The sequence below is a fragment of the Cupriavidus sp. CPT47-8839-RL05A genome (genome assembly GCF_058792255.1).
This window is the reverse complement of record NZ_JBYTEG010000023.1, coordinates 55,241-109,353: the sequence shown is the minus strand read 5'-3', so window position 1 is coordinate 109,353 and position 54,113 is coordinate 55,241. Positions and strand designations below refer to the sequence as shown.

58 protein-coding genes (2 of these 58 running past the window's edge) are annotated in these 54,113 nt (G+C 69.1%); 30 read left to right on the top strand and 28 right to left on the bottom strand.

Going from position 1 to position 54,113, the window contains the following annotated elements:
- Window positions 1–699, top strand: the 3' portion of a protein-coding gene (locus AC3WVS_RS25345) for a tetratricopeptide repeat protein (RefSeq protein WP_492320812.1). The gene continues 6 nt to the left of window position 1, outside the view; only the last 699 of its 705 coding nucleotides appear in the window; the start codon falls outside the window, past its left edge; the stop codon is at window positions 697–699.
- Between the two features lie 103 nt (window positions 700–802).
- On the opposite strand, the gene AC3WVS_RS25340 is transcribed toward AC3WVS_RS25345, so the two are convergent.
- Entirely contained in the window at window positions 803–1,633 is an 831-nt protein-coding gene (locus AC3WVS_RS25340; protein WP_492320811.1) for a MerR family transcriptional regulator, read from the bottom strand.
- Window positions 1,634–1,731: 98 nt separating this feature from the next.
- Here AC3WVS_RS25340 and AC3WVS_RS25335 point away from each other — a divergent pair, with 98 nt between their 5' ends.
- The 3 genes from AC3WVS_RS25335 to AC3WVS_RS25325 all read left to right on the top strand — a co-directional run bounded on the left by AC3WVS_RS25335 (window position 1,732) and on the right by AC3WVS_RS25325 (window position 4,852).
- Window positions 1,732–2,676 carry a LysR family transcriptional regulator gene (locus tag AC3WVS_RS25335; RefSeq protein WP_492320810.1) on the top strand — a complete coding sequence of 315 codons (945 nt, stop codon included), beginning with the start codon at window positions 1,732–1,734 and terminating at the stop codon, window positions 2,674–2,676.
- 122 nt (window positions 2,677–2,798) lie between these two features.
- A complete protein-coding gene (locus AC3WVS_RS25330) occupies window positions 2,799–3,767 on the top strand; it encodes a Bug family tripartite tricarboxylate transporter substrate binding protein (protein ID WP_340525200.1) in 969 nt (322 codons plus the stop codon).
- A gap of 110 nt (window positions 3,768–3,877) precedes the next feature.
- Window positions 3,878–4,852 (top strand): M14 family metallopeptidase, encoded by a 975-nt coding sequence (locus AC3WVS_RS25325; RefSeq protein ID WP_492320809.1) that lies wholly within the window; start codon window positions 3,878–3,880, stop codon window positions 4,850–4,852.
- An 88-nt stretch (window positions 4,853–4,940) separates the two neighbouring features.
- Here AC3WVS_RS25325 and AC3WVS_RS25320 read toward each other — a convergent pair whose 3' ends face one another.
- From AC3WVS_RS25320 to AC3WVS_RS25295, 6 genes are all read right to left on the bottom strand, one after another.
- Window positions 4,941–5,483 (bottom strand): Sbal_3080 family lipoprotein, encoded by a 543-nt coding sequence (locus tag AC3WVS_RS25320; protein ID WP_492320808.1) that lies wholly within the window; start codon window positions 5,481–5,483, stop codon window positions 4,941–4,943.
- A gap of 139 nt (window positions 5,484–5,622) precedes the next feature.
- Complete coding sequence (locus AC3WVS_RS25315; protein ID WP_492320807.1) at window positions 5,623–5,826, bottom strand: hypothetical protein; 204 nt, start codon at window positions 5,824–5,826, stop codon at window positions 5,623–5,625.
- 32 nt (window positions 5,827–5,858) lie between these two features.
- Window positions 5,859–6,428, bottom strand: a complete 570-nt coding sequence (locus tag AC3WVS_RS25310) for an OB-fold putative lipoprotein (protein ID WP_492320806.1) — start codon at window positions 6,426–6,428, stop codon at window positions 5,859–5,861.
- 41 nt (window positions 6,429–6,469) lie between these two features.
- The gene (locus tag AC3WVS_RS25305; protein WP_492320805.1) at window positions 6,470–7,714 is read right to left on the bottom strand and encodes a glycosyltransferase; all 1,245 of its coding nucleotides are present in this window, start codon (window positions 7,712–7,714) and stop codon (window positions 6,470–6,472) included.
- Window positions 7,715–7,819: 105 nt separating this feature from the next.
- The gene (gene mnmE, locus AC3WVS_RS25300; protein WP_492320804.1) at window positions 7,820–9,247 is read right to left on the bottom strand and encodes a tRNA uridine-5-carboxymethylaminomethyl(34) synthesis GTPase MnmE; all 1,428 of its coding nucleotides are present in this window, start codon (window positions 9,245–9,247) and stop codon (window positions 7,820–7,822) included.
- Window positions 9,248–9,319: 72 nt separating this feature from the next.
- Window positions 9,320–10,135 carry a CHAD domain-containing protein gene (locus AC3WVS_RS25295; protein ID WP_492320803.1) on the bottom strand — a complete coding sequence of 272 codons (816 nt, stop codon included), beginning with the start codon at window positions 10,133–10,135 and terminating at the stop codon, window positions 9,320–9,322.
- A 174-nt stretch (window positions 10,136–10,309) separates the two neighbouring features.
- On the opposite strand from AC3WVS_RS25295, the gene AC3WVS_RS25290 reads away from it, so the two are divergent.
- A complete protein-coding gene (locus tag AC3WVS_RS25290) occupies window positions 10,310–10,747 on the top strand; it encodes a PaaI family thioesterase (protein ID WP_492320802.1) in 438 nt (145 codons plus the stop codon).
- Window positions 10,748–10,778: 31 nt separating this feature from the next.
- The gene (locus AC3WVS_RS25285; protein ID WP_492320801.1) at window positions 10,779–11,189 is read left to right on the top strand and encodes a VOC family protein; all 411 of its coding nucleotides are present in this window, start codon (window positions 10,779–10,781) and stop codon (window positions 11,187–11,189) included.
- Here the strand turns inward: AC3WVS_RS25285 and tam are convergent.
- The 6 genes from tam to gatC form a co-directional block, all read right to left on the bottom strand.
- Window positions 11,170–11,940: a trans-aconitate 2-methyltransferase gene (gene tam, locus AC3WVS_RS25280; protein ID WP_492320800.1), complete on the bottom strand. Its 771-nt coding sequence runs from the start codon at window positions 11,938–11,940 to the stop codon at window positions 11,170–11,172. The two genes, AC3WVS_RS25285 and tam, sit on opposite strands and share 20 nt — an antisense overlap.
- A gap of 76 nt (window positions 11,941–12,016) precedes the next feature.
- Window positions 12,017–13,474, bottom strand: a complete 1,458-nt coding sequence (gatB, locus tag AC3WVS_RS25275) for an Asp-tRNA(Asn)/Glu-tRNA(Gln) amidotransferase subunit GatB (RefSeq protein WP_492320799.1) — start codon at window positions 13,472–13,474, stop codon at window positions 12,017–12,019.
- 89 nt (window positions 13,475–13,563) lie between these two features.
- A complete protein-coding gene (locus AC3WVS_RS25270; protein ID WP_492320798.1) occupies window positions 13,564–14,646 on the bottom strand; it encodes a dienelactone hydrolase family protein in 1,083 nt (360 codons plus the stop codon).
- A gap of 17 nt (window positions 14,647–14,663) precedes the next feature.
- Window positions 14,664–15,140 (bottom strand): hypothetical protein, encoded by a 477-nt coding sequence (locus tag AC3WVS_RS25265; RefSeq protein WP_035827481.1) that lies wholly within the window; start codon window positions 15,138–15,140, stop codon window positions 14,664–14,666.
- The gene (gatA, locus tag AC3WVS_RS25260) at window positions 15,137–16,642 is read right to left on the bottom strand and encodes an Asp-tRNA(Asn)/Glu-tRNA(Gln) amidotransferase subunit GatA (protein ID WP_492320797.1); all 1,506 of its coding nucleotides are present in this window, start codon (window positions 16,640–16,642) and stop codon (window positions 15,137–15,139) included. The genes AC3WVS_RS25265 and gatA overlap by 4 nt, the downstream gene beginning before the upstream one ends.
- A 91-nt stretch (window positions 16,643–16,733) precedes the next feature.
- Window positions 16,734–17,033 carry an Asp-tRNA(Asn)/Glu-tRNA(Gln) amidotransferase subunit GatC gene (gene gatC / locus AC3WVS_RS25255; RefSeq protein ID WP_035819367.1) on the bottom strand — a complete coding sequence of 100 codons (300 nt, stop codon included), beginning with the start codon at window positions 17,031–17,033 and terminating at the stop codon, window positions 16,734–16,736.
- Between the two features lie 601 nt (window positions 17,034–17,634).
- On the opposite strand from gatC, the gene AC3WVS_RS25250 reads away from it, so the two are divergent.
- The 7 genes from AC3WVS_RS25250 (at window position 17,635) to AC3WVS_RS25220 (ending at window position 25,806) form a co-directional block, all read left to right on the top strand.
- Window positions 17,635–18,678, top strand: coding sequence for a rod shape-determining protein (locus tag AC3WVS_RS25250; RefSeq protein ID WP_008648066.1), 1,044 nt, complete (start codon window positions 17,635–17,637; stop codon window positions 18,676–18,678).
- Between the two features lie 196 nt (window positions 18,679–18,874).
- The gene (gene mreC / locus AC3WVS_RS25245; RefSeq protein WP_010811480.1) at window positions 18,875–19,840 is read left to right on the top strand and encodes a rod shape-determining protein MreC; all 966 of its coding nucleotides are present in this window, start codon (window positions 18,875–18,877) and stop codon (window positions 19,838–19,840) included.
- Window positions 19,837–20,349, top strand: coding sequence for a rod shape-determining protein MreD (gene mreD, locus AC3WVS_RS25240; RefSeq protein ID WP_114136035.1), 513 nt, complete (start codon window positions 19,837–19,839; stop codon window positions 20,347–20,349). The genes mreC and mreD overlap by 4 nt, the downstream gene beginning before the upstream one ends.
- A gap of 53 nt (window positions 20,350–20,402) precedes the next feature.
- Window positions 20,403–22,709, top strand: coding sequence for a penicillin-binding protein 2 (gene mrdA, locus AC3WVS_RS25235; protein ID WP_492320796.1), 2,307 nt, complete (start codon window positions 20,403–20,405; stop codon window positions 22,707–22,709).
- A gap of 11 nt (window positions 22,710–22,720) precedes the next feature.
- On the top strand, window positions 22,721–23,863 hold the full coding sequence (gene rodA, locus AC3WVS_RS25230; protein WP_492320795.1) for a rod shape-determining protein RodA: 1,143 nt from the start codon (window positions 22,721–22,723) through the stop codon (window positions 23,861–23,863).
- A gap of 151 nt (window positions 23,864–24,014) precedes the next feature.
- Window positions 24,015–24,701, top strand: a complete 687-nt coding sequence (locus AC3WVS_RS25225; protein WP_010811484.1) for a DUF484 family protein — start codon at window positions 24,015–24,017, stop codon at window positions 24,699–24,701.
- A gap of 25 nt (window positions 24,702–24,726) precedes the next feature.
- Entirely contained in the window at window positions 24,727–25,806 is a 1,080-nt protein-coding gene (locus AC3WVS_RS25220; RefSeq protein WP_492320794.1) for a tyrosine recombinase XerC, read from the top strand.
- Between the two features lies 1 nt (window position 25,807).
- Here the strand turns inward: AC3WVS_RS25220 and AC3WVS_RS25215 are convergent, their stop codons facing one another.
- Window positions 25,808–26,764, bottom strand: coding sequence for a transcriptional regulator GcvA (locus AC3WVS_RS25215; RefSeq protein WP_492320793.1), 957 nt, complete (start codon window positions 26,762–26,764; stop codon window positions 25,808–25,810).
- Window positions 26,765–27,012: 248 nt separating this feature from the next.
- Here AC3WVS_RS25215 and AC3WVS_RS25210 point away from each other — a divergent pair, with 248 nt between their 5' ends.
- The 9 genes from AC3WVS_RS25210 (at window position 27,013) to pcp (ending at window position 34,500) form a co-directional block, all read left to right on the top strand.
- Window positions 27,013–27,381 (top strand): DUF2917 domain-containing protein, encoded by a 369-nt coding sequence (locus tag AC3WVS_RS25210; protein WP_492320792.1) that lies wholly within the window; start codon window positions 27,013–27,015, stop codon window positions 27,379–27,381.
- 170 nt (window positions 27,382–27,551) lie between these two features.
- On the top strand, window positions 27,552–28,307 hold the full coding sequence (gene lipB / locus AC3WVS_RS25205; protein WP_492320817.1) for a lipoyl(octanoyl) transferase LipB: 756 nt from the start codon (window positions 27,552–27,554) through the stop codon (window positions 28,305–28,307).
- 40 nt (window positions 28,308–28,347) lie between these two features.
- Window positions 28,348–29,343 (top strand): lipoyl synthase, encoded by a 996-nt coding sequence (lipA, locus tag AC3WVS_RS25200; protein WP_010811489.1) that lies wholly within the window; start codon window positions 28,348–28,350, stop codon window positions 29,341–29,343.
- A gap of 241 nt (window positions 29,344–29,584) precedes the next feature.
- Window positions 29,585–30,232 (top strand): 5-oxoprolinase subunit PxpB, encoded by a 648-nt coding sequence (pxpB, locus tag AC3WVS_RS25195; RefSeq protein ID WP_010811490.1) that lies wholly within the window; start codon window positions 29,585–29,587, stop codon window positions 30,230–30,232.
- Complete coding sequence (locus tag AC3WVS_RS25190; protein WP_492320791.1) at window positions 30,229–31,248, top strand: 5-oxoprolinase subunit C family protein; 1,020 nt, start codon at window positions 30,229–30,231, stop codon at window positions 31,246–31,248. Before pxpB ends, AC3WVS_RS25190 begins: the two co-directional genes overlap by 4 nt.
- A 55-nt stretch (window positions 31,249–31,303) precedes the next feature.
- Window positions 31,304–32,044 (top strand): 5-oxoprolinase subunit PxpA, encoded by a 741-nt coding sequence (pxpA, locus tag AC3WVS_RS25185; RefSeq protein WP_492320790.1) that lies wholly within the window; start codon window positions 31,304–31,306, stop codon window positions 32,042–32,044.
- A 100-nt stretch (window positions 32,045–32,144) separates the two neighbouring features.
- Window positions 32,145–32,873: a DUF969 domain-containing protein gene (locus AC3WVS_RS25180; protein WP_492320789.1), complete on the top strand. Its 729-nt coding sequence runs from the start codon at window positions 32,145–32,147 to the stop codon at window positions 32,871–32,873.
- Window positions 32,874–32,883: 10 nt separating this feature from the next.
- Entirely contained in the window at window positions 32,884–33,834 is a 951-nt protein-coding gene (locus AC3WVS_RS25175; protein ID WP_492320788.1) for a DUF979 domain-containing protein, read from the top strand.
- Window positions 33,835–33,849: 15 nt separating this feature from the next.
- Complete coding sequence (gene pcp, locus AC3WVS_RS25170; protein ID WP_492320787.1) at window positions 33,850–34,500, top strand: pyroglutamyl-peptidase I; 651 nt, start codon at window positions 33,850–33,852, stop codon at window positions 34,498–34,500.
- Window positions 34,501–34,503: 3 nt separating this feature from the next.
- On the opposite strand, the gene AC3WVS_RS25165 is transcribed toward pcp, so the two are convergent.
- From AC3WVS_RS25165 to AC3WVS_RS25145, 5 genes are all read right to left on the bottom strand, one after another.
- Complete coding sequence (locus AC3WVS_RS25165; RefSeq protein ID WP_492320786.1) at window positions 34,504–35,754, bottom strand: VanZ family protein; 1,251 nt, start codon at window positions 35,752–35,754, stop codon at window positions 34,504–34,506.
- Between the two features lie 19 nt (window positions 35,755–35,773).
- Window positions 35,774–36,403, bottom strand: a complete 630-nt coding sequence (locus AC3WVS_RS25160) for an ABC-type transport auxiliary lipoprotein family protein (RefSeq protein ID WP_492320785.1) — start codon at window positions 36,401–36,403, stop codon at window positions 35,774–35,776.
- Between the two features lie 70 nt (window positions 36,404–36,473).
- The gene (locus AC3WVS_RS25155) at window positions 36,474–37,415 is read right to left on the bottom strand and encodes an MlaD family protein (RefSeq protein ID WP_492320784.1); all 942 of its coding nucleotides are present in this window, start codon (window positions 37,413–37,415) and stop codon (window positions 36,474–36,476) included.
- Window positions 37,412–38,266 (bottom strand): ABC transporter ATP-binding protein, encoded by an 855-nt coding sequence (locus AC3WVS_RS25150; protein WP_492320783.1) that lies wholly within the window; start codon window positions 38,264–38,266, stop codon window positions 37,412–37,414. The genes AC3WVS_RS25155 and AC3WVS_RS25150 overlap by 4 nt, the downstream gene beginning before the upstream one ends.
- Window positions 38,263–39,399 (bottom strand): MlaE family ABC transporter permease, encoded by a 1,137-nt coding sequence (locus AC3WVS_RS25145; protein WP_492320782.1) that lies wholly within the window; start codon window positions 39,397–39,399, stop codon window positions 38,263–38,265. The genes AC3WVS_RS25150 and AC3WVS_RS25145 overlap by 4 nt, the downstream gene beginning before the upstream one ends.
- Before the next feature lie 171 nt (window positions 39,400–39,570).
- Between AC3WVS_RS25145 and AC3WVS_RS25140 the strand changes: the two genes are divergently transcribed.
- Genes AC3WVS_RS25140 through AC3WVS_RS25130 form a run of 3 tightly spaced genes read left to right on the top strand, consistent with a single transcriptional unit; the run spans window position 39,571 to window position 42,049 of the window.
- A complete protein-coding gene (locus AC3WVS_RS25140) occupies window positions 39,571–40,452 on the top strand; it encodes a biotin--[acetyl-CoA-carboxylase] ligase (RefSeq protein WP_492320781.1) in 882 nt (293 codons plus the stop codon).
- Window positions 40,449–41,291: a type III pantothenate kinase gene (locus AC3WVS_RS25135; protein ID WP_492320780.1), complete on the top strand. Its 843-nt coding sequence runs from the start codon at window positions 40,449–40,451 to the stop codon at window positions 41,289–41,291. Before AC3WVS_RS25140 ends, AC3WVS_RS25135 begins: the two co-directional genes overlap by 4 nt.
- 41 nt (window positions 41,292–41,332) lie before the next feature.
- Window positions 41,333–42,049: an SPOR domain-containing protein gene (locus AC3WVS_RS25130; protein ID WP_492320779.1), complete on the top strand. Its 717-nt coding sequence runs from the start codon at window positions 41,333–41,335 to the stop codon at window positions 42,047–42,049.
- A gap of 15 nt (window positions 42,050–42,064) precedes the next feature.
- Here AC3WVS_RS25130 and rfaE2 read toward each other — a convergent pair whose 3' ends face one another.
- From rfaE2 to AC3WVS_RS25090, 8 genes are all read right to left on the bottom strand, one after another.
- Entirely contained in the window at window positions 42,065–42,559 is a 495-nt protein-coding gene (gene rfaE2 / locus AC3WVS_RS25125) for a D-glycero-beta-D-manno-heptose 1-phosphate adenylyltransferase (protein WP_010811504.1), read from the bottom strand.
- A 102-nt stretch (window positions 42,560–42,661) separates the two neighbouring features.
- The gene (locus tag AC3WVS_RS25120) at window positions 42,662–42,907 is read right to left on the bottom strand and encodes a hypothetical protein (RefSeq protein WP_492320778.1); all 246 of its coding nucleotides are present in this window, start codon (window positions 42,905–42,907) and stop codon (window positions 42,662–42,664) included.
- 404 nt (window positions 42,908–43,311) lie between these two features.
- Window positions 43,312–44,175: a ferritin family protein gene (locus tag AC3WVS_RS25115; protein WP_340525810.1), complete on the bottom strand. Its 864-nt coding sequence runs from the start codon at window positions 44,173–44,175 to the stop codon at window positions 43,312–43,314.
- Window positions 44,176–44,375: 200 nt separating this feature from the next.
- Window positions 44,376–45,641, bottom strand: coding sequence for a patatin-like phospholipase family protein (locus tag AC3WVS_RS25110; protein WP_492320777.1), 1,266 nt, complete (start codon window positions 45,639–45,641; stop codon window positions 44,376–44,378).
- A gap of 36 nt (window positions 45,642–45,677) precedes the next feature.
- On the bottom strand, window positions 45,678–46,469 hold the full coding sequence (gene phaM / locus AC3WVS_RS25105) for a polyhydroxybutyrate granule multifunctional regulator PhaM (RefSeq protein WP_492320776.1): 792 nt from the start codon (window positions 46,467–46,469) through the stop codon (window positions 45,678–45,680).
- A gap of 74 nt (window positions 46,470–46,543) precedes the next feature.
- Window positions 46,544–47,377: an enoyl-CoA hydratase/isomerase family protein gene (locus AC3WVS_RS25100; protein ID WP_492320775.1), complete on the bottom strand. Its 834-nt coding sequence runs from the start codon at window positions 47,375–47,377 to the stop codon at window positions 46,544–46,546.
- A gap of 119 nt (window positions 47,378–47,496) precedes the next feature.
- Entirely contained in the window at window positions 47,497–48,477 is a 981-nt protein-coding gene (locus AC3WVS_RS25095) for a fumarylacetoacetate hydrolase family protein (protein ID WP_492320774.1), read from the bottom strand.
- Window positions 48,478–48,559: 82 nt separating this feature from the next.
- Complete coding sequence (locus AC3WVS_RS25090; protein WP_492320773.1) at window positions 48,560–49,558, bottom strand: Bug family tripartite tricarboxylate transporter substrate binding protein; 999 nt, start codon at window positions 49,556–49,558, stop codon at window positions 48,560–48,562.
- A 179-nt stretch (window positions 49,559–49,737) separates the two neighbouring features.
- On the opposite strand from AC3WVS_RS25090, the gene AC3WVS_RS25085 reads away from it, so the two are divergent.
- The 4 genes from AC3WVS_RS25085 to AC3WVS_RS25070 all read left to right on the top strand — a co-directional run bounded on the left by AC3WVS_RS25085 (window position 49,738) and on the right by AC3WVS_RS25070 (window position 52,999).
- Window positions 49,738–50,571 carry an IclR family transcriptional regulator gene (locus AC3WVS_RS25085; protein WP_492320772.1) on the top strand — a complete coding sequence of 278 codons (834 nt, stop codon included), beginning with the start codon at window positions 49,738–49,740 and terminating at the stop codon, window positions 50,569–50,571.
- The gene (locus AC3WVS_RS25080) at window positions 50,531–51,622 is read left to right on the top strand and encodes a DUF3108 domain-containing protein (RefSeq protein ID WP_492320771.1); all 1,092 of its coding nucleotides are present in this window, start codon (window positions 50,531–50,533) and stop codon (window positions 51,620–51,622) included. Before AC3WVS_RS25085 ends, AC3WVS_RS25080 begins: the two co-directional genes overlap by 41 nt.
- Before the next feature lie 51 nt (window positions 51,623–51,673).
- Entirely contained in the window at window positions 51,674–52,516 is an 843-nt protein-coding gene (gene pcaD / locus AC3WVS_RS25075) for a 3-oxoadipate enol-lactonase (RefSeq protein ID WP_492320770.1), read from the top strand.
- Window positions 52,517–52,741: 225 nt separating this feature from the next.
- Window positions 52,742–52,999 (top strand): BTH_I0359 family protein, encoded by a 258-nt coding sequence (locus AC3WVS_RS25070; RefSeq protein ID WP_010812891.1) that lies wholly within the window; start codon window positions 52,742–52,744, stop codon window positions 52,997–52,999.
- A 72-nt stretch (window positions 53,000–53,071) separates the two neighbouring features.
- Here AC3WVS_RS25070 and AC3WVS_RS25065 read toward each other — a convergent pair whose 3' ends face one another.
- The gene (locus tag AC3WVS_RS25065) at window positions 53,072–53,464 is read right to left on the bottom strand and encodes a rhodanese-like domain-containing protein (RefSeq protein WP_492320769.1); all 393 of its coding nucleotides are present in this window, start codon (window positions 53,462–53,464) and stop codon (window positions 53,072–53,074) included.
- A 231-nt stretch (window positions 53,465–53,695) separates the two neighbouring features.
- Between AC3WVS_RS25065 and AC3WVS_RS25060 the strand changes: the two genes are divergently transcribed.
- On the top strand, window positions 53,696–54,113 hold the beginning of the coding sequence (locus AC3WVS_RS25060; protein WP_316152324.1) for a homocysteine S-methyltransferase family protein. Its footprint extends 644 nt past the window's final position; the window shows 418 of its 1,062 coding nt (coding positions 1–418); the start codon lies at window positions 53,696–53,698; the stop codon falls past the right edge of the window.

The window sequence follows — 54,113 nt, the reverse complement described above, 5'->3', positions numbered from 1 at the left end:
ATTGCCCACCCCCCGATTGCCGCCTTGCTCGCCGGCGCCACCGCCGCATGGCTGTTGTGCACGCAGCCGGCGGCCTCCGCACCGCAGCCGCCTGCCCCCGCGCAGGCCCAGACCCGCGACGCGGTCACCGCATATGAAGCGGGCAATTTCGACCAGGCCCTGCGCGGCTTCGCCAATGCGGCCAGGCTGGGCAACCGCCTGGCCCAATTCAACTACGCAATGATGCTGCTGCGCGGCGAGGGCACTGCCGCCCGCCCGCAGGAGGCGCTGGTCTGGCTGAAAAAAGCGGCTGACAACCAGATGACGCATGCCCAGTACACCTGGGGCGACCTCTATGAGCGCGGCGAACTGGTGCCGAAGTCACTGGAGGAAGCCAACCGCTGGTATGCGCTGGCGGCGCAGGGCGGGCATGTGCAGGCGCAGATGGCGCTGGCGACGAATTACTTCACTGGCCGGGGCGTGCCGCGCGACTACGGGCACGCGTTCACGTGGTACAGCCGCGCGGCCAGTGCCGGCGACGGCGGCGCGCAATACATCGTCGGCAGCTTCTATGAGCACGGCGAGCCCGGCGTGGTCGACCGGGATCTCGAGCAGGCCAAGATCTGGTATGCGCGCTCAGCCGCGCACGGGGATCCGGGCGCGCTGGCGAAGTTGCGGTCGTTGCTGGAGGAATCGGTGCGGGGAAGGGCGGCGAGGTAGAGCGGCGGGATGACTATGCCGGGAAGCGTCAACCATGTCTTCGCACACCTGTCACCTGTGTGCCCGGTCTGCACGGCGGGGGAGGGGCCAGACCGGCGCGGGATCATGGCTTCCCGCCGCTGCCACCTTCCTCATCATGCAGATGCTCGATGATCGCCGCCACCCGGTCCCCCAGGTATTTGTTGGCCGAGATCTCCAGCGCCCGCATCATCTCCGTCTCCGCCATCACCAGCGCCAGCGGGCGGATGCGCCACAGGATCTCCACCAGCCGCGGCACGTCCTGCGGCGGCGGCAGCTTGCCAATGCCAAAGCGGTCCAGCTCGCGCACCACGGTAGCGACGATATGGTCCGATACCGCCTGGAAATGCCCGCGCGACTGCGCGATGATCTCCAGCACGTCTTCCAGCGCAAAGCCCGCCTGGGCGATCTCCGCGCCCGCGGCCAGCGCGCGCGGGCTGCGTGCGAGATAGCCCAGCCCGTCCGGTTCCAGCAGCCCCAGCGAGATCGCCTTGGCCAGGGCCGGGCGCGAGATCGCGCGGCCGAACAGCCGCGCCAGCGCCAGGTAGGAGTAGTGCCGCGGCGTCTCGTTGGTCCACGGGCTGCTGATGGCGGTCTCCAGCCCCAGGATCGAGCGCAGGTCGTGCCCTTCGACGATGGCCTTGAGCAGCTCGGTGATATTGGCCAGCGTATAGCCGCGCGCCAGCAGGTGGTGGATCAGCTTGAGCCGCCCCAGGTGCGCCTGCGTGTAGATGCCCACGCGCCCGCGCCGCTGCGGCGGATCGATCAGGCCGCGGTCCTGGTAGGAGCGCACGTTGCGCACCGTGGTGCCGGCCACGCGCGCCAGCTCGTCGATGGTGTATTCCGGGGCGGGCGGCGTGGTGTCGGACGCCTGGCTGGTCGGGGACGAGGGAGGGCGGCGCCGGATCAGTGTCATGCGAAAAATTCTAACCGAGGAATGCGGCAGGCAAAGGTGGCGGCCGGTTTTGCCGATAATGAGGGCATTGCCGCCCCACCCTCAACGGTCCGCCTTCCATGCATATCCGCTGGCTCGAAGACTTCGTCTGCCTGGCCCAGGCCGGCAGCCTGGCGCGTGCCGCCGAGCTGCGCAACGTGACCCCGCCCGCGTTTGGCCGGCGCATGCAGGCGCTTGAGGTCTGGGCCGGCGCCCCGCTGATCGACCGCAGCGCGTTCCCGGTGCGGCTGACCGCCGAAGGGCGCCAGTTCCTGGAAGCCGCGCAGAGCGCCTTGCGCACGCTGGACGAGACCCGCGTGGCGCTGCGCGCCGCGCACCGCGCCGACGCCAGCACGGTCACCATTGCCACCGGCAAGACCCTGGCGCGCTCGATGGTGCCGGCGTGGCTGGCGGGCCTGCGCGAGGCGCTGCGGCACGACCCCGCGGCGGCCGGGTTCCGCACGCAGCTGTCGACCTTCCCGATGCATGACGCGCTGGCCATGTTTGCCGAGGGCGATGCCGATTTCCTGCTTTGCTACAGCCCGCCGGACCTGCCGGTGATGCTGGATGACGCGCGCTACCAGTTCCACCTGGCCGGCGTGGAGCGGCTGGTGTGCGTCAGCGCCGCCGACGAGCGCGGCGCGCCGCTGCACCGGTTGGCGACCGGCAAGGCTGCGGCGAAGCCGGTGCCCATGATCGCCTACGCCGAGACCCTGACACTCGGCCGCATGGTCAACCAGGAGATCGCGCGCCGCAAGCTGGCGCCGCGGCTGGACGTGATCGCGGTCAGCGACTTTGCCGAGTCGGTGCACGAGATGGTGCGCCAGCGCATGGGCCTGGCCTGGCTGCCGGCCCGCCTGATTGCCGACGACCTGCACGCCGGGCGCCTGGTGCGTGCCATCAGCGGCGCGCGCAGCGATGATGGCGGCGACCTGGCGCTCGATATCCGCCTGTACCGCCCGCGCGCGCCGATGCGCCCGCTGGCCGAGGCCTTCTGGCAGGCGGCGGTGCAGGCACCGCGCTGATGCGCCTTCGGCGACCATTGCCGAATCGGCAACCGCCCTTGCCAAAGCTGCACGCCGGGCCGCTTCCGCGCTCACTACCATCGCTCCACAACAACCATTCCGGGACCCCCAGAGCCAAGACCATGAAGACCATCCTGCGCGCGGCCGCTGCCGCACTCTGCCTTGCCGCTTCCGCCGGCGCCGTTGCCTCCGCCTGGCCCGCCAAGCCGATCACGCTGGTGGTGGGCTACACCGCCGGCGGCAGCGTCGACCTGGTGGCCCGCACCATCGCCCCGGAACTGGGCAAGCGCCTGGGCCAGAGCGTGGTGATCGAGAACCTGGGTGGCGCCGGCGGCACCATCGGCGCGGCCAAGGTGGTCAAGGCCGAGGCCGACGGCTACACCCTGCTGATGGGCTCGGGCAGTGAAGTGTCGATTGCCCGTCTGACCAACCCCGCCGTGCGCTACGACGGCGAGAAGGACCTGGCGCCGGTGACCTTCGTCGGCACCCAGCCGATGGTGCTGGTCGGCAAGCCCGGGCTGGCGGCCAGGAACGCGGCCGAGCTGATCGCGCTGGCCAAGGCCCAGCCGGGCAAGCTGTCGTATGCCTCGTCGGGCGTGGGCACGCCGCTGAACCTGGCCGGCGAACTGATCAAGCAGCAGGGCAAGGTCAATATCACGCACGTGCCGTACAAGGGCGCGTCGGCCATGGCCACCGACCTGCTCGGCGGCCAGATCGACCTGGCGGTGATGGTGCTGTCGTCGGCGCTGCCGCATATCCAGGCCGGCCGCGTGCAGGCCTACGGCGTGACCAACGCCAAGCGCTCGCCGGTGGCGCCGAACGTGCCCGCGCTGGCCGAGACGCCCGCGCTCAAGGGCGTCGACATGGGCGTGTGGTTCGGCCTGATGGGCCCGGCCAAGCTGCCGCAAGCGGTGGTGGAGCGCCTGAACACCGAGATGCAGGCCGTGCTGGCCATGCCGGATGTGAAGAAGAAGCTGGCAGAAGCCGGCGTGGAAGTGGCGCCGGCCAATCCGGCGCAGTTCGGCAGCTTTATCAAGCGCGAGACGGGGCGCTATCGCACCATCGTGCAGACGGCTGGCATTCACGAGTAAGAGCTGGGGCGGGCGGCGCTGGCAAGGCCCCGCCGCCCATCCTCAACCTGATCCCAAGAACACGACCCGGCGGCACCGACCCGCCAGGCGCCCTGAACGCACCGATTCCCATGACCCAGTCCACCGCACCGATCGACGCCTACCCAGTCGATGTCGCGTTCCCCGACATCCGCGCCTACGCCGCCGGCAACACCGGCATCCCCTACCTGTACACCTTCGACAGCGGCCAGCCCGGCCCGCACGTGATGGTCAATGCGCTGACCCACGGCAACGAGGTCTGCGGCGCCATCGCCGTCAAGGCGTTGCTGGACCACGGACTGCGCCCGCGCCGCGGCCGGCTGACGCTGGCGTTTGCCAACGTCGACGCGTACCACAGCTTCGATGCCGCCAGGCCCGACGCATCGCGCTTTGTCGACCAGGATTTCAACCGCGTGTGGACCGCCAGGGTGCTCGATGATGCCAGCCTCGATTCATCCGAGCTGCGCCGCGCGCGTGCCATGCGCCCGGTGATCGACACCATCGACCTGCTGCTGGACCTGCATTCGATGCACGAGAAAAGCCGGCCGCTGATCGTCTCCGGCCCGCTCGACAAGGGCATCGCCCTGTCGCGCGCGCTGGGCGCGCCGGCCGACGTGATCGTCGACGAAGGCCACCCCGAAGGCCGCCGCATGCGCGACTACGATGGCTTTGGCGATGCCGCCAGCCCGCGCAACGCACTGCTGATCGAGTGCGGCCAGCACTGGGAGCCCGCCGCCGTGACCGTGGCGCAGGACAGCACCGCGCGCTTCCTGCTGCATGCCGGCGTGATCGATGAAAGCGATTTGCCCGCAGGCTGGCTGCAGCGGCTGCCCGCCACGCAGCGCGTGGTGCGCGTGACCGAGCCGGTGGTGGCCACCAGCATGGACTTCCGCTTTGCCGGCCCCTATACCGGGCTGGAGACCTTTACCGAGGCCGGGACCGTAATCGGCTGGCGCGACGGCGAGCCAGTGGTGACGCCGTATCCGGATTGCGTGCTGGTGATGCCGTCGCTGCGCCAGTTGCGCCCGGGCGTGACCGTGGTGCGCCTGGGGCGGCTGGAGCGCTGATCCGGGTACGCTGGGCCGGGCGCGGCTGCGCCCGGCAAGATGCTGCGCAGACAGGCATGGCCCGGCCCGCCGGTCGAGTGCGGACAGGCTAGGCCGCCGGGGCGGCCGTGCCCGCCGGCGGCTGGGGCGGCGGCAGCATGCCGGGGAACAGTTGCTCGACCAGCTCATCCAGCTTGGACGAAGGCTGCACGAAGTTGCTCAGGTTGAGCCCGCCCGCGCTGCGGTTGGCGTTATAGATGGCCTTGCCGACACGGTCGCCGTTGCGGAACACGGTGATGTCCGCGCTGTTCAGGTACGCAGTCCAGTACCAGGCGCTGCGCGCCGTGTACAGCGCCACCACCGGGCACGCCGCGATCGAGGTCTGCGCCTGCAGCACCTTCACCTCGAAATTGCGCCGCCGCAGCGATGAGAGAAAGTTCTCGACAAAGTCATTGCCCGTGACCGGGTTCACCACCACGCACAGCAGCGTGCCGTTGGCGCCGTAGTTGCCCAGCGGGCCGCCGCCAGCGGGCACCTGGAACGCGACAAGGGGATCGGTGCGGTCGGGCCGGTCGACCGGGGTCACTGCCTGGTAGGTCGAGCAACCGGTGATCAGCAGGCCAAGGCCTGCGGCCAGCAGAGCTTTGTACATGGATGTCCTGTGTGGCTGGGGCGGGCTGCCATGCAAGACACAGTGGCCACCGCATACCTTCACACTGTAGGCGCCGGCACGCAGATCCAATCGCCCAAACAGAAGCGCAAAACGGCCGCTTCTGCGCCGGCGTGGCGCCTCAGCCGCCCGCGCTGCCGCCTTGCGCCAGCCGGCCTACCAGGACCAGGCAAAGCCCGGCAAGGCAGACCCCGATGACGGCGACCTGCAGCCGCGTGACGGGTCTGCCGCCAAACAGCGTCTGGCTGAGCCAGGCGGGCGAGACCACGCCGACGATGGTGGCCACCATGATCAGGATGGCAAGGACGGACAGAACGGATTGCATGGCGGGACTCCGGAATCTTGAGACAAGCGCGATCAGTTGGCGCCGCCGCGCAGCAGGCAGTCGCGCAGCAGCGGTGCGCCATCGGCCAGCCCGGCGCCGTTGCATTCCAGCGCCACCTTCTGGCCGCGCCGCACCATGGTGGCGCGGGCCTCCACCTCGCACACCCGCCCTGCCGGGCCGCAGATCTGGCGTTGCAGCAGCAGTGCGCGCACATTCACGCCGGGATCGTTGGTGCGGATATCGACAAAGACCTGGTCGCCCTCGCGGCGAATGCCGCTGGCGACGCCTTCGACGATCAGGTACTGGCCCAGGTAGCGGGTGTCGGCTTCCTTGGGATTGCCGCGGTAGTCATTCAGCAGCGTGTCGGCCTGGAGCTGCGGCAGGCGGTCAGCGGGGCGCTCGGGGTCGATGCTGATCGGGTCGAGCGTGCCGTCGCGCGGCACCCCGCGCACGACGCTGGCCGGCACCGCGCTGGCTTCGGCCTGCGTTTCGGGCGCGGCACCGCCGACATCGTCGCGGCGGTCATTGCCGGCAAACCACAACATGCCAAGGACAGCCACGGCGACGATGGCAATAAGGATTTGCTGGGTACGGTTCAACATCGGAAGGTCCTGCGTCAGTGAATGCGAAAGGCGGAACGGGATTATGCGCCCTGCCTGCCGCAAAAGCGCTCAATCGCCGCCACGGCATGGTCGACGCCGCGTTCGGCGGCCATCGCGCGGCCCAGCCTGGCGGCCCGTTCGCGCGTGGCCGGTTGCTCGGTAAAGGCGATCATCGACGCCAGCCGCGGCGCGTCGATCTTGTGCCCGGCGACATGACGCGGCGCCACGCCCAGCGCCGCCAGCCGGCCCGCCCAGAAGAACTGGTCGCCCGCAAACGGCAGCACGATCGCCGGCACGCCCGCCGCCGCGGCCGCATGCGTGGTGCCCGCACCGCCGTGATGGATTGCCGCCGACACGCGCGGCAACAGCCAGTCATGCGGGGTGGCGCCCACCACGTGGAAGTTGGATGGCAACGCCGCCACGTCGATGCCGCTCCAGCCCGGATAGAACAGCGCGCGCCGGCCATCGGCCGCCTGCACCAGCGCCGTCACCACCTTGTGCCGGTCAAAGCCCGCCATGCTGCCAAAGCCGATATAGAGCGGCGCCTCGCCGGCCGCCAGGAAGTCGCGCAGCGGCGCGTCCGGTTGCCAGTCCGGCTGCGGCGGCATGGTCCACGCGCCGCTCACCAGCCAGTCGTCATGCCAGTCATGCGGACGCGGGACCAGTTGCGGCGAGATCGCGTACAGCGTCGGAAAGTCCGCCCACATCGCCTTGCGCGCCGACGCGCCGAACAGCCTGGAGCGCGCAGCATTGGTCGCGCTACGGAACATGCGCCACAGCACGAAGTTGATCACGTGGTGGCTGGCGCGATTGGCCCACCCCGGCATCCTGAACGGCGGCAGCAGCGCGGACGGAAAGGCCCGCGTCGGCGAGATCGGGAACATGCCTGCGCCGATCACCGGCTTGCCCAACTGCTCGCCCACCGACAGCGCCACATACGCCGTCAGCCCCGAGAACACGATGCCGTCGGCAGCGCGCGCGGCCTGCGCCAGTTGCGACATCCACGCCTCGGTGTTGTCCTCGGCAATGCGCCCGAATGCCCGCGTGGCCTCGGCGACGTTGCCGCCTTCGGTCATCAGCTTGTGCAGCGCGCCGCCCGGCGCCAGCGTCTGCTTGATGTCGCCTGCCATCGGTGCAAAGGCGAGGCCGTGCTCTGCCGCGAGCGTGGCTGCCGAGCGTTCGCCCAGCATCAGCACGTCATGGCCGGCGGCGCGCAGGCCGAGGCCCAGCGAGACGATGGGGCGGCAGTCGCCCTGGGTACCGAAGGTGATGAGGGTCAGACGCATGGCGGGAGAGGCGCCGACGGGCTGGCGCGGGCATGTCAGCGAGTGGCTTGCAGTTTACTTTCCGGTGTCTTTCCGCGCAGCGACATGGGGCTGCGCCTGCGGGTATCACTTGCCGATGCAGAACCGCGTAAAGATCGTCCCCAGCAGATCATCACTGGTGAACTCACCCGTAATGCTGTTCAGGCAATCCTGCGCCAGCCGCAGCTCTTCGGCAAACAGGTCCAGCGCCTGCGCCTGGTGCTCGGCCTGCTCGGCTGCGATATCCAGGTGCGATTGCGCATTCCGCAGCGCCGTCAGGTGCCGCTCGCGCGCCAGGAAGTTGCCTTCATTGCCTGACTGCCAGCCCACCAGCCGCAGCAGCTCGCGGCGCAGCAGTTCAATGCCGGCTCCGGTGCGCGCCGAGATCCAGATCTCGGTCGGGTTGGGGCCGTTGGCGGCGACCACGTGCGGGCGGTTGCCGCCGAAGATGACATCGCCGACCGCGGGCGCCTTGTCGATCTTGTTGACGATGCGCACGATCGGCGAGCCCGGCGGCAGCTGGCCGCTGAGCTGGTCGTCGATGGCGTCGTCAGTCTCCGACAGGCCATGGCGCAGGTAGTCGGTGGCGTCGACCAGGTGCAGCACGATGTCGGCGCGGCGGATGGCGTCCCAGGTGCGTTCGATGCCGATGCGCTCGACTTCGTCGGCGGCGTGCTCGCGCAGGCCGGCGGTGTCGATGATATGCAGCGGGATGCCGTCGATCTGGATGGTCTCGCGCACGCGGTCGCGCGTGGTGCCGGCGATGGGCGTGACGATGGCCAGCTCCGCGCCGGCCAGCGCGTTCAGCAGCGACGACTTGCCCACGTTGGGCTGGCCCGCCAGCACCACCGACAGGCCCTCGCGCAGCAGCGCGCCCTGGCGCGCCTGCGCCAGCACGCCGCCAAGTTCGGTGCGGATGGTGGCAAGCTGGCCGCGCGCGTCGGACTGCTCCAGGAAATCGATCTCTTCTTCGGGGAAGTCCAGCGTGGCTTCGACCAGCATGCGCAGGTGGATGACCTTATCCACAAGCTGGCGGATAGCGTTGGAGAATTCGCCCTCCATTGAACGCGCCGCCGAGCGCGCCGCGGCCTCGGTGCTGGCTTCGATCAGGTCGGCCACGGCCTCGGCCTGGGCCAGGTCGAGCTTGTCGTTGAGGAAGGCGCGCCGCGTGAACTCGCCGGGCTCTGCCAGGCGCAGGCCGATGCCGTCGCCCGCTTGCAGGCAGCGTGTCAGCAGCATCTGCATCACCACCGGGCCGCCGTGGCCCTGCAGCTCGAGCACTTCCTCGCCGGTATAGGAATTGGGCGCCGGGAAATACAGCGCCAGGCCGTGGTCGATGACCTTGCCATGGCCATCGAGGAACGGCAGGTAGGTGGCGTGGCGCGGCTTCAGCGCCTGGCCGCAGACGGCGCGCATCACCGGGCCGACATCGGGGCCCGACACACGCACCACGCCGATGCCGCCGCGTCCGGGCGCGGTGGCGATGGCGGCAATGGGAACCTGGGGAGCAGTCATGGCGGTATTGTCGCAGATCGGGTGCAGTTGGCGTGGCACGCGGTGGGCAGGCCGCCGTGGCGGGCGGGGTGTTCAGCCGGCGCCGGGCAGCGGCCGCGGCGCCTCGTCCGGCATTGCCTGCGCCTGCAGGCATTCGGCCAGCAGCCGGCGCGCGACGATGCCGTCGACAAAGCGGCCGAGCTTCGCCTGCCCTTTGACCAGCTTGCGATGCAGGTCCCTGGTGTAGCGGGAGGGCAGCACCGGCTCGAATGCCTCGATCACATAGCGCAGTCGCTTGCCGGCGATGCGCTGCTCATGCACCGCGCGGGGATCGCCGCGGCGTGCAGCCTTTGCCAGCGCGCGCAGGCGCTTGCGGCCGCGGCGCACGCGCTTGCGCGCAAGGGGCCCGAGGCGGCCATCGTCACGGGCGCGGGCGGCCAGGTGGGCCAGGTGCGCCAGGTCGCGATGCAGCGCGGGCAGCGGCCAGTCACGGTAGCCGGCCAGGGCCGCCAGCATGGTTTGCCGCGCGGTGTCGCGGCGCTCCCGGGCGGTATCGGCGATGGCCGACAGCACGGTATCGTCAGGTTCCAGTTTGCGCGCCGGTGCAATGGTTTCGGCCAGGAATACATCCCAGTCGCGCACGTCGCTGGTGGCGCGCGCCAGCATGCGCAGGTCATGCTTCCAGCGATCGCGCTCCTGCCGCGGCAACGACGGCCCCAGCGCCCACAGCACCGCGCGCGCATGGCGCACCGCCACGCGCAGCGCGTGCAGGTCTTCGGGCTCGTCGCGGCGCAGCAACTGGGCCAGGCTCGCTTCGATGCGCGCCAGGCTTGCCTGCGTCAGCGCGGCAAAGGCCGCGGCGGGGCGCGTCTTGCGGCGCAGTGTGGGGGGATGGGTGTCGGCGATCATTGCGGGCTGCATGCGCTCAGGCGCGCACGCGGGTCGCGGATGCTTCCAGTGTAGGCGACAGCACGCCGGCCCGCTTCCGCGCGGCGTAACAGGCGCATGGATGGTTGACAGCCCCGCGCCTTCACGCTGCAATGCGCACATCCCGGTGATGCAGGGACCCGACAAGGAACAGCCATGACCACTGAACAGGAACGGCTTCTGCTGCGCGACACCATCGAGGCGGGCTTTCGCCAGGCCGCCTTTGTCAACGATGTCGGCATCACGCTGGCGGACTGCGGGCCCGGCTGGTGCGAATCCACGCTGGCCATTGCGCCGCGCCACCTGCAGCACGGCGGCATCGTCCATGCGGGCGTGCAGGCCACCATCGCGGACCACACCGCGGGCGCGGCGGCATCCACCATCCTGGAGGCAGGCCAGCACGTGGTCACCGCGGAGTTCAAGATCAACCTGCTCAGGGCCGTGCGCAGCGAACGGCTGCGCTGCCGTGCCGATGTGCTCAAGTCCGGCCGTTCGATCATCGTGGTGGAGGCGGATGTCTTTGCCGACCTCCACGGTGAATCGGTGCTGGTCAGCCGCCTGAACGCCACCATGAGCGTGCTGGACCTGGCCTGAGCCCCCTCCCACCGTTGAAAGGAAGCGACCCATGATCGACCACACCGGCGTAAGCGTCAGCGACTACGGCAAGAGCCGTGCCTTCTACCAGGCGGCGCTGGGCGCCATCGGCTATGTGCTGGACAAGGAATTCCCGGCCAGCGTCACCGGCAGCACCGATGTCGCAGGCTTCGGCCCGCCGGGGCAACCCGACTTCTGGATCCACCGCGGCACGCCCAACCAGCCGCCGCTGCACGTGGCCTTCCGCGTGGACAGCCGCGAGACCGTCGATGCCTTCCATCGCGCGGCGCTGGCCGCGGGCGGGCGCGACAACGGCGCGCCGGGCATCCGCGCGCACTACCACCCCAACTACTACGGCGCCTTCGTGCTGGACCCGGACGGGCACAACATCGAAGCGGTGTGCCACAAGCCGGCGCAGGGCCTCAGCGCGTCGCGACGATAAACAGGCGCGGGAACGGCAGCAGCACCGACCCGTCCGGCAGCGCCGGGTACGCCTTGGCAATCTCGGTCTGGTAGCGCGCCAGGTAGGCGGCGCGCTCGGCCTCGTCCAGCGGCTGCAGGAAGGGGCGCAGGCCGCTGCCCTTGAACCACTCCACCACCGCGGCCGGGCCGCCCGCCAGCGGATGGTGGTACGTGGTCAGCCATACGTCCACGCGCTGGCACAGCGGGCGCAGCAGCTCGTAGTACCACTGCGCCGGGGCGCGCTCGGCGCGGGCCTTGCTGGCGCCGGCGAGCTTTTCTGCCCACGGGCCTTCCGCCGCCACCTGGCGCATCAGCCGGTGCGCGGGTTCTTCCAGGTTGTCCGGCATCTGCACGGCCAGCGTGCCGCCGGGGGCGAGCCTGGATACCAGTGCCGGGAACAGGCTGGCGTGGTCAGGCAGCCACTGCAGCACGGCATTGGCCAGGATCACGTCATAGGGCCCGGCCTCGTCCCAGGTGCCGATGTCGGCCACGCGGAACTGCACCTCGGGCAGGCGCTTGCGCGCCGCGTCGACCATGTCCTGCGAGCTGTCCAGCCCGGTCACCGACGCCCCCGCATAGCGCGCCAGCAGCACCTCGGTGGAGTTGCCCGGCCCGCAGCCGATATCCACCGCGCTGCGCGCGATCTCATTGGGGATGGCAGCCACCAGGTCGCGGACCGGGCGGGTGCGTTCGTCTTCGAAGGCGACGTATTGATGGGCGGACCAGCTCATGGGGATCTCCTGACTTTTAGAGCAGGCCAGTAGGATACGCCTGCCGCAGCGGTTCGCTGGCCCTGTCAGCCAGCCCTTACCCCAGTTTTTTCTTCAGCAGCTCATTCACCTGCGCCGGATTGGCCTTGCCCTTGGTCGCCTTCATCGCCTGCCCGACCAGCGCATTGAACGCCTTCTCCTTGCCCGCGCGGAATTCCTCGACCGACTTGGCGTTGGCGGCCAGCACGTCGTCGATGATCTTCTCCAGCTCGCCGGTGTCGGACATCTGCTTCAGCCCCTTGGCCGCGATGATGGTGTCGGCATCGCCGCCGTGCTCGCCGGCCCACATCGCCGGGAACACGTCCTTCTTGGCGGTGTTGTTCGATACCGTGCCGTCGGCGATGCGCGCGAGCAGCCTGGCCAGTTGCGCCGGCGTGACCGGTGCGGCGTCGATGGCGATGCCTTCGCGGTTCAGCTGCGAGGCCACGTCGCCCATCAGCCAGTTGGCCGCGGGCTTGGCGTTGGCGGCGCCGGCGTCGGCCACCACGGCCTCGTAGTAGGCGGCGAAGGCCTTGGTCGCGGTCAGCGTGGTGGCGTCATAGGCCGACAGGCCGTACTGCGAGACAAAGCGCGCCTGCATCGCCGCCGGCAGTTCCGGCAGCTCGCCGCGCACGCGCTCGACCCAGCTCGCGTCGATTTCCAGCGGCATCAGGTCGGGGTCGGGGAAGTAGCGGTAATCGTGCGCGTCTTCCTTGGTGCGCATGGCGCGCGTTTCGCCCGTTTCCGGGTCGAACAGCACGGTGGCCTGCTGGATCTTGCGGCCGTCCTCGATCTCGGCGATCTGCCACTGCACTTCGTACTCGATGGCCTGCTGCAGGAAGCGGAACGAGTTCAGGTTCTTGATCTCGCGGCGGGTGCCGAATTCCTTCTGGCCGAGCGGGCGCACCGACACGTTGGCGTCGCAGCGGAAGCTGCCTTCCTGCATGTTGCCATCGCAGATGCCCAGCCACACCACCAGCGAGTGCAGCGCCTTGGCGTAGGCCACGGCTTCGGCGGCGCTGCGCATGTCGGGCTCGGTGACGATTTCCAGCAGCGGGGTGCCGGCGCGGTTCAGGTCGATGCCGGTCATGCCGGCAAAGTCTTCGTGCAGGGACTTGCCCGCGTCTTCTTCCAGGTGGGCGCGGGTCAGGTTGACGGTCTTTTCGTAGAACTCGCCCTTCTTGCCTTCGACCTGGATGGTGATGGTGCCGCCCTGTACCACCGGGATCTCATACTGGCTGATCTGGTAGCCCTTGGGCAGGTCGGGGTAGAAGTAGTTCTTGCGCGCAAAGACGCTGCGCGGCGCGATGGTGGCGCCGATCGCCAGGCCGAACTGGATGGCGCGCTCGACCGCGCCCTTGTTGAGCACCGGCAGCACGCCCGGCAGCGCCAGGTCCACCGGCGAGGCCTGCGTGTTGGCCTCGGCCCCGAAGGCGGTGGAGGTGCCGGAAAAAATCTTGGAGGCCGTCGAAAGCTGAGCGTGCGTTTCGAGGCCGATCACCACTTCCCATTGCATGGCGGTATTCCTGTTCGGTTCTTTCGGTTCTGTCTGTAGCGGTGGAGCGGCGCAGCCGCCCCGGGTTCAGTCTGGTCTTGCCCCGGCCGTCAGGGGTCGGGGCTGGCAAGCCATGAGTCGAGCTGGGCCAGCGCGGCCACGCGGGCCACCGCATCGCCGCCGACGGTGACGCCCTGGGTCTTGCGCATGCCCGCCGGCACGTCGCGGCGCATATGCAGCTCGCTGGTGCCGTCGAAGCCGTGATAGGCGCCCGGGTAGATCTCCAGCCGGAAGCGCGCGCCCGGCTGGCGCGCCAGCACCGCGCTCTGCAGCATGGCGCAGCGGGTGGCGGGGGTCCAGTCGTCGGCGCCGCCGATCATCAGCAGCATCGGCGCGCGCAGGCGGAAGTTGTGCTGCTGCACGGCGCGCTTGCAGCCCGGGTAGAACGCCACCGCGCGCTCCACCTGGGGCGTGCCGGCTGGCCACGGGCGGCTGGCATCGACGGTGGCCAGCACCGCCTGCGCGCCGTTGGACCAGCCCAGCAGCACGATGCGCGCGGTGTCGACCGCCGGCTGCTGCGCCACCCAGCGCAGCGCGGCCAGCGCATCGGCGCGGCGCGTACGGTCGTCGATGCCGCGCGCGTCGATGGGTTCGGAGCAGATGCCGTGGGGCCTGCCGCGCGCGCTGAAGCTGTCGGGCATCAGCACGGCATAGCCGCGCTCGTTCAGCCAGTGCGCGTATTCGCGGTAGCGTTGCTGCAGCAGTCCGGAAACGTCCGCCTGGGCGGTTCCGGCGGCACCCGCCGCGCGCGCGCGCGCGGACAGCAGGCCGCCGCAGCCGTGCAACGCCACCACCACCGGCAGCGCGCGCGGGGTGGCGCCCTCGCGCGGCAGGAACCAGTAGGCGGTGAGCGCGGGCGTGGCCGCATCGCCGCGCAGCTGGACACGCTGCGCCGGCATGGGTGCCGTGGCCGCGGATCCTGGCGCGGCCCGGCTCACCGCATTCGGCGCCAGCACGCCGGCGGGCGTCAGCGGCGCCGGCTGCGCCAGCGCGGGCGCGGGCAGTTCCGGTGTATGCGCGGATGCGCCGGCCAGCCATGCGCCCAGCCCCAGTGCCACCGCGGCGCGCAGCACCGCCACCGCCGGACGGGCGGTGCGCGGCGGGCGTTGCGGGGTGGCGGGTGCGTGGGTCATGGCCGGCTTCGGTGGCTTCAGCGCGTGCGGGCGCAGGCGCCGCTGCCTGGCTCGAACATCACGGGCCAGGCTTCTTCGTAGATGCCGGGGGTGCAGCGCTGCTGGCAGTTGGCGTGCGCCAGCGTAACGCGGCGCGGGTCCTGCCAGACCATCAGCTTGCAGCCGCTGCCGTCATTGGCGCGCAGCTCGATATGCGGCTTCTTCTGGACCTGGCGGAAGTCAGCGAGGTTGAAGCTGCACGAGCCGCGCTTGCCTACCCACAGCTTCCACGACAGCTGCTGCACGCTGTTGTCCGACACGCGCAGCTGGGCGTCTTCGCGGAAGCCGTCTTCCTCGGTGCGGCGGCAGTCGCCGGCCAGGTCGATGTCGCGGCTGGCGATTGGAGCGGGCCGGCCCAGCCCGCCCGGCAGCGGGATGCAGCCGGCCACCGCCGCGGCGAGCGCGGCCGCGGCCATCAGGCGCAGGGTCAGCGAGGAGCGCGCGGTCATGTTCATGCCTTGCCGGGACGGCGCAGGTGCCAGTCGGTCGCCTGCTGGAACGCGTGCGCGGTCTGCAGCAGGCGCGCCTCGTCGAAGTAGTTGCCGATCAGCTGCAGGCCCACCGGCATGCCGGCCTCGCCGAAGCCGCACGGCACGCTCATGCCGGGCAGGCCGGCCAGGCTGGTCGACAGCGTGAAGATGTCGGCCAGGTACATCTGCACCGGGTCCGAGGTCTTCTCGCCCAGCTTCCACGCCACCGTCGGCGCCACCGGCCCCATGATCACGTCGCACTGGGCGAAGGCGCGCTGGAAGTCGTCGGCGATGATGCGGCGGATCTTCTGCGCCTGCAGGTAGTAGGCGTCGTAGTAGCCATGCGACAGCACATAGGTGCCGACCATGATGCGGCGCTTGACCTCGGCGCCGAAGCCTTCGGCGCGGCTCTTCTTGTACATGTCGAGCAGGTCGCGGTATTCGGCCGCGCGGTGGCCATAGCGCACGCCGTCAAAGCGCGACAGGTTGGACGAGGCCTCGGCCGGCGCGATCACGTAGTACACCGGGATCGACAGCTCGGTCTTGGGCAGCGTCACCTCGACCAGCGTGGCGCCCAGCTTTTCATACTCGGCCAGCGCGGCGCGCACGGCCTGCTCGACGTCGGCCGACAGGCCCTTGCCGAAGTATTCCTTCGGCAGGCCGATGCGCAGGCCGGCGAGCGGGCGCTCGGCAGTGGCGCCGGCGCGCGGCTGGCCCAGCAGGCGGGTGTAGTCCTCGTCCACGCCGCCCTGCGCGGGTGTGATGCTGGTGGAGTCCCTGGGGTCGAAGCCGGCCATGGCGTTGAGCAGCAGCGCGCAGTCTTCGGCGCTATGGGCCATCGGGCCGGCCTGGTCCAGCGACGAGGCGAAGGCGATCATGCCGTAGCGCGACACGCGGCCATAGGTCGGCTTGATCCCGGTGATGCCGGAGAACGACGACGGCTGGCGGATCGAGCCGCCGGTGTCGGTGCCGGTGGCGGCGGGGGCCAGGCCGGCGGCCACGGCCGCGGCCGAGCCGCCCGACGAGCCGCCGGGCACGCGGCTGGTGTCCCAGGGGTTGCGCACCGGGCCGAAATGCGAGTTCTCGTTGGACGAGCCCATCGCGAACTCGTCCATATTGGTCTTGCCCAGCGTGACCATGCCGGCCGCGGCCATGCGCTCGACCACGGTGGCGTCGAACGGGCTTTCATAGTTGGCCAGCATCTTCGAGCCGGCGGTGGCACGCCAGCCGCGCGTGACGAACACATCCTTGTGCGCGATCGGCACGCCGGTCAGCGGCGCGGCCTCGCCGCAGGCGCGGCGCTCGTCGGCGGCGCGCGCCTGCGCCAGGGTCCGCTCGGCATCGACGTGGATAAACGCGTTGAGCGCGGCGGCCTGCTCGATGCGGGCCAGGTACTCGCGTGCGAGTTCCTCGGCGGAGACGGAGCGCGCGGCCAGCGCATCGGCTAGCTGGCGCAGGGAGGTCACGGAATCAGCGGAAAAGGGCATGACAGTCGGTTGGCATCAGGGGTGGCGTACTGGCGGGTGGCCGGCGCCGGACAGGCATGCACGGGTGCGTCGGGTCCGGGCCGGGCGGCGGTCATTCGATGACCTTGGGCACCAGGTACAGGCCGTCTTCGGTGGCAGGCGCGGGGCGCTGGTAGTCGGCGCGGCGGTCGGATTCGGTGACCACGTCCTCGCGCAGGCGCTGGACCATGTCGCGCACGGCAGACAGCGGGTGGGCCAGCGGCTCGATGCCGGTGGTGTCGACCGCCTGCATCTGCTCGACCAGCGAGAAAAAGTTGTTCAGCTGCGCAAGCGTCTGGGCGGCCTCGTCATCGCTGGTTTCGATGCGGGCCAGGTGGGCGATGCGCTTGACGTCGGATAGAGCGAGGGCCATGGCGTGGTGGTTCGGATGCTCGGATGCGGGGGGCACGGGCTGCGCCGGCGGCTGGCTCATGGGGCGGCTGCGTCGCACGGCCCATGGCCTGACCGGGGGCGCCGGAGTGGCGCCCCGGAGTCGTCGGAATTACAGGTATTTTCAGGCTGTAAACGCCCGAAGCAGCAGGAATTATAAGGTATCATTGCGAGTTACCGACCCTTGGCAACGCTTACGCCACATGGCCGCAAGCCGGCCGCTGGCAGGCGCGCCTGCGCCTGGCATCCTCAGGCGCCCGAAGGGCGGACCTGGGTCCTCTGATTAGGCCTCTGCAGCCGGCCAGCGCATGTCGCAGTGATTCGATATGGTGCGCCGGTGCCTGCACATTTCCGCGAACTTTTCCGCGGGGTCTAATCAAAGGTTCCCGTAGGGCCGGCGCGCGCGGTGCGCCGGCGATTGCCGTTCCCATTCCATCCCGGCCCGGGCAGCCCCGTGCCGGACGGCGGGCGGACCGGGAAGCCGGGAACCATTCCGTATTCAACACAACGTATTTCGTGGCCGGGCCGTTCGCGGTGCCGGCCGCTTCGCCTACCCGCGAACACCACCACAGACAGGATTCCTGATGTTCGGATTTCTCCGCAGCTACTTCTCCAACGACCTGGCGATCGACCTCGGCACCGCCAACACGCTGATCTACATGCGCGACAAGGGCATCGTGCTGGACGAGCCCTCGGTCGTCGCGATCCGCCAGGAAGGCGGCCCCAACGCCAAGAAGACCATCACGGCGGTGGGCAAGGAAGCCAAGCAGATGCTGGGCAAGGTGCCGGGCAATATCGAAGCGATCCGCCCGATGAAGGACGGCGTGATTGCCGACTTCACCGTGACCGAGCAGATGCTCAAGCAATTCATCAAGATGGTGCACGACAGCAAGCTGCTGCGCCCGAGCCCGCGCATCATCATCTGCGTGCCGTGCGGCTCGACCCAGGTCGAGCGCCGCGCCATCCGCGAATCGGCGCTGGGCGCCGGTGCCAGCCAGGTCTACCTGATCGAGGAGCCGATGTCGGCCGCGATCGGCGCCGGCCTGCCGGTGTCCGAGCCGTCGGGCTCGATGGTGGTGGATATCGGCGGCGGCACCACCGAGGTGGGCATCATCTCGCTGGGCGGCATGGTCTACAAGGGTTCGGTGCGCGTGGGCGGCGACAAGTTCGACGAGGCCATCGTCAACTACATCCGCCGCAACTACGGCATGCTGATCGGCGAACAGACCGCTGAAGCGATCAAGAAGGAAATCGGCTCGGCCTTCCCGGGCTCCGAAGTCCGCGAGATGGAAGTCAAGGGCCGCAACCTGTCCGAAGGCATCCCGCGCGCCTTCACCGTGTCGTCCAATGAAATCCTCGAAGCCCTGACCGATCCGCTGAACCAGATCGTGTCGGCGGTGAAGATCGCACTGGAACAGACCCCGCCCGAACTGGGCGCCGACATCGCCGAACGCGGCATGATGCTGACCGGCGGCGGTGCGCTGCTGCGCGACCTGGACCGCCTGCTGGCGGAAGAAACCGGCCTGCCGGTGCTGGTGGCCGAAGACCCGCTGACCTGCGTGGTGCGCGGCTCCGGCATGGCACTGGAACGCATGGACAAGCTCGGCAGCATCTTCTCCTACGAGTAAGAAGGACGCTCACGTGGCGATGCGCGGCCTGCCGGATCCAGCGATCAGGGCGGCGTCGCGGCGCCTCATCCGCCGGGGCCAGGCCCTGGCAGTTCCCGCCGCCCGGCCTTGCCGCTCCCGTCCCCGCAAGGGACCCGGGCGCGGCACGGCGGGCGGCGGGGCGTTTCCGCGTGGGCTTCGGCCTTTGTTCGGGTAAATGGATTACTCCCCTCCGCCGCTCTTCAAGCAAGGCACCTCGGCTGTCGCCAGGCTGGTCCTGTACGTGGGTATCGCGCTGGCGCTGCTGGTGGTCGATGCCCGTTTCGACGCGCTCAGCGTGGGCCGGCAGGTTGCCGCCACCGTGCTGATGCCGGTCGAACGCCTGGTGCTGACGCCGCGCGACGCGCTGCGCACGATGTTCGACTATGCGCAGTCGTCGGCGATGCTCGCCACCGAAAACCGCGAACTGCGCCAGAACGCCGTGCAGCAGGCCCAGGCCTCGGTGCGCCAGGCGCAGCTGGAGTCCGAGAACAACCAGCTGCGCAAGCTGCTCGGGCTGGCGCAGCAGTCGGCCACGCCGGTAACGGCCGCCGAGATCCTGTATGACGCGCGCGATCCCTACACCCAGCGCATCGTGATCGACAAGGGTAGCCAGCACGGCCTGCGCGCCGGCTACCCGGTGATCGACGAGCGCGGCGTGGTGGGGCAGGTCACGCGCGTGTCGCCGTTCCAGTCCGAGGTGACGCTGCTCACCGACAAGGACCAGGCCATCCCCGTGCAGGTGGTGCGCAACGGGCTGCGCAGCGTGGCCTTCGGCGGCGCGCGCGCGGGCCAGCTGGACCTGCGCTTCATGGCCGCCGCCGCCGACCTGCAGCAGGGCGACCTGCTGGTGACCTCGGGCCTGGACGGCACCTACCCGCCGGGCCTGCCGGTGGCAAAGATCGTCCATATCGAGCGCAAGGCCGATACCGCGTTCTCGCGCGTGTACTGCGAGCCGGTGGCCGGCGTGCGAGCGCACCGCCTGCTGCTGGTGGTGCGCTACGACGCGGCCATTCCCGCGCGGGAAACGGTCGAGGCCAAGCCGGAGGCGCCGGTCAAGGGCGCCAAGTCCGCTGCGGCACGCGCTGCCGCCGATAGCGCAGCGGCTGCCAAGGCCGCGCCCGCCAAGGAGGCACCACGGTGACCAATCCCCAATACCTGCTGCGGCCGGTCAATCCCGCCTTTATCGCCTTCAGCTTCGTGCTGGCGTTCCTGTTCAACCTGATGCCCTGGGGCACCACGCTGTGGGTCCCCGACATGGTGGCGCTGGTGCTGGTGTTCTGGAACATCCACCAGCCGCGCAAGGTGGGTATGGGCGTGGCCTTCCTGCTGGGCCTGCTGATGGACGTGCACGATGCCCGGCTGCTGGGCGAGCACGCGCTGGCCTACACCCTGCTGGCCTACTTCGCCATCACCATCCACCGCCGCGTGCTGTGGTTCACCGTCTATACCCAGGCGCTGCACGTGCTGCCGCTGCTGTTCATCGTGCACGCGGTGCCGGTGCTGATCCGGCTGGCCATGGGCGCGCCGCTGCCGGGCTGGCAACTGCTGCTGGCACCGGCGATCGAGGCGCTGCTGTGGCCGCTGGCAACCAGCCTGCTGCTGGCGCCGCAGCGCCGTTCGAGCGATGTCGACGAGACCCGTCCGATCTGACGCCGCACGCACCTGACCGCACCTAAACGCTCATCCCTGGCCAACGCAGTACCATGACCGAAATCCGCAACGTCGAACTGGAAATCGGCCGCTTCCGCATCCGCGTGGCGGCCGCGGCCCTGTTCACGGTGATCTGCTTTGGCCTGCTGTTCACGCGCTTCCTGTGGCTGCAGTGGTACAAGCATGACCAGTACTCGGCCAAGGCCGAGGACAACCGCATCTCGGTGGCGCCGATCGAGCCCAACCGCGGCATCATCATGGACCGCAACGGGATCGTGCTGGCGCGCAATTATTCCGCCTACACGCTGGAGATCACGCCGTCCAAGCTGGGCGATACGCTGGACAACACCATCGAAGGCCTGTCGGCGCTGGTGGATATCCAGCCGCGCGACCGGCGCCGCTTCAAGCGGCTGATGGAAGAGTCGCGCAGCTTTGAAAGCCTGCCGATCCGCAGCCAGCTGAGCGACGAGGAAGTGGCGCGCTTCTCAGCGCAGCGCTTCCGCTTCCCGGGCGTGGATGTGCGCGCGCGGCTGTTCCGGCAGTACCCGCTGGGCGAGTCGGCTTCGCATGTGATCGGCTACCTGGGCCGCATCTCGCAGCGCGACCAGGAACGCATCGAGGCCATGGACGAGGCCAACGATGCCGACGGCGCCAAATACGATCCGCGCAAGGACGCCGACAACTACAAGGGCACCAACTACATCGGCAAGATCGGCCTGGAGCAGAGCTACGAGAGCGAGCTGCACGGCCTGACCGGCTTCGAGGAAGTGGAAGTGAGCGCGGGCGGGCGCCCCATCCGCACGCTGTCGACCTCACCCGCCACGCCTGGCAACAACCTGATCCTGTCGCTGGACATCCGCCTGCAGCAGCTGGCCGAGGCGCTCTACGGCAACCGCCGCGGCGCACTGGTGGCGATCGAGCCGTCCACCGGCGACATCCTGGCCTTTGTCTCCAAGCCGACCTACGACCCCAACCTGTTCGTCGAAGGCATCGACACCAATACCTGGAACGAGCTCAACAACTCGCCCGACAAGCCACTGCTGAACCGCCCGCTGCGCGGCACCTACCCGCCGGGCTCGACCTACAAGCCGTTCATGGCGCTGGCCGCGCTGACCACCGGCAAGCGCACCGCGGCCTGGGGCATGTCCGACCCCGGCTTCTTCACGCTGGGCAACCATACCTTCCGCGACGACAAGCCGGGCGGCCATGGCTGGGTCGACATGCACAGCTCGATCGTGCACTCGTGCGACACCTACTACTACGCGCTGGCGCGCGACATGGGCGTCAACGGCATCCATGACTTCATGAAGCCGCTGGGCTTCGGCCAGATCACGGGCATCGACATCGAGGGCGAAAGCCGCGGCATCCTGCCGTCCACCGACTGGAAGCGCCGCGCCTACCGCAAGCCCGAGCAGCAGAGGTGGTACGACGGCGAGACCATCTCGCTGGGCATCGGCCAGGGCTACAACAGCTTCACCATCCTGCAGCTGGCGCAGGCCACCTCGGTCATCGTCAACGACGGCAAGGTGATGAAACCCCACCTGGTCAAGGCCGTGGAGGACGCGGTCACGCGCAAGCGCACGCTGACCGTGCCCAAGGAAAGCTACACGATCCCGCTCAAGCAGGCCGACATCAACGTGATCAAGCGCGCCATGGTGGCGGTGACGCATTCCGGCACGGCCGCGCGCGTGTTCGCCGGCGCCGCCTATGAATCGGCGGGCAAGACCGGCACGGCGCAGACCTACAGCCTGGCCAAGGGCGAGAAGTACAACCACCATGCGCTCGAAGAGCGCAAGCGCGACCACTCGCTGTACACGGCCTTCGCGCCCGCGGACAACCCCAGGATCGCGATTGCGCTGATCGTCGAGAACGCCGGCTTCGGCGCGGCGGTGGCCGCGCCGATCGCGCGCAAGGTGATGGATTACTACCTGACCGGCAAATGGCCGGCGGAGCTGGAGGCGATCGCGCCGCCGGAAGCCGAGCGCATGGCGGGCCGCCCGCCGGTGGCTACGCCGAGCGTGTTCACCACCGGCCAGACCGCCAGCATTGCCAGCGCCACGGTGATGTCTAGCGGCAGCGCACCGGCCAGCGGCGCGGCCGCCAGCGCGGTCGCCGCGGCGTCGGGCGCGCGTGCCGGGGCGTCTGACGCGATCGCGGCGGCGCTGGACCCGGCCGCGATCGCACCGGCCTCGGCCGTGCAGACGCTGGATGAACGCATGCTGCAGGCGCTGGGCCACAGCAAGCCGAAGGTGCCGCCGCCGGCTTCCGCGCCGGTCGTGCCGGCCAAGGCGCCCGCGCCCAAACCACGCGTCAAGCCCGTGGCTGCCAAGGCAGCCAGCGGTGCCGACGCCACTCGCTGAAGGAGACGCGCATGGATCGACGCCGCGTCCTGTCCCTGATCAAGACCGCGCTGACCGGTTTTGACAAACCACTCTCGCTGATCGTCTTCCTGCTGTTCGCCACCGGCATCGTGGCGCTGTACTCGGCCGCCATTGACATGCCGGGCCGGGTCGAGGACCAGCTGCGCAATATCCTGCTGTCTTATGTGGTGATGATCGTGATCGCCTACCTGCCCACGCAGACGCTGATGCGGGTGGCGGTGCCGATCTACACGGTCGGGGTGGCGCTGCTGATCGCGGTGGCCATGTTCGGCCTGATCCGCAAGGGCGCGCGCCGCTGGCTCTATGTCGGCATGGTGATCCAGCCGTCCGAGATCATGAAGATCTCGATGCCGCTGATGCTGGCCTGGTATTTCCAGAAGCGCGAGGGCGTGATCAGGTGGTTCGACTTCGTGGTGGCGCTGGGGCTGCTGCTGATCCCGGTCGGCCTGATCGCCAAGCAGCCTGACCTGGGCACGGCACTGCTGGTGATGGCCGCGGGCGTGTACGTGATCTACTTCGCCGGCCTGTCGTGGCGGCTGATCCTGCCGCTGCTGGGGCTGCTGGTGGTAGCGATCACGCTGCTGATCACGTTCCAGAACGATATGTGCGCGCCGGGCGTGAACTGGCCGGTGCTGCACGACTACCAGCAGCACCGCGTCTGCACGCTGCTGGACCCCACCAGCGATCCGCTCGGCAAGGGCTTCCACACGATCCAGTCGATCATTGCCATCGGCTCCGGCGGGGTCGAAGGCAAGGGCTGGCTCAAGGGCACGCAGACGCACCTGGAATTCATCCCGGAAAAGCACACCGACTTTATCTTCGCGGTGTACTCGGAAGAGTTCGGCCTGATCGGCAATGCGGTGCTGCTGGTGCTGTACCTGCTGCTGATCTTCCGCGGCCTGTTTATCGCGGCCAATGCGCCGACGCTGTTCTCGCGGCTGCTGGCGGGATCGATCACGCTGATCTTCTTCACCTATGCCTTCGTCAACATGGGCATGGTCAGCGGCATCCTGCCAGTGGTGGGCGTGCCGCTGCCGCTGATGAGCTATGGCGGCACCGCGCTGGTGACGCTGGGCGCGGGCATCGGCATTCTGATGAGCATTTCGCGGCAGAAGCGGCTGATCCAGACCTAGTGTCCTGTTCTGCAAATACCTTGCCATGAAATTTTGGCAAGTTACTTGCGGAACAGGACACTAGCGCAGCCTGTAAAAAGGGGGCCGCGGCTGTGCCGCCGGTCCCCTTTGCTAAACTGCCACCCACTTTACCTCTACCGGTCCACGCCCCATGAACGCCCAAGACGTTGCCGCCTACCTGCAGAGCCACCCCGAATTCTTCGAAGAACACGCCGAGCTGCTGGCCGCGGTGCAGCTGACCAGCCCGCACAGCCACCGCGCCGTGTCGCTGCAGGAACGCCAGATGGAAATCCTGCGCGAGAAGAACAAGGGCCTGGAGCTGCGCCTGGCGGACCTGGTCCGCCACGGCCATGACAACGACCGCACCCAGCAGCGCATGCATGCCTGGCAGCTGCGCCTGCTGGCCGAGGCCGATTCGCACGCGCTGCCCTATGCGGTGCAGGACGGCCTGCAGCAGGTGTTCGATGTGCCGGCGGTGGCGCTCAGGCTGTGGGATGTGGCCGAGCAATACGTCCATATGGAAGTGGCGCAGGGCGCCAGCGAAGACCTGCGCATCTTTGCCGAAGGCCTGCGTGCGCCGTACTGCGGCAGCAACGGCGGCTTCGAGGCCGCGGGGCTGCTGGAGCGCGACGATATCACCTCGCTGGCGATGGTGACGCTGCGCGTGCCGGTGCGTGCCGGCGATGCCGAGGCCGGTGCCGACGTGCGCGGCGCAGCCTTTGGCCTGCTGGTGCTGGGCTCGCCCGATCCGCGCCGTTTCCACGAAGGCATGGGCACCGCCTACCTGTCGCAGATCGGCGAAGTCGCCGGCGCCGCGCTGCACCGGCTGCGCGACTGAGGCGCGGCGACCCACGCCTGACGCCATGACTGCACGCCGGCCGCCCCGCAGCGTGGTTGCGGATATCGCTCCTGCCAGCGACGGCCCGCCGCCGGCACCCGAGCCGCTGGTCACACGCTACCTGGACTGGCTGCGCGGCAGCCGCAAGCTGGCCGAGCACACGCTGACCAGCTACAGCCGCGACCTGCGCGTGCTGCAGGGGCACGCGGCGCGTTATGCGCCCGGCGTGGCCCTGCTGGCACTGCAGACCCACCATATCCGCAACTTTGCCGCGCGGCTGCATGGCGCCGGGCTGGTCGGCACCAGCATCGCGCGCACCTTGTCGGCCTGGCGCGGCTTCTTCCAGTGGGCGGCGCGCCACGGCCATGGCGTCACGGTGAACCCGGTCGACGGCGTGCGCGCGCCGCGCTCTGGCCACGCGCTGCCCAAGGCCCTGTCGGTCGAACATGCGGTGGCACTGGTCGCGCATCCTGCCGGCACGGATGCCCAGGCACTGCGCGACCATGCGGTCCATGAGCTGTTCTATTCAAGCGGGCTGCGGCTGTCCGAGCTGGTGCAGCTGGACCTGCGCTATGCCGATGCCGACGGCTACCGCTCCAGCGGCTGGCTCGACCTGGCCGGGGCGGAAGTCACCGTGACCGGCAAGGGTTCGCGCCAGCGCTCGGTGCCGGTCGGCAGCAAGGCCATCGAGGCGCTGCGCGCCTGGCTGGCGGTGCGCGACACGATGCTGCGCCCCGGCGCCTTGCCGGAAGATGCCCACGCCCTGTTCCTCGGTCCGCGCGGGCGGCGCCTGTCGATGCGCACCGTGCAGTTGCGGCTCAAGCAGCAGGCGCTGCGCGCCGGCGTGCCGGCCGATGTGCATCCGCATATGCTGCGGCATTCGTTTGCCACCCACGTGCTGCAGTCGTCGGGCGACCTGCGCGCGGTGCAGGAGATGCTGGGCCATGCCAGCATCTCGACCACGCAGGTCTATACCGCGCTCGATTTCCAGCATCTGGCGAAGGTCTACGACAAGGCCCATCCGCGGGCCGGCCGGGCGCGCGCCACGCCGGCGGCGGACGCAGCCGCCGATCCTGCTGACTCCGGCGAAGCGCCGGAAGACTAGTTCACTCCCACTGCGCCAGCACCTCACGGAAGCGCTCGATCTCGGGCAGCAGCCAGCCGCGGAATGCCTGCACCTTGGGCAGGTTCAATGAGCCCGGCGCGCATACGAAGTACAGCAGCCATGGACAGGGGATGCTGACATCGAACAGCCGCACCACGCGCCCGGCCAGCAGGTCGTTGTAGGCCAGCGAGGAGCGGATCAGCGCAATGCCCTGGCCTTCGGACGCGGCCTGCAGCAGCAGCGAGGAATCTTCCAGCAGCAGGCCCTTGCGCGGCTCGGGCCAGCCCAGCCCGGCGGCCTCGAACCACGGCTTCCACGGATCGCCCTCGCCGCGCAGCAGCGGCAGCCCCGCCATGTCCTGCGGCCGCCCGGGCAGGCGGCCGCCATTGAAGCCGGGGCTGCAGACCGGGAAGAAGACATCGTCCAGCAGCCGTTCCACGTACAGGCCGGGATAGTCGCCGCTGCCCATGCGCAGCGCGATATCGACTTCCTCGTGCGCAAAGTTGACCAGCGTGTTCGACGACAGCAGCTCGACATCCAGCTCCGGGTGGCGCTCGATAAAGCTGCCGATGCGCGGCGTCAGCCAGCGCGCGGCAAACGACGGCATGGTGCTGATGGTGAGGCGCTTGTCGCGGTTGCCGGCCTGCAGCGCGCGCGTGGCATCGGCGATCTGCAGCAGCGCGTCACGCACGCGCTCGGCATAGAGGCGCCCCGACGGCGTCAGCGCGACGCGCTTGCCGTGGCGCTCGAACAGCGGCATGCCCAGTTCGTCTTCCAGTGCGCGGATCTGGTGGCTGACCGCGCCGTGCGTGACAAACAGCTCCGTGGCCGCGCGCGAAAAGCTCTCGTGCCGCGCCGCGGCCTCGAAGGCGCGCAGCGCGGTCAGCGCCGGCAGGCGCGGCAGCTCGCGGTGCCAGCCGCGCGGCAGGTCCTTTTCCCAGGCGCTTTTCCAGGCCATGGTGGTCTCCAGGCGGTCGTGTGTATGTGAGTTTGTCTAACAAGAACAAAGAAAATATATCGTTTTGATAGTGGTCGGGCAATCACTAATATTCCATCACCGGCCCCCGCAGTAGTCATTTACTTCACGGCGATATTCATAGGATTTAACTGGCCTGGTCCCCTTGCCGGGCCAGTTCCGGTGCCCCGTCGCGAATTCGTACTGTGTCTGGCGTATCCCCGCCGAGGCCGGCTGAACGGAGAACCACCATGAAAACCGTGCTCACAACGACCGTGTTCACCCTGAATCCTGGCGAAGTCACCACGCTGTCGGTGCATGCTGCCCAGCGCCTGCATGTCGAAGAGGCCCGCGGCACCGACGTATGGCTGACCCGCGAGAACGATTCGGAGGACTACTGGCTGCGTTGTGGCGGCAGCCTGCTGCTGCGCTCCGGTGACGAGGTGGTGCTGAGCGTTGACCCGCGTGCGCCGCAACCAGTGCGCCTCGCCCTGATCGCGGAAGCGCGTCGTCCGGCGCTGGCGCTGGCTGATGTGCCGCACCTGGTGTATCGCAGCCTGCGCCGTCTGGTTCGAGGCACCGAATGGACGCCTAACCAGGACCAGGTCACCGCATCCTGAGCCGAAGCCCGGCGGGGCATCGTCCGCATCACACCGCGGACGCGGGCATCTGCGCCTGGTCTGGTCGCGTGACGCATCGGACGATTCCCGCCGGACCACGCCCTGAGCGGGCAGCAGAAGTGACCGAGGCGGGGCCGGCGCAAGCCGGCCCTTTTCGTTACACTCTCGCCATGCATCCGATTCAAGTCATCGAACGCGGCCGCGAGGACTATCAGCCGTGTTTCGACGCGATGCGCGCCTTCACCGCCGCACGCACGCCCGAGACGCCCGACCAGGTCTGGCTGGTCGAGCATCCGCCGGTCTACACCCTGGGCCAGGCGGGCGACCCCGCGCACCTGCTCGCCCCGGACGACCAGATTCCCGTCGTGCAGATCGATCGTGGCGGGCAGATCACATATCACGGTCCCGGCCAGGTCGTGGCCTATTTGCTGCTCGATCTGCGCCGCCGCCGCCTGATGGTGCGCGAACTCGTGCACGGCATCGAGCAGGCGGTGCTGGACACGCTCGCGGCGTATAATCTCGCAGCCGAACGCAAGCCCGGCGCCCCCGGCATCTATTTGTCCAACGGGCCGCGCCAGGGCGCCAAGATTGCCGCGCTCGGCCTCAAGATCCGCAACGGCTGCAGCTACCACGGCGTCAGCCTCAACGTGCAGATGGACCTGTCGCCGTTCCTGCGCATCAATCCCTGCGGCTATGCCGGGCTGGAAACAGTCGACATGGCCAGCGCGGGCGCCACCTTCGCGGCGGCGGATGCCAACGGCGCCCCCTTGCCCGTGACCGCGGCACAACAACCGGAAATCGCACAGCGCCTGGCGGCAGCATTGTGCGAGGTGCTGGCAGCGCACGAAGCCCGTGCGCTGGCTGCCGAAGGAACTGCCGCCCCGGCTGAAGCGAAGCAGCCGGGTGAGACGGCCCCGGCCTCCTAGTCAAAAGCGAAATGCACGCTGAGCGCGTGCGGAGAAATGTATGAGCGACGCCCTGATCGCCACTTCCAGCGAAGCCCCGCAGTCCCCCGCGGAGCAGTATGACCCGACCCGCAAGCAGAAGTCGGCCGACAAGACCGCACGCATCCCCATCAAGATCGTGCCGGCCGAAAAGCTCAAGAAGCCGGACTGGATCCGCGTCAAGGCCGCCACTGGCAGCTCACGCTTCTACGAGATCAAGGACATCCTGCGTGCCAACAACCTGGTGACGGTGTGCGAGGAAGCGAGCTGCCCCAACATCGGTGAATGCTTTGGCAAGGGCACCGCCACCTTCATGATCATGGGCGACAAGTGCACGCGCCGCTGCCCGTTCTGCGACGTCGGCCACGGCCGTCCCGATCCGCTCGACGTGAACGAGCCGGGCAACCTGGCCCGCACCATCGCCCAGCTCAAGCTGAACTACGTGGTGATCACCAGCGTCGACCGCGACGACCTGCGCGACGGCGGCGCCCAGCACTATGTCGACTGCATCTCGCAGACGCGCGAGCTGTCGCCCGCCACCCGCATCGAAGTGCTGGTGCCCGACTTCCGCGGCCGCCTGGACAAGGCGCTGGACATCCTGCAGGCGTGCCCCCCGGACGTGATGAACCACAACATGGAAACCGTGCCGCGCCTGTACAAGCAGGCCCGCCCGGGCGCGGACTATGAGCACTCGCTCAAGCTGCTGCAGGAATTCAAGCGCCGCAACCCCAACGTGCCGACCAAGTCCGGCCTGATGGTGGGCCTGGGCGAGACCGACGAGGAAATCCTCGAAGTCATGCGCGACATGCGCGCCCACGATATCGACATGCTGACCATCGGCCAGTACCTGGCGCCGTCGAACCACCACCTGCCGGTGCTGCGCTACGTCCATCCCGACACCTTCAAGATGTTCGAGGAAGAGGCTTACAAGATGGGCTTCACCCACGCTGCGGTGGGGGCGATGGTGCGCAGTTCGTACCATGCTGACCAGCAGGCGCATCAGGCGGGGTTTGCCTGAACGACAGCGTTGCACACTGATCGAGCAGAGACGGCCGGGATTTCCCGGCCGTTTTTCTTTGGTGCCCGGCCATGGTGCAGCCGGTCGCAGTGGCCCTTGCGCCCCTAGGGTCAATCCTGACTGTTTCTCCTCGTCTCATTTCGATATGATGAATTCATCGATAAATTATCGATGAAATACAAGCACGTCACATTCCGGCTTGCCTGCCTAAACTGGTAGCAAGTGCGCTACCGGGAATCTCATGAACTGCACCGTCCACCGACTCGCCGAGCAGGCGCTGCTGTACAGCGTGGCTCCCCCCGCCTCGCTGGAAGTCCAGCGCCGGATCTGGGCGATGGCTGCCCGGGCCGAGGACTGGCGCGGGGTGGTGGACGTGGTGCCGGGCATGAACAACCTGACCGTGATCTTCGACGGCAGCGCCGATGTGGACGCGCTGGAGCGCAACCTGAAGCTCGCCTGGGCCTCCGGCGAGGCGCGCAATGCCACCGGCAAGCTGGTGGAGATCCCGGTGCGCTACGGCGGTGAGCATGGCCCGGACCTGGGCGATGTGGCGGCCCATACCGGGCTGACGCCGCGGGAAGTGGTGCGCCGCCACGCTGCCGGCGAGTACGTCGTCTACTTCCTGGGCTTCCAGCCGGGATTTGCCTATATGGGCGGGCTGGCGCCGGAGCTGGCCACGCCGCGCCGGCGTGAGCCGCGGGTGGCGGTGCCGGCCGGGTCGGTCGGCATTGGCGGCGAGCAGACCGGGATCTATCCGGCGGTGCTGCCGGGCGGCTGGCAGCTGATCGGGCGCACCGATGCCGAGCTCTTCGTGGCGGACCGGGATCCGCCGTCGCTGTTTGCGCCCGGCGATACCGTGCGCTTTGTTGCCGAGGAAATCATCGCGTGATCGAAATCATTCGTCCCGGTGCGCTCGCCTCGGTGCAGGACCTGGGCCGTACCGGCTTTCGCCGTTTTGGCGTGGGCCGTTGCGGGGCCATGGACATGCTGGCGGTGGAGGTGGGCAACCGCCTGCTCGGCAATGCGCCGGGCTGTGCCGCCATTGAATTCACGCTGGGCCGCGCCGCGCTGCGCTTCCATGCCGATATGCGCGTGGCGCTGGCCGGTGCCGAATGCGGCGCCAACCTGGACGGCGTGCCGGTGTGGTCGTGGCATGCCTTTGACGTGCACAAGGGCGAGACGCTGACGCTGCCGTCGACGCGCGGCGGCACGCGCGTGTACCTGTGCGTGGCGGGCGGCATCGAGGTCGAGCCGGTGATGGGCTCGCGCAGCACCGACCTGAAGTCAGGCTTTGGCGGGCTGGGCGGGCGCGCGCTGCAGGAAGGCGACCGCCTGGCGGCGGGGCGCCCGGGGCTGGCGGCCGAGACCGACTGGATCGGCGTGCAGGCGCCGGCGTGGGCGCTGCCCGCCAGCATCGCGGGCAAGGCCACGCCGGTCCGGATGCTGCCGGGGCCTGAATATGAAGACTTCGACGCGGCCTCGCAGGCCGCGCTGTGGCAGGCCGACTGGACCGTCACGCCCAACAGCAACCGCATGGGGCTGCGCCTGAACGGGCCCGCGCTGGCGCGGCGCGCCGAGCGCAGCGCCGACCTGCTCTCGCATGGCGTGGTGCCGGGCGTGATGCAGGTGCCGCCGGGCGGCCAGCCGATCGCGCTGATGGCCGATGCGCAGACCACCGGCGGCTATCCCAAGATCGGCGTGGTGATCGGCGCGGACCTGTGGCGGCTGGCGCAGGTGCCGCTGGGTGCGCCGGTGCGTTTCGTGCAGGTGACGCTGGCGCAGGCAGAGGCGGCGCAGGCCGAGCTGGAGCGCTACCTGCGCCAGATCGACCAGGCGCTGCGGTGGCAGGGCGATGGCATGCCCATCGCCGCGCGGCGGCGCGCACGCACGCGCGTGGCGGCATAGGCGCGCACGCGCAACATCAATCGGGCGACGCAGTGCGCCGCACAGGAGAATGGCAATGCAGATCGATTTGAACGCTGACCTTGGCGAAGGCTGTGCCAACGACGAGGCGCTGCTGGCGCTGATCAGTTCGGCCAATATCGCATGCGGCTGGCACGCGGGCGACGCGGCCACCATGCTGCAGACGGTGAAGTGGGCGCTGGAGCGCGGCGTGGCGATCGGGGCGCACCCGAGCTACCCGGACCGCGAGAACTTCGGCCGCACCGAGATGCAGCGCGACCCGGAACACGTCTACGCCGACGTGCTGTACCAGATCGGCGCGCTCGACGCGATCGTGCGCGCGCAGGGCGGCGAGCTGCATCACGTCAAGCCGCATGGCGCGCTGTACAACCAGGCCGTGCGCGACCCCGCGCTGGCCCGCGCCATCGTGCGCGCGGTGCGCGACTTCGATGCCGACCTGGTGTTCTTCGGCCTGGCCGGCAGCCAGATGATCGATATCGCCAAAGAGGCCGGCCTGCGCGTCAAGCAGGAGGTCTTTGCCGACCGCGGCTACAACCCCGACGGCACGCTGGTCAAGCGCGGCACGCCGGGCGCGCTGCATGAGGACGAGGAAGTCGCCCTGAACCAGACCCTGACCATGGTGCGCGAGAAACGCGTGCGCGCCATCGACGGCACCTGGGTACCGATTCAAGCCGAAACCGTGTGTCTGCACGGCGACGGCGCCCACGCGCTGGCCTTTGCGCGGCGCATCCGGGAACGGCTGGGCGCGGAAGGCATCGCGGTCCGCGCCGGCGACTGAGCACTCCGTCTCAACCGCCAGCATCCACTGCGGCCGGCGCCGTCGTGCGCTGACACGGCTGCCGTCCGCTCGCCTCCGTCACATTCGTTTGGTGTCTCTTATGGAACAGGCAGTCAATCTCTGGCCCCTTGTCGGGGTCGGCGTCATCATCATCGGCTTCGTGCTGCGCTTCAATCCCATGCTGGTGGTGGTGCTCGCCGCGCTGGCCACGGGGCTGGCCGCGCCGATGCCGCTGATGCAGATCTTCTCGGCGATCGGCACCGCCTTCGTCAAGGCGCGCAACCTGCCGCTGATCATCCTGCTGCCGCTGGCCGTGATCGGCCTGCTGGAGCGGCACGGGCTGCGCGAGCATGCGCAGGCATGGATCGCGCGCATTGCCTCGGCCACGGTTGGCCGCCTGCTGATCGTCTACCTGGGCGTGCGCGAGCTGACCGCCGCGATCGGCCTGACCAGCCTGGGCGGGCACCCGCAGATGGTGCGCCCGCTGCTGGCGCCGATGGCCGAGGGTGCGGCCGAGAACCGCTTCGGCCACCTGCCCGAGCCGGTGCGCCAGCGCGTGCTGGCGTTCTGCGCCGCCACCGACAATGTCGGCCTGTTCTTTGGCGAGGACATCTTCGTGGCCTTCGGCGCGATCGCGCTGATGCATACCTTCCTGCTGTCGTCGAACATCGACGTGGAGCCGCTGCATATTGCCGTGTGGGGCATCCCCACGGCGATCTGCGCCTTCCTGATCCACGCCGTGCGCCTGAAGCGCCTGGACCGCTGGCTCGAGCGCGAACTGGGCGGCAAGGCCGCCGCGGCCGCCGTGCCTGCCAAGAGCGCGGAGTAAGGAGCCCGCCATGATCGTTTCCATCGAATATCTCTACTGGCTCGCCGGCCTGGTGCTGGCGATCACCGCGCTGATGACCTTCGCCGACCGCGAGCATCCGCGCCGCCTCAGCACCGGCCTGTTCTGGCTGCTGTACGCGATCGTGTTCCTGATTGGCGACCGGCTGCCGCCGGCCGCGGTCGGCATCGGCGCGGTGGTGATGGCGCTGATTGCGGGCTTCGGCGGCGTCGGCCACGGCAAGCACCACAGCCTGCCCGAGGAAGAACGCCGCGCCAGTGCGCGCCGCCTGGGCAACAAGCTGTTCATCCCGGCGCTGCTGATCCCGCTGGTGACGGTGATCGGCACCATGCTGTTCAAGGACGTCAAGATCGCCGGCCTGCCGCTGCTCGATCCCAAGAACGTGACCTTTGTCTCGCTCGGGATCGGCTGCCTGATCTCGCTGGCGGTGGTGTGCTGGCTCACGCGCGACACCGTGGCGCAGGGCCTGCGCGAGTCGCGCCGGCTGACCGAGTCGCTGGGCTGGGCGCTGGTGCTGCCGCAGATGCTGGCGATGCTGGGCCTGGTGTTCGCCGACGCGGGCGTGGGCAAGGCCGTGGCGCACCTGTCCACCGCCTATATCAACATGGACTACAAGCTGGTGGCGGTGGCGGTCTATTGCGTCGGCATGGCGCTGTTCACCGTGATCATGGGCAACGGCTTCGCGGCCTTCCCGGTGATGACCGGCGGCGTGGGCGTGCCGATCCTGGTCGGCATGTTCGGCGGCAACCCGGCGGTGATGGCGGCGATCGGCATGTTCTCGGGCTATTGCGGCACGCTGATGACGCCGATGGCGGCCAACTTCAATATCGTGCCGGCGGCGCTGCTGGAACTCGACGACAAGAACGCCGTGATCCGCGCGCAGGTGCCGACCGCGCTGGCGATCCTGGTGGCCAATATCGCGCTGCTGTACTTCCTGATGTAACCGCGGAGCCCTGCCATGCGTACTGTGCTGCTGACCGGCTTCGAGCCGTTCGAGAATGAACCGATCAATCCCTCATGGGAGGCCGTGCGCGCGCTCGACGGCGAGCGCGTGGGCGACGCGGTGATCGTGGCGCGGCAGCTGCCGTGCGTGTTCGGCGCGGCGATCGATACCATCGGCGAGCTGGTCGACGTGCTGGGGCCCGCGCTGGTGATTGCCGTGGGCCAGGCCGGCGGGCGCGCCGAGATGTCGGTGGAGCGCGTGGCGATCAATGTCGACGATGCGCGCATTGCCGACAACGCCGGCGCCCAGCCGATCGATACCGCCATCGTCGCGGGCGGCCCGGCCGCCTACTTTGCCACGCTGCCGATCAAGGCGATGGTGCGCGACATGCGCGCGGCGGGCGTGCCGGCCTCGGTGTCGCAGACCGCCGGCACCTTCGTCTGCAACCATGTCTTCTATGGGCTGATGCACCGGCTGGCGCAGCAGCCGGATGGCGACGTGCGCGGTGGCTTTATCCATATCCCCTACCTGCCCGAGCAGGCGGCGCGCCATCCGGGCCAGCCCAGCCTGGCGCAGGAAACGCTGGTGAAGGGATTGCGCGCGGCGGTGGCGGCGGCGCTGTCGACCCGCGCCGATGTGCGCGAGCAAGGCGGGCAACTGCATTAGTGCCTATTCCTGCGTACCGGCCGCGGCCGCCTCACGGCGCGCCGCGGCTTTTTTCATGGCATGGCGGCGCAGGCTGACCTGTTCGAAGCGCCAGGTCACATAGCAGAACGCCAGGAATGGCCACAGCCAGCCCAGCCATTGCGCCAGGCTGTTGAAGTGGATGAAGCGGCCCATGCGCCAGCCTTGCTCCGAGATCCACGCATAGGGGTTGGATGGCAGCACATTGGTCAGCACCACCAGCACGATCAGCGCCACCATTGCCAGCACCGCGCGCAGCCAGCGCGGCAGGTACAGCAGCAGCGCCAGCACCAGCGAGCTGGTCAGCAGGGCAAAGCGGCCGCCCTCGGACAGCCAGACAAAGGCGCTCTCGGACGGAAACTGCAGTTCGGCCGCGGTGGCCTTGAGCAGCAGCGCCGCGGCCAGCAGGCCGGCCAGGATGCGCAGCATCGGCGCGCTGCGGCGCATCGCGATCGAGGCGAACAGGCCGGTGCCGACCCAGCTGCTGGCGGTCACCAGCGATTCCAGCAACTGCTGGCTCTGCATGTCCTCGGGCCGCAGGCCGATATGGTCCTGCCAGGCCTCAAGCTGCGGGAACACCATCTGCAGCGCCTGCATCGGCCAGGACTCCGGGTCGGTCAGCCATTCGCGCACGATGCCGCCCATGCCGAACAGGTGTTCTTGCGGAAACACCTGCGCAAACGGCCACAGCAGCAGCAGGATGATGGCAAAGCTGGCGTGCGGCTCGAACCACGCATGGCGCAGGCGGGTCAGGCGCCCGTCGTCGATCAGGGCCCGGGTGAACGGCGCCACCACCGCGCCTCCCAGCAGCGCGCCCAGCGCATTGGTGATCAGGTCGATATTGGAAGAGATGCGGCTTGGCAGCCAGGTCTGGAAGGCCTCCATGCAGGCCGCCAGCAGCGTCCCGGCCACCAGCGCCACCAGCGTGGCGCGCCCGCCCGACATGCGCGGATGCAGCGACAGCACCACCAGCGCGCCGAACGGGAAGTACCCCAGCACATTGGTCAGCAGATCGAAGTCGGTGATGTAGCGCGGCTTGGGCGCGCTCAGGAAGGCAAACGGCGAAACGCCGTTGTCGACCCAGCCCGAGAACGGGTACAGGCTGGCGTACACGACCAGCAGCGTGAAGCAAATCAGCCCCACCCGGGCCAGCGGCGAGTGCTGCGGGCCGGAGGCTTCCGGCGTTGACTGAGCCGCCGGGGGCGGCGCGGAGGGCGGCGGGGGAGCCGGCTCCATGGCATTTCTCCTTGCGTGTCTACTTTAGCTGCAGCGTGCCGATCCAGTCGAGCAGCGCCGCGATCACCGCGTCGCTGGCCTCGGCCAGGGCCTTGACGCCGCCGGCGCCATCGGCGCTGGCAGCGGGCCGGCGTGCCTCGAAGGTCTGCTGGCCGAGCATGCCATGCTGGAACACCGTGGCGCGCAGCCGCACCACGCCTTCGCTGGTGGTGGCGCTGTCGAACACCTGGTCGAACTCGATCAGGTCCACCTTCAGCGCCGGCACGCTGCTGTCGCCGAACCAGCTCAGCGTGCCGCGCGCGGCCACGGCCTCGCGCAGCCGCTCGTCGAACAGGCGCGTGGGCGACATCACCCAGCGCTGCGTGGCGTAGGCCTGCAGGCGCTGCGCCTGCGCATACTGCAGCCGGTAGAAGAGGGCGTTGCCATCCAGCCAGTTGGGCCCGTCGGTCTGCGCCACGCGCAGTTTGGGCAGCCGCGCCGGCGCAGGGTTCCCGTTGCCGGGTGGGGTGGCGGCCGGCGGGCCGAGGTCGTAGGTGACGGTGGGGTCGTTGCCGCGCGTCAGCGCGCAGCCTGACAGCGCCAGCCCCGCGGCGGCCAGCAGCAGGGCGGCCTGGAGGCGGGAGCGCGCGGATCGGAGCAAGCGTGGCATCTCGGTCGCAGGGTTCACGGCGGTATCTCGCGGTTGGCGGTATCGGGTGAGGGGCGGCATGCGGGCCGCGCTACGGTGCGCTGAAGCCCGGCTCGCCCGGACCCGGCGCGGGCGCGGGCGCGCCGAACAGCACGCTGCTCGGGCTTTCGTTGAACTGGCCGGCGGCGCGCTCGAAGGTGCGCGCGGTCTGGCGCGCGTCGCGGGCCAGGCCATTGAGCTGCGGCAGGGTCTCTTCGCTGAAGGTGCCCGCCGCGGACTGCACCGACGAGGCCGCGCCCTGCAGGTCGCGCCCGACGCTGTCGACGGTGCGCATCACCGTGCCGTTGGGGTTGGCCAGCTCCTGCGTCAGGCGCCGGGTCGATTCCAGCGTGGCGTTCAGGTTCTCGGTCACCTTCGGCAGCCGGTTGGCGGCCGGGCCCAGCGAATCGGACAGCCGCGAGTAGTCCTCGGCGGTCTTGCGCACCGAGCGGATCGCGGCCATCAGTTCGGCGCGGTTGGCGCCCTGGAACATGTCGTTGAGCGAGGCCATCAGCGTTTCAGTCTGGGTTAGCAGCGAATCGCCGCGCTTTTCCAGCTCTTCGAAGAAGCCGGGGCGCATGGCGATGCGCGCCACCGCCTTGGGCGAGGTCGGCAGCGGCGGCGAGGCCGTGGCACCGTCGTGCGTAGCGCTGTCGTCCAGCTGCACGTAGGCGATTCCGGTCACGCCCTGGAAGCCCAGCGTGCCATAGGTGGTGCGCGTGATCGGCGTGTCCTTGTTGACGTTGACGCGCACAATGATCTGGCCCGGCACCTGCGGGTCGAACTTGATCGACTCGACCTTGCCCACCGCAAGCCCGCGGTATTTCACATCGCCCTGCGGCTGCAGACCGTTGACGGTGGAGCGTGTGATCAGGTCATACGGCACGCGCACCGCGTGGTCGGTGCTGAACCAGAAGATCGCGAACAGCACCAGCACGGCCAGGCCGATGGTGAACACGCCGGCAAGGAATGCGTGTGACTTGTTTTCCATCATGCTTCTCCAGGGGGCGGCGCATCCGGCTGCGCGTGCAGCTGCAGCGCCTGCATGGCGCGCTGGGCGCGCTCGCCCAGGAAATACTCGCGGATGAAGGGGTGGTCCACCTTCACCACTTCAGGGATCGGCGCCGCGGCGATCACCTTGTGGTCGGCCAGCACCGCGACGCGGTCGGACAACGCCACCAGCGTGTCCAGGTCGTGCGTGATCATCACCACGGTCAGGCCCAGTTCGCGGCGCAGTTCGCGGATCAGCGCCACGTAGTCGTCCGAGGCCATCGGGTCCAGCCCGGCGGTGGGCTCGTCCAGGAACAGCAGCTCGGGCTCCAGCGCCAGCGCGCGCGCCAGCGCCACGCGCTTGATCATGCCGCCGGACAGGTCCGCCGGCATCTTGTCGGCATCGCGCGCCGACAGGCCCACCAACTGCAGCTTGAGCAGCGCGGCCTGGCAGATCAGGTTGTCGGGCAGCGCGCGCAGCTCACGCAGCGGCAGCGCGATATTGTCGATCACCGACAGCGCCGAGAACAGTGCGCCGCGCTGGAACTGCAGCCCCCAGCGGTTGCGCAGCGCCTGCAGCTGCGCCGGGCGCAGCCGGGTCGGGTCCTCGCCGAACACCTTGATGCTGCCCGAGGTGGGCCGCTCCAGCCCCACGATCTGGCGCAGCAGCACGGTCTTGCCGCTGCCGGACCCGCCCACGATCGACAGCACCTCGTCGCGGTAGACGTCCAGGTTCACGTGGTCATGCACCATGGCCTTGCCGAAGCGCTTGACCAGGTTGCGCACCTCGATGACCGGGGTGCGGTCCTTTTGGACCTTCCCGTCCTGGGTGGCGGTAGCTGGCGCGGCGCTCACAGGCCCACGTCCTTGAACAGGACGGCGAAGACCGCGTCGGCCAGGATCACGATGGTGATCGCGGTCACCACCGAGGCGGTGGTGCCTTCGCCCAGGCTTTGCGTATTGGGCTTGATGCGCAGCCCGAAGTGGCATGCGGTCAGGGCGATCAGGATGCCGAACACCACGCCCTTGCCCAGCCCCAGCCACAGGTTGGCTACCGGCACCGCATCGGGCAGCTCGCGCAGGAAGAAGGTGGCACTGATGCCCAACTGCATGCGCGCGGCCAGCATGCCACCGGCCAGCGCCATCACGTCGGTCCACGCCACCAGCAGCGGCATGGCGATGGCCAGCGCGATCACGCGCGGCATGATCAGCCGGAAGCCGTGCGAGATGCCCATCACGCGCATCGCGTCGAGCTCCTCGGTCACGCGCATCACGCCGATCTGCGCGGTGATGGCTGAACCCGAGCGCCCCGCGATCAGGATCGCCGCCAGCACCGGGCCCAGCTCGCGGATCACCGCCATGCCCAGGATGTTGACGATAAAGGTGCTGGCGCCGAAGGTGCGCAGCTGGTTGGCCGACAGGTAGGACAGCACGATGCCGATCAGGAAGCCGACCAGCGCGGTGATGCCCAGCGCCTTGTAGCCCACGTTGTAGATATTGGCCGAGATCTCGCGCCATGGGCCGCGCTGCGGCACACCCGCAAAGCGCAGCAGATCGAAAGCGAGCTGGCCCAGCATGGTGATGCCGCTGCGCAGCTGCGCGCCGAACGACAGCACGTTGGCGCCGAACAGCGTGATCGGGTTGAAGCGGTCCACCATGTGCTTCTTCCAGCCCTCGTCGTGCACCGCGGCGATGCGCTCGAATACGCGGCGCTGGCCGTCGGTGGCATCCAGCTGCTGCGGCAGCTGGCCGTTCCAGGCCTGCCACAGCAGATGCGCGCCGATGTGGTCCAGCCGCTCGACGTCTGCCAGCGACCACTGCGCGCCGTCCTGCGCCTGCGCCAGCTCGCGCAGTTGCGCGCGCAGCTGCCGCGCCTGGCGGCAGCCGGCCAGGGCGAGCGCGGTCCAGTCGCCACGCAGCGCTACGCTGACGGTTCCGTCCCCGCGCGTGATATGGAAGTCTGGCGTCGTCTGGCGTTCCAAGGGCATGCGATGTGATGGCCGAGTCTCGATTCTAAGCCACCCGCCCCGCTGACGCGACCGCGCCGTGCCGAGGCGGCGGCGCGGCTACAATGCGGCATCTGCCGCAGGCAGCCGGGCCGCACCCCGTCCCCGCCTGTGTTTTCTACGATCGCCATCGATCCCAACCCTTTGCCGCGCATGTCCGCCGTTCCTCCGACTCCATCCGACCCTTCCGCCCCATCCGGCGCCAACTGGCGCATCGATGCCGGCGCGCTGCGCGGCATGCTGTCGCCCGCGCTGAGCGACTGGACGCTGGAGCTGGTGGAGCAAACCGGCTCCACCAATGCCGACCTGACCGCGGCCTGCCGCCAGGCGCCGTGGACCGACGCCGCCAGGCTGCGCCTGGCTTACCGCCAGACCGCCGGGCGCGGGCGCCAGGGCCGGCCGTGGCAGGGGCAGGCAGGCATGACCTTCTCGGTGGCACTGCCGCTGGCGCTGGCGCCGGCGCAACTGAGCGGCCTGAGCCTGGCCGTGGGCCTGGCGCTGGCCGAGGCCCTGAGCGATGTCGATGCGCGACTCGGCGCACGGATCGGGCTGAAATGGCCCAACGACCTCCAGATCGATGGCCGCAAGCTGGCCGGCATCCTGATCGAGTCGGTGCCCGCCGGGCCGCAGCGGGTCTGGGCTGTGATCGGCATCGGCCTGAACCTGGTGCGCGACGCGCAGATGGAGGCGGCGCTGGGCCGCGAGCTGGCTGGCGTGGCCGAGGCCATGCCCGGCTTCGACGCGCAGCGCGATGCCCCGCGCCTGCTGGCCGCGCTGCTGGAACGGCTGGCGGCCATGCGCACCGCGTTCCTGGCGCACGGTTTCGGGCCGATGGCGCGGCGCTGGTCCGCGGCCGATGCCTACCGCGACCAGCCGGTGCGGCTGCTGCACGAGGGCAAGGTCATCGCCGAAGGCATGGCGCGCGGTGTCGACGAGGCTGGCCACCTGCTGCTGGAAACGCCGGCGGGGCTCGAGCGCATCGCCAGCGGCGAGCTGTCGCTGCGGCCCGCGCCGGGGCAGGGAGACAGCGCATGAGCGCGCCGCGTCTGCTGATCGATATCGGCAATACCCGCCTCAAGTGGGCCTGGTGCGAAGCCGGTGCGGCGCTGCCCGCCACCGGCGCGCTGCCCACGCCGTGGCAGCACGGCGGCGCGGTTACCCATGCCGACGCCGGCGCACTGCAGGCGCTGGCCGCTGACCTGCGCGCGCTGCGTGGCAGCGGGCCGATGCCGTCGGTGTGGATCAGCAACGTCGCCGGGCCGGTGATCGCGGCCGCCGTGGATGCCGCGCTGGCCGACGCCTTCGGGGCCTGTGCGCCGGTGCAATGGGTGCGCAGCGCCGCCGCGCACGGCAACCTGGCCAACGGCTACCGCGAGCCCACGCAACTGGGCGTGGATCGCTGGGTCGGCGCCATCGGCGCGCACCGCTGGCTGCCGCACGACACGCTGCTAGTGGTGACCGCGGGCACGGCCACCACGCTGGATATCGTCACGGCCGCGGCGGATGGCAGCGCGCGCTTCGAGGGCGGCCTGATCCTGCCCGGGCTGGCGCTGATGCTGGGCACGCTGGCACGCAACACCGCGCAGCTGCCGGCGCTGGACGTGGACGATGCCGGCACCGTGGCCGGCGCGCACCTGCGCTGGGCCGACAATACGCACGACGCCATTGCCGCGGGCTGCCTGGCCGCGCAGGCCGGCGCCATCGAACGCACCTGGCGCGCGCTGGGCGAGCGCGGGCCGGCGCGTCGTGCCGTGCGCTGCCTGCTGTCCGGCGGTGCCCGCGGCGCGCTGGCAGGCGCGCTCGCCGTGCCGTTCGAGATGCACGATAATCTGGTGCTGCTCGGCCTGCACGCGATGGCATCGTCCGGCGACTAGCCGCAGCGCAACTTCCCACACGCCTCAATCCGCCCCGACCCATGACCGCCCCAGGCCAGCCCGCCCGGCCACGCTCGCCACGCATCGTCCCGCTGTTGCTGCTGCTCGCCAATGCCGTGCTGCTGGGAGCGGTGCTGGGGGTGTTCGGCGCGAACCCGCTGGCCGGCTGGTTTGAAACCCCGCGTGAACCGCAGCGGCTGCAGCAGCAAGTTCGTGGGGAGCGGATGCGGGTGCAGGCGCCGGCGTCGGCACCGGCGGCGGGTGCCGCACCGCGCAGCGCGCTGCCGTCGGCCACGCTGGCGGCAGCCTGCATCGAGATCGGTGGCTTCAGCGCCCAGGCGGCGCGCCGTGCCACTGAAGACCTGGCCGCCGCCGCGCTGCGCGTGGAAGCGTTCGCGCGGCAGGAACAGGTGCGCTGGTGGGTCCATCTGCCCGCGCAGCCCACGCGCGAGCATGCCGAGCGCAAGCTGGCCGAACTGCGCCGGCGTAATGTGACCGAGTACTCGCTGGTGACCGCCGGCACGCCCGAGACCGCCACCTATACGGTGTCGCTGGGACTCTTCCGCGAGCGCGAGCGTGCCGAGCAGTATCTCGATACCCTGCGCGGCCACGGCGTGCGTACCGCCATGCTGACCGAGGCCGCGCGGCCGCTCACGCGGCAGTGGCTGCGCGTGCGCGATGCCGACCACGCGGCGCGTGCCCGGCTCGAGGCCATGCGCCAGCGCTACGGCGCCGAGGACGTGCTGGCCTGCTCCTGAGCGCCCTGGGCTGCCTTAGCTGCCCTGGCGCACCCTGGTCAGCAGCTTGGTGGTCGAGCGGTCGTGCAGGAAGGGGATGGCGTAGGCCTGGCCGCCCCAGCTGCGCACCAGCCGGGTTTCTTCCAGCGTGTCGATATCGTAGTCGCCGCCCTTGACGTAGATGTCGGGGCGCACCAGGCGGATCAGCTCCACCGGGGTCTGCTCGCGGAACATCGCCACCAGGTCGACCGATTCCAGCGCGGCCAGCAGCGCCATGCGGTCCGATTCATGGTTCAGCGGGCGGTCGTCGCCCTTGCCCAGCATCTTTACGGAAGCATCGCTGTTGACGCCGACCACCAGGCTTGCGCCCAGTGCGCGCGCCTGTGCCAGGTAGGTGGCATGGCCGCGGTGCAGGATGTCGAAGACGCCATTGGTGAACACCAGCGGGCGCGGCAAGGCGGCGATGCGCGCGGCCAGCGCGGCGGGGGTGTCGGGCAGGGTCAGCTTGGATTCGAAAGCGGGTACGGACATGGGGTCGGCATCGGAAAGTGGAGGCCGGCCCCTGGTCGGAGCCGGCGTGCTTGCCCGAGATGGTACCCCTTCTTGGGGTCCCCGCCGGCGGCGGGGTCCTGGTTACCCCGTCACGCACAGCCTCATGGCCGCGTCGTTGGCGACATCCCTGGCTGCCGGATCGGAGACCGGCCGGGCCTGCTGCACCGGCGCGGTGGCAATGCCGCGCAAGGTGCCCTGCAGCGCCTGCCGCACGGCGTCGATATGCGCGGCCTGCGCGTTGCCGCCCCAAGTGCCGCGATGCCACCGGGTAAATGGCGCTGCGGAGAATTGCCAGCTGCGGCTGGCGCTAATTCCGATGCGAGGCATTACACCGCGAATTAAATGAATTCGTAATGCTGGATTTACATCGAATTGATGGCCAGGGTAATTGAAGCGTGATTTAAATATTCTATTTCCGGATATAAATCTATTCGATAAGCGGGCGCCAGGGATGGGTTTGCCGCCGCCGCGCGAGAGCGCGGCAGTGCGCGGGACGGGAATGGAGCAATGTAGTAACCGGCTACTACCTGCGTGGCAGCTGGCTCGTTTATCATGCCAGGCGCTTGAATTTCCAGGACAAGGAAATCAGCATTGCGGAATACCCGCCACAGCCGGACCAGGTCCGGTGCGCCGCGGCGGGTCGCATTTGTCGGGAATGCGTCAAGGCAAAAGAAGGGAAAAGAAAAGCCCCGCTTCGGCGGGGCTTTTTTTCGTGCCGTCGGACTGGCCGCTCAGGCTTGCGCCGGCTGGGCTCCGCCCGTGCCTTGCAGGCTGGCGTTCAGTTCCTTGCGGTAGCGGTTCAGGTCCTGCACGGTTTCGAAGGTGCGTTCGAACAGCAGCGACATGTTGTGCAGGATCCGTTCGATGACCTTCTTCTCCCAGCCTTCGTCAAAGCGGATCTGCTCGTCCAGCCAGTGCTCGAGCCAGTCCGGGTCCGGCAGGCGCGACTGCACCGTGTCGTTGGGGAACAGCGCCTTGTTGACGTGCAGGTTGGTCGGATGCAGCGGCTTCTCGGTGCGGCGGGCCGAGGCCATCAGCACGCCGATCTTGGCAAAGGCGGCGCGCGCGCTGTCGCCGAACTGCGCCAGGTACTTCTTCATGTAGCGCAGGTAGGCGCCGCCATGGCGGGCTTCATCCTGCGACAGGGTGCGGTAGATATGCTTGATCACCGGTTCCGTGTGCCATTCGGCGGCGCGGCGGTACCAGTGGTTCAGGCGGATCTCGCCGCAGAAATGCAGCATCAGGGTTTCCAGCGGCGGAGCCGGGTCGAACTCGAAGCGCACCGCGTGCAGTTCTTCCTCGGTCGGCACCAGGTCCGGGCGGAAGCGGCGCAGGTACTCCATCAGCACCAGCGAGTGCTTCTGTTCCTCGAAGAACCAGATGCTCATGAACGCCGAAAAATCAGAATCGTGGCGGTTGTCGCGCAGGAACATCTCGGTCGCGGGCAAGGCGGACCATTCCGTGATCGCGTTCATGCGAATGGTCTTGGCCTGGTCGTCCGTCAGCATGCTGGCGTCAAAGGAGTCCCAGGGGATGTCCTTGTCCATGTGCCAGCGGACGGCTTCCAACGATTTGAACAGTTCGGGGTAGAGCATGGTAAGCCTTTGAAATTACGGGCAGATTCTACCAGATGCGAATTATTCTCTTCTCCTTTTTTAGTCCGGATCGGGGCAAATGCAACGCTTTTTGACGCGGTTTGGCGCAGCGGGCTGCATATTGCGGGCGATCAGCGGAGCGCCGAGGGGCCAATGTGCCAGCCGCGGCGCCTGGCAGGACCCCATGTGCGGGCGGGTGCTCAGGGCGAAAGCGCGCGTTCGTCCACCGGCAGCGCGGCCGGTGGCGTGCCCGGGACGACGCCGAACAGGAACGCCGCCAGTTCGTCCGCCTGGGCCTCGGCATCGCGCTCGCCCAGTGCCATCAGGGCCTGGGTGAAGGCGGGTTCGAACAGCAGGTAGCTGGCGAAGGCGGCGCCGCGCGCCTCGGTGCCGCCCAGTGGCGCCAGCAGCGCGCGCACCGTGCGCGGCAGCTGCTTCTGGTGCTCGGCGGCAATGGCTTCGATCGGCTCGCTGGGGGAGATCGTCATCACCTGCACCGGGCGCCAGCCCTCGCGGTCGCCGGCCAGCTCCGGCATGCGCGCCAGCAGGCGGTTGATATGCAGCAGCCGTTCCAGGTCGGCGTTGAGGCCGTCCAGGAAGATGCTGGCCAGCGCCTGTCCGCCCACCTGCGCCAGCGACGGGTAGCCGCCGGCCGGCATGGTGTCGTACCAGCCCGAGCGCTGGCGCGAGGCTGCGCCGATCGCCAGCACGCGCGACGCGCCCAGGTGGATCGCCGGCGACAGCGGCGACATCTGCCGCATGGTGCCGTCGCCGAACCACTCATGGTGGCCGTCCAGCTCCAGCGGCATCGCCGGGAACAGGAACGGGATCGAAGCGGATGCCAGCAGGTGGTCCACCGTGATCTGCGCCGGGATCGCAATGCGCTGGCTGCGGTGCCACGGATGGATGCGGTGGTGCGACTGGTAGAAGGTCACGTGGCGCCCGGTGCTGTAGGACAGCGCAGTGACCGCGAAGGCCTGCAGCGCACCGCTGTCCAGGCTGGCCTGCACGCGCTCGGGCTCGAACAGCTCGCCCAGCATGCTGCCCAGCGGGGTGTTGTCGAACAGGGCGCGGGGCGCGCGCCGCTGCGTGGCCCAGCCCAGCGCCAGCGTCGACAGCCAGCGCGCACCCGACATGCCCACGCGCAGCACGTCGGTGCGGTAGACGTCGTCGGCATGGATGCTGTGCCACAGCGCCGCCAGGCTCTGCGTGGCGGCCTGGAAGTCCCCCGCCTGGATCGCCAGCCCGGCGCCGTTGATCGCCCCTGCCGAGGTTCCGGCGATGATGCCGAAGGGCATCGCGCCATGGCCCTTGCCGTGCCGCGCGGCAATGCGCGCCAGCCCGCTCAGCACGCCAGCCTGGTAGGCGGCGCGCGCGCCGCCGCCCATCATGATCAGCGCGGTGGCGGCGGGGTTGGGTCCGGATTGCAGCGCGCGGTGGGGGGGCGGGAAGGACTCGCGGTGCATTGCGTTGGTGTGGACGATTTGTCGGGTATCTGGCGGTCAGGCTGCGCTGCTGCCGTTGGCGCCGTTGCTGCCCCCGTTCTTGCCATTGTCATCGCCGTTGCCCGCGTCCTTGGCCGGCTTTGCCTTGGCCGCCTTCTTGGCCGGCGCCTTCTTTACCGGCGCTTTCCTGGCGGCAGGCTTGCCCGTGCCGGCGGAGGCGGCCTTGCCAGGCGCGTCCGTCTTCGGCTTTGCAGCCGCCGCTTGCGCTGCGGCGTCGGGGCCGGCTGCGGCGCCGAAGCCGCCCACGCCGCCCATGCCGAACGGGGCGATGCTGGCCGCGGCGGCGCTGCTGGCGATCTGGTTGAACTGCTGTTGCAGCAGGTCCCACCACAGTGCGGCATTGGGCGGCAAGGTGGAATCGGTGTCGCTTGCCGCAGCTTGCGGGTGCTCGGCGGCAGGCGGCTCCGGTTGCGCACCGCTGCCGGCATCCGCGCCGGCGGCGCGCTCCGGCGCAGCGGCGCTGGGCGTGTTGGCCGCGCGCGCGACGTTTTCCATGGCGGACTGCATGGCCTCGGGCGACAGCGCGTTGCCGAAGGTCTGCAGCGCCACCAGCGTGGCGCGCTGCACTTCCAGGCCCTGGATGGTGGTGCGCAGCAGGTTGGTGTTCAGTTGCAGCCAGCTCTCCACCGCCTTCAGGTCGGCAATGCGCTTGTCGAGGTCGTCGAGGTCCATCGGCGGCGTCATTGCCTGCAGGCCGGGCATCATGCCGGCGGGCATGCCGCTGCCGCTGCCCCACAGCCGGCGCATGAAGTCGAAGCCGTTGGTGAAATCGGGAATCTGTCCGAACATGGTCGAGCGCTCCGTGTGCGGCGCAGCCCCGGGATTGGCCAGGAGGGCCCGTCGGGCCGGCGGCTGCGTCGTCGTTACCTGAACTGTGGCGGCCGCTTCTGGCGCAGGCTCGCCACGCCTTCGTGCACGTCGGGGCCGGCAAAGCCCATGAATTCAAGCGCCAGCGAGGTATCGAAGGCGGGGCCGGCCATGCGCAGCCAGTTGTTGAGGGCGTACTTGGTCCAGCGGATCGCGGTCTGCGACCCGGCCGCCAGCCGGTTGGCCACCTCGAACGCGCGCGCCACCAGTTCGTCCTCTTCCACCGCCAGCGAGACCAGGCCGATCCGCTCGGCTTCCTCGCCGCTGACCGACTCGCACAGCATCAGATAGTACTTGGCCTTGGCCATTCCGCACAGCAGCGGCCACACGATCGCGGCATGGTCACCCGCGGCCACGCCCAGCCGGGTATGGCCGTCGACGATGCGCGCGCTCCTGGCCGCGATCGAGATATCGGCCAGCAGGCCCGCCACCAGCCCGGCGCCGACAGCGGGACCGTGCATGGCGGAGACCACCGGCTTGTCGCAGTTGATGACGTTGTAGACCAGGTCGCGCGCCTCGTGCCAGACGCGGGTGCGGGTCTCGAAGTCGTTGGCCATGTCCTCCACCAGCGCCAGGTCGCCGCCGGCGGAGAAGCCCTTGCCCTCGCCGCGGATCAGCGCCACGCGCACCTCGGGGTCGGCGGATACGTCGCGCCAGATCTCGGCCAGCTCGCGGTGCATGCTGGCGTCCGCCGTGGCCAGCTTCTGGTTGGCCGACTGGGCCGCGCCCATGATGATTTCGAGGATGGGGCCGTGGCGGCGCAGCGTCAGTGCGCGATAGCGCTCGTAGCGGGGGGAGAGGGGGGTGGAGTCAGCGGTGGGGGTAGTCATTGGGGGCCTGAGAGGAAGGGGTTAGCGGCGCGCCGCATGCATCGTTATTTGCCAACCGATCGGTCGGTTAATTATATGCACATCCGGCTCGCCACCGCACCCCGCGGCCCCAACGTGCGTCAGGCCGCTGCCACCAACTGGTCGATCGCGCCGAATACCGAATGGCCCTGTGCGTCGAACATCTCGATCTTGACCGCGTCGCCGAACTTCATGAACTCGGTCGCGGGCTCGCCCTCATCGATGGTTTCCAGCATGCGCTTCTCGGCAATGCAGCAGTAGCCCTTCTTGCGGTCGACGTTGGAGATCGTGCCCGAGCCCACGATGCTGCCGGCGCGCACATTGCGCGTCTTGCAGATATGCGCGATCAGCTGGCCGAAGTCGAACACCATGTCGGTGCCGCAGTCGGGCTGGCCCACCTTCTTGCTGTTCCAGTGCACGGTCATCGGCAGGTGCACCTTGCGCTCGCGCCAGGCCTCGCCGAGTTCGTCGGGGGTCACCGCCACCGGCGAGAACGCCGTGGCCGGCTTGCTCTGGAAGAAGCCGAAGCCCTTGCCCAGTTCGGCCGGAATCAGGTTGCGCAGCGAGACATCGTTGGCCAGCATCACCAGCCGGATGGCTTCGCCGGCCTGCTCGGGCGTGGCGCCCATCCTCACGTCGCCGGTGATCACGGCCACCTCGGCCTCGAAGTCGATGCCAAACGCCTCGCTGGCGCAGACGATATCGTCCTGCGGCCCGACGAAGTCGTCCGAGCCCCCCTGGTACATCAGCGGGTCGGTCCAGAACTCGGGCGGCATTTCGGCGCCGCGCGCCTTGCGCACCAGTTCAACGTGGTTGACGTAGGCCGAGCCGTCGGCCCACTGGTAGGCGCGCGGCAGCGGCGCCATGCAGTCCCTGGGGACGAACGCGAAGGGGTGGCGTGCGCGGCCGGCGTTGAGCGCGTCGTACAGGTCCTGCAGCTGGGGCGCGTAGAAATTCCAGTCGTCCAGCACGGTCTGCAGCTTGCCGGCGATGTCGGTGGCGTAGTGGGCTTGCTTCAGGTCGCGCGACACGACCACCAGCTGGCCGTCGCGCGAACCGTCCTTCAGGGTTGCGAGTTTCATGGGTGCGATGGGGTAGGGATCAGGGGCGCCTGCATCGCAGGCGCGGCGGCCGCTAGTCTACCGTGGCGCGCCCGCGCGCCAGTCAGTCGACGGTGATGCCCTTGGCCTTGATCAGCTTGCCCCAGCGCTCGCCCTCGGCGCGCGCGTAGCTGGCGAATTCCTCGGGCGTGCTGTAGACCGCCTCCACGCCCACGCCTTCCAGCTTCTTCTGCACCTCCGGCGTCTTCAGCGCCTTGACCAGTTCGGCGTTCAGGCGCGTGACCACGGCCTTGGGCGTGCCGGCCGGCGCCACCATGCCTTGCCAGGCGTAGGCCTCGAAGCCGGCCACGCCGCCCTCGGCCACGGTCGGCACGCTGGGCAGCACGGCAAGGCGCTTGGGCGTGGCCACGCCGAGCGCGCGCAGCTTGCCCGCCTGCACATTCTGCTGGCCCGAGGCCAGGTCCAGGAACATCAGGTCGACCTGGCCCGCGAGCAGGTCCTGCACCGCCGGCGCCGCGCCCTTGTAGGGCACGTGCGTCATCTTGACCCGGGTCTGGTCCATGAACAGTTCCATTGCCAGGTGGTGCGGGCTGCCCGCGCCAGGCGAGCCGAAATTGACCTTGCCCGGGTTCTTCTGCGCGTACTCGACCACTTCCTTGAGCGTGCGCGCCGGGAAATTGGGATTGGCCACCAGCACCAGCGGGAAGCGCGCAAGCTGGCCGATGTAGACGAAGTCCTTGTCCGGGTTGTACGGCAGCTTCTTGTACAGCGACGGATTGGCGGCCAGCGTGGCGGTGTCGGCGGTGAGCACGGTGTAGCCGTCGGGCTTGGCATGCGCCACGGCATCGGCGCCGACAATCGTCGCCGCGCCCGGGCGGTTGTCGATCACCACCTGCTTGCCCAGCCCCGGGGTAATGGCCTGGGCCACGGTGCGCGCCACCACGTCGGTGCCGCCGCCAGCGGGATAGGGCACGACCCAGCGGATCGGCTGCGACGGCCAGTCATCGGCGCGCGCGGGGGCGCTGCCGGTGAACAGGGCGGCAAACAGGGTACCGGCCGTCAATGCGGCGAGGGCGGGGCGGAAGTGGCCAAGGGGGCGCATCGGTTGTCTCCGTGTTAAAAAGGGCCCGGTTCGGGCGGGCTTGCACGAGAGGCATGCCGCCGGCCAGGTCTGTTGCGAAGAAAGTCTACCGATGGCTTAAAAATTGGTAAATCGATTTCGCTATAGTAAATTTACCTACGAATTTCCCCGGCCCCTGGGGATAGCCAACCATCCGCCGCATGTCAGAGATCGAAGAAGAAGACACCAAGCTGCGTTCCGGCATCCAGTCCATCGAGGTGGGCTTCAGGCTGCTGCAGGCGCTGGCGGTGTCGCCGCGCGCGATGATGCTGCGCGACCTGGCAGCCGCCGCCGACATGAACCCGGCCAAGGCCCATCGCTATCTGGTCAGCTTCATGCGGCTGGGCGCGGTGGCGCAGGACCCCGTCAGCGGGCGCTATGACCTGGGCCCGTTCGCGCTGCAGCTGGGCCTGGCCGGGCTGAACCGTCTCGATCCGGTCAAGAAGGCGCGCCCGATCCTGTCGCAGCTGCGCGACGAACTGGACCTGACCGCCGGCATTGCCGTGTGGGGCAACCACGGTCCCACCGTGGTGCACTGGGAGGAATCCAGCCATCCCGTCACCGTCAGCCTGCGCCTGGGCGATGTGATGCCGATGCTGAACTCCGCCACCGGGCGCCTGTATGGCGCCTACCTGCCGCGCAAGCAGACCCTGCCGCTGATCGAACGCGAGCTGGGCGCTCGCGGCAATGACGGCTTGCCCGACATGCCGCGCTCGCTGGCCGAATACGACGCGATCTGCGCCGAGGTGCGCGCGCATGGCGCGGCGCGCACGCTCGGCGGCGTGCTGCCGGGTATCAATGCGTTCTCGATGCCGGTGTTCAACGCCAACGGCCACCTGGCCATGGGGCTGATCGTGCTGGGCGCGCAGAGCATATTCGATGCAGAATGGGGCGGTACGATGGATCGTCGCATCCGCGACATCGCCCAACAGCTCTCATCGGAACTTGGCTACCTTGGTGCAGCCACCCCGGCCGGAGAAACCGGCCAATCCTGATCCCCTCGCCCGGCCCGGCGCGGATCCCCGCGTCTGGCGCCGGCGGCGCTGGATCATCGTGATCGCCCTGGTGCTGCTGGTCCACGTGCTGGCCGTGGTGGGCTTCGTGCGCATGCCGGGGCCGCTGATCCCGGTGGATGTCAGCAACACGCCCACGCTGGAAGCGGTGCTGCTGCCGCCGCCCAGGCCGCCAGCCCCACCCGCGCCGCGGCCGGTGCCGCGCCCGCGCCTGCAGCCCAGGGCGGCCGCGCCGGCCCCGGAACCCGCGCCGCAGGAAGCCCCCGCTCCCCCGCTCGCCACCAGCCCGCAGGGCGCGACCGAAATGGCCTCGGGCAGCGGCGGCGAGGGCAGCGCGGCCAAGCCTGCCGCCGCAGCCGCGCCGTCCGGCGGGCCGCAGGGCGGCGTCGATGGCGTGCGCTACGACCCGCCGCCGTCGGCGACGATGCACTACGCCAGCTTCGTCAACGGCGTGCAGAACCCCGACGGCCTGATCCGCTGGGAGCAGGACGGCAGCCGCTACCGTCTGGCGGTCGAAACCCGCGTGTTGTGGTTCCGCTTTGCCTTCCAGAGCGGCGGCGCGATGGCGGTGCAGGGGCTGTTGCCGGAACGCTACGAAGAGCGCCGCCGCAACAAGACCGAGACCTCGCGATTCGATGCCGCGGCCGGCACCGCGGTGTTTGCCTCGGGCACGCAGGCGCCGTTCCCGCCCGGCGCGCAGGACCGCTTCAGCGTATTCCTGCAACTGGTGGGGTTGGTGCGCGGCAATCCCCAGCGATATGCCACCCCCGGAGTGACGGAAGCATTCCTTGTGGCCGACACGCGGGATGTGGAACCCATGCAAGTGCAGTATGTTGGAGAGGACGAGATCGACACCGGCAACGGCGTGATACGCGCAAAGCACTTTGTGAGGCTGCAGCGCCGTGCCAATGACAGGCGCCGCGTCGAGCTGTGGCTGGCGCAGTCGCTCGGCTGGATGCCGGTGCGCCTGCGCCAGACCGAGCCCGACGGCACCCAGATCGACCTGGTGTACCGCGGCAGGGAAGGGCAGTAGGACCGCGGCGCGCGCCTCCCGACGCACCATCTAACCGAAAGGAGCCCAGCCATGACCGTTGCCACGCCACCCGCCGAAACCCACCGCATCCACGCCGAAGGCGCCGACCTGCACGTGCGCGTGGACGGGGCGGACGGGCCCTGGGTGATCCTGGTCCACGCCCTGGCTGCCGACCACACGCTGTGGGACGCCACCGCGCAGCACCTGGCGGGCCGCTATCGCGTGGTGCGCCCTGATATGCGCGGCCACGGGGCCAGCGACGCCCCGCTCGGGCCCTATACCATGACGCGGCTGGCCGACGACGTGGTCGCGGTGATGGACGCGCTGCAGATCTCCCAGGCGCATTTCTGCGGGATTTCCGTCGGCGGCATGATCGGGCAGACCATGGGGCTGCGCCATCCCGAACGGCTGTTGTCGCTGGCGCTGGTGGCTACCAACAGCCAGACCCCGATGGAGGCGCACCCGATGTGGCACAACCGCATCGGCCAGGCCGAGGCCCATGGCATGGCCGGCATGGCCGATGCCACCCTCGGGCGCTGGCTGACGCCGGCCTTCCATGAGGCGCATCGCGACCAGGTGTCGCGCATTCGCGACAGTCTGGTGGCCACGCCGGTACGTGGATACGTGGGTGTGGCCGAGGCAATCATGGCTTTTGACCTTGCCGGCGCGCTTTCCCGCATTCATTGTCCTACGCTGGTAGTAGCGGGCGAGCAGGACCAGGGCGCAACCGTGGCGATGGCACAGAGCATCGCCGCGGCGATTCCCGGAGCCAGGCTCGAGGTCGTGCCGCAAGCGGCGCACCTGGTGCACGTGGAGCAGCCCGAGCGCTTCCACGCCGCGCTGGACGCCTTTCTTGGGAATGCCGCATGCGGGGGGCAGTGCGACGTTCCGTGACAAGCAACACACTGATGTGGAAGGCTCAAGAAACTTGTTGCATTGGCCGATGCCCAATCCATGTAAGGCAGAAAATCGTGGCAACGAGGTGACCCGCACCAATAACTTGATTTCCCGCTGGTCACCCCAAGTTTGGAGGTAAAGCCGCGGCGCCCCCTCAAGGCATCAACTGAGGCAAGAACCACAAGGGCATGCCGCCCATCCATGACGCCCAGGAGGTGTGCCATGCAAATGATCTACAACAGCGACAACTACTGCATCGTGGAATTCGGTGCGGATGTCGATCAGGCGCCGCTTGAGTTTGGTGGCTACGAAATCGTCGACAAGAATCTGAAGCGCGAAATCTTCCTCGGCGGCCACCTGGCCGAGAGCTTCCGCGCCGACGTCAAACGCCTGATTGAAAGCGAGCCATCCGTGGAGGAAGTCGACGATTTTCTCGGCAAGTTCGACAACGTCATGATGCACCCGCTGGTGATGCACTGAGCGGCTTTGCCTGGAACGATCACCGCCCGCTTCGGCGGGCGTTTTTGTTGGTGGCGGGCGCTGCGGCCGCGCTCAGTACTGTTCCCACGGCAGCCCGTCATGGCGCCAGCCGTTGACCGTATTGCGGTGGCGCTGCGTATCGAGGTCGCCCTCGAAGCCGTGCAGCACGAACTGGACGTTGGAGAAGCCCGCGCCCTCCAGTGCCCGCGCCGCCGCCGACGAGCGGTTACCGCTGCGGCAGATCAGCAGCACCGGCCGCGCCGATGCCTGGCCCGCCAGTTTCTTCACCATCTGCACGAAATGCGGGTTGACCTCCCAGTCCGGGCCATCGTTCCAGGGTACGTTGTGCGCGCCCTTGGGATGGCCGACGAACAGGTATTCCATCTCGCTGCGGCAGTCGATAAAGAGCGTCTCGGGCGATTGCGCCAGCAGGTTCTGGGCGTCGGCGGGGGAGAGATGTTGCATGGCGGGCAAGGAAGGGGGCAGCGCGAAGCGCGCCCTGGGGCGGTGACGGTTACGTCTCTCAGTGTAGGCGCCAGCGGGCCGGACAGGCAACCGCGGGCCACCGCGGGCAGCCGCAAGGCCTTGATACACCTGATAAAATCGTCCCTCTTTGGCCAGCATAGGCCACAGCAGCGGCCCGGCGCCGATCCAGCCATGGATACGCCGCAGGCCCGCCTTTCCAGAGTCCCCGCCATGAGTGCCCCTGAATCCACCGCGGCCGCGCCGCGCCCCTACACCCGGGCTGCCGAGTTGCCCCGGCTGCTGCAAGAACGCATCCTGATCCTGGATGGCGCCATGGGCACCATGATCCAGCGCTACAAGCTGACCGAGGCGGACTACCGCGGCGCGCGCTTCGCGGAACACAAGGTGGACGTCAAGGGCAACAACGAGCTGCTGCTGCTGACGCGCCCGCAGGTCATCAGCGAGATCCATGAGCAGTACCTGGCCGCCGGCGCCGACCTGATCGAGACCAACACCTTCGGCGCCACCGGCGTGGCGCAGGAAGACTACAAGATGGCGGACCTGGCGTACGAGATGAACGTCGAGGCCGCGCGCCTGGCGCGCGCCGCCTGCGACAAGTACAGCACGCCGGAGAAGCCGCGCTTTGTCG

Coding starts and splice junctions, on each gene's coding strand:
- AC3WVS_RS25265 (WP_035827481.1), bottom strand. CDS start 15,140: ATGAACATGACCGCGCGCTCCTCGCTGACCCTGCGCCTGATGGCCGCG.
- pcaD (WP_492320770.1), top strand. CDS start 51,674: ATGACCGTTGCCACGCCACCCGCCGAAACCCACCGCATCCACGCCGAA.
- AC3WVS_RS25320 (WP_492320808.1), bottom strand. CDS start 5,483: ATGTACAAAGCTCTGCTGGCCGCAGGCCTTGGCCTGCTGATCACCGGT.
- AC3WVS_RS25120 (WP_492320778.1), bottom strand. CDS start 42,907: ATGCCTCGCATCGGAATTAGCGCCAGCCGCAGCTGGCAATTCTCCGCA.
- AC3WVS_RS25325 (WP_492320809.1), top strand. CDS start 3,878: ATGACCCAGTCCACCGCACCGATCGACGCCTACCCAGTCGATGTCGCG.
- pxpA (WP_492320790.1), top strand. CDS start 31,304: ATGCAGATCGATTTGAACGCTGACCTTGGCGAAGGCTGTGCCAACGAC.
- AC3WVS_RS25215 (WP_492320793.1), bottom strand. CDS start 26,764: ATGGCCTGGAAAAGCGCCTGGGAAAAGGACCTGCCGCGCGGCTGGCAC.
- AC3WVS_RS25290 (WP_492320802.1), top strand. CDS start 10,310: ATGACCACTGAACAGGAACGGCTTCTGCTGCGCGACACCATCGAGGCG.
- AC3WVS_RS25165 (WP_492320786.1), bottom strand. CDS start 35,754: ATGGAGCCGGCTCCCCCGCCGCCCTCCGCGCCGCCCCCGGCGGCTCAG.
- AC3WVS_RS25225 (WP_010811484.1), top strand. CDS start 24,015: ATGAACGCCCAAGACGTTGCCGCCTACCTGCAGAGCCACCCCGAATTC.
- AC3WVS_RS25100 (WP_492320775.1), bottom strand. CDS start 47,377: ATGACTACCCCCACCGCTGACTCCACCCCCCTCTCCCCCCGCTACGAG.
- AC3WVS_RS25085 (WP_492320772.1), top strand. CDS start 49,738: ATGTCAGAGATCGAAGAAGAAGACACCAAGCTGCGTTCCGGCATCCAG.
- phaM (WP_492320776.1), bottom strand. CDS start 46,469: ATGTTCGGACAGATTCCCGATTTCACCAACGGCTTCGACTTCATGCGC.
- AC3WVS_RS25115 (WP_340525810.1), bottom strand. CDS start 44,175: ATGCTCTACCCCGAACTGTTCAAATCGTTGGAAGCCGTCCGCTGGCAC.
- AC3WVS_RS25315 (WP_492320807.1), bottom strand. CDS start 5,826: ATGCAATCCGTTCTGTCCGTCCTTGCCATCCTGATCATGGTGGCCACC.
- mreC (WP_010811480.1), top strand. CDS start 18,875: ATGGATTACTCCCCTCCGCCGCTCTTCAAGCAAGGCACCTCGGCTGTC.
- pcp (WP_492320787.1), top strand. CDS start 33,850: ATGCGTACTGTGCTGCTGACCGGCTTCGAGCCGTTCGAGAATGAACCG.
- AC3WVS_RS25130 (WP_492320779.1), top strand. CDS start 41,333: ATGACCGCCCCAGGCCAGCCCGCCCGGCCACGCTCGCCACGCATCGTC.
- AC3WVS_RS25180 (WP_492320789.1), top strand. CDS start 32,145: ATGGAACAGGCAGTCAATCTCTGGCCCCTTGTCGGGGTCGGCGTCATC.
- gatA (WP_492320797.1), bottom strand. CDS start 16,642: ATGCCCTTTTCCGCTGATTCCGTGACCTCCCTGCGCCAGCTAGCCGAT.
- AC3WVS_RS25110 (WP_492320777.1), bottom strand. CDS start 45,641: ATGCACCGCGAGTCCTTCCCGCCCCCCCACCGCGCGCTGCAATCCGGA.
- AC3WVS_RS25145 (WP_492320782.1), bottom strand. CDS start 39,399: ATGCCCTTGGAACGCCAGACGACGCCAGACTTCCATATCACGCGCGGG.
- rodA (WP_492320795.1), top strand. CDS start 22,721: ATGGATCGACGCCGCGTCCTGTCCCTGATCAAGACCGCGCTGACCGGT.
- pxpB (WP_010811490.1), top strand. CDS start 29,585: ATGAACTGCACCGTCCACCGACTCGCCGAGCAGGCGCTGCTGTACAGC.
- AC3WVS_RS25070 (WP_010812891.1), top strand. CDS start 52,742: ATGCAAATGATCTACAACAGCGACAACTACTGCATCGTGGAATTCGGT.
- AC3WVS_RS25090 (WP_492320773.1), bottom strand. CDS start 49,558: ATGCGCCCCCTTGGCCACTTCCGCCCCGCCCTCGCCGCATTGACGGCC.
- AC3WVS_RS25310 (WP_492320806.1), bottom strand. CDS start 6,428: ATGTTGAACCGTACCCAGCAAATCCTTATTGCCATCGTCGCCGTGGCT.
- AC3WVS_RS25340 (WP_492320811.1), bottom strand. CDS start 1,633: ATGACACTGATCCGGCGCCGCCCTCCCTCGTCCCCGACCAGCCAGGCG.
- AC3WVS_RS25330 (WP_340525200.1), top strand. CDS start 2,799: ATGAAGACCATCCTGCGCGCGGCCGCTGCCGCACTCTGCCTTGCCGCT.
- AC3WVS_RS25285 (WP_492320801.1), top strand. CDS start 10,779: ATGATCGACCACACCGGCGTAAGCGTCAGCGACTACGGCAAGAGCCGT.
- lipA (WP_010811489.1), top strand. CDS start 28,348: ATGAGCGACGCCCTGATCGCCACTTCCAGCGAAGCCCCGCAGTCCCCC.
- lipB (WP_492320817.1), top strand. CDS start 27,552: ATGCATCCGATTCAAGTCATCGAACGCGGCCGCGAGGACTATCAGCCG.
- rfaE2 (WP_010811504.1), bottom strand. CDS start 42,559: ATGTCCGTACCCGCTTTCGAATCCAAGCTGACCCTGCCCGACACCCCC.
- mrdA (WP_492320796.1), top strand. CDS start 20,403: ATGACCGAAATCCGCAACGTCGAACTGGAAATCGGCCGCTTCCGCATC.
- gatC (WP_035819367.1), bottom strand. CDS start 17,033: ATGGCCCTCGCTCTATCCGACGTCAAGCGCATCGCCCACCTGGCCCGC.
- AC3WVS_RS25065 (WP_492320769.1), bottom strand. CDS start 53,464: ATGCAACATCTCTCCCCCGCCGACGCCCAGAACCTGCTGGCGCAATCG.
- AC3WVS_RS25295 (WP_492320803.1), bottom strand. CDS start 10,135: ATGATCGCCGACACCCATCCCCCCACACTGCGCCGCAAGACGCGCCCC.
- tam (WP_492320800.1), bottom strand. CDS start 11,940: ATGAGCTGGTCCGCCCATCAATACGTCGCCTTCGAAGACGAACGCACC.
- AC3WVS_RS25175 (WP_492320788.1), top strand. CDS start 32,884: ATGATCGTTTCCATCGAATATCTCTACTGGCTCGCCGGCCTGGTGCTG.
- AC3WVS_RS25140 (WP_492320781.1), top strand. CDS start 39,571: ATGTCCGCCGTTCCTCCGACTCCATCCGACCCTTCCGCCCCATCCGGC.
- AC3WVS_RS25095 (WP_492320774.1), bottom strand. CDS start 48,477: ATGAAACTCGCAACCCTGAAGGACGGTTCGCGCGACGGCCAGCTGGTG.
- AC3WVS_RS25250 (WP_008648066.1), top strand. CDS start 17,635: ATGTTCGGATTTCTCCGCAGCTACTTCTCCAACGACCTGGCGATCGAC.
- AC3WVS_RS25135 (WP_492320780.1), top strand. CDS start 40,449: ATGAGCGCGCCGCGTCTGCTGATCGATATCGGCAATACCCGCCTCAAG.
- AC3WVS_RS25335 (WP_492320810.1), top strand. CDS start 1,732: ATGCATATCCGCTGGCTCGAAGACTTCGTCTGCCTGGCCCAGGCCGGC.
- AC3WVS_RS25305 (WP_492320805.1), bottom strand. CDS start 7,714: ATGCGTCTGACCCTCATCACCTTCGGTACCCAGGGCGACTGCCGCCCC.
- gatB (WP_492320799.1), bottom strand. CDS start 13,474: ATGCAATGGGAAGTGGTGATCGGCCTCGAAACGCACGCTCAGCTTTCG.
- mnmE (WP_492320804.1), bottom strand. CDS start 9,247: ATGACTGCTCCCCAGGTTCCCATTGCCGCCATCGCCACCGCGCCCGGA.
- AC3WVS_RS25210 (WP_492320792.1), top strand. CDS start 27,013: ATGAAAACCGTGCTCACAACGACCGTGTTCACCCTGAATCCTGGCGAA.
- AC3WVS_RS25160 (WP_492320785.1), bottom strand. CDS start 36,403: ATGCCACGCTTGCTCCGATCCGCGCGCTCCCGCCTCCAGGCCGCCCTG.
- AC3WVS_RS25270 (WP_492320798.1), bottom strand. CDS start 14,646: ATGACCCACGCACCCGCCACCCCGCAACGCCCGCCGCGCACCGCCCGT.
- AC3WVS_RS25220 (WP_492320794.1), top strand. CDS start 24,727: ATGACTGCACGCCGGCCGCCCCGCAGCGTGGTTGCGGATATCGCTCCT.
- AC3WVS_RS25155 (WP_492320784.1), bottom strand. CDS start 37,415: ATGATGGAAAACAAGTCACACGCATTCCTTGCCGGCGTGTTCACCATC.